At 58.8% G+C, this 56,760-nt stretch carries 53 protein-coding genes, 1 tRNA gene and 1 pseudogene (2 of these 55 running past the window's edge); 23 read left to right on the forward strand and 32 right to left on the reverse strand.

Translation table 11 applies throughout. From position 1 onward, the window contains the following. Positions 1–642: the 3' portion of a radical SAM protein gene (locus PMI25_RS26685; RefSeq protein ID WP_238547103.1), read on the forward strand. 567 nt of this gene lie to the left of the window's left edge; the window shows 642 of its 1,209 coding nt (coding positions 568–1,209); the start codon falls outside the window, past its left edge; the stop codon is at positions 640–642. Between the two features lie 2 nt (positions 643–644). Here PMI25_RS26685 and PMI25_RS26690 read toward each other — a convergent pair whose 3' ends face one another. Continuing rightward, positions 645–1,511, reverse strand: coding sequence for a LysR substrate-binding domain-containing protein (locus tag PMI25_RS26690; protein ID WP_007969271.1), 867 nt, complete (start codon positions 1,509–1,511; stop codon positions 645–647). 135 nt (positions 1,512–1,646) lie between these two features. Here PMI25_RS26690 and PMI25_RS26695 point away from each other — a divergent pair, with 135 nt between their 5' ends. The 5 genes from PMI25_RS26695 to PMI25_RS26715 are packed head-to-tail and all read left to right on the forward strand — an operon-like array spanning position 1,647 to position 6,958. After that, entirely contained in the window at positions 1,647–2,699 is a 1,053-nt protein-coding gene (locus tag PMI25_RS26695) for an agmatine deiminase family protein (protein ID WP_007969274.1), read from the forward strand. Positions 2,700–2,702: 3 nt separating this feature from the next. Then, complete coding sequence (gene aguB / locus PMI25_RS26700) at positions 2,703–3,611, forward strand: N-carbamoylputrescine amidase (protein WP_007969276.1); 909 nt, start codon at positions 2,703–2,705, stop codon at positions 3,609–3,611. Between the two features lies 1 nt (position 3,612). Further along, positions 3,613–4,716 (forward strand): extracellular solute-binding protein, encoded by a 1,104-nt coding sequence (locus tag PMI25_RS26705; protein WP_007969277.1) that lies wholly within the window; start codon positions 3,613–3,615, stop codon positions 4,714–4,716. A 47-nt stretch (positions 4,717–4,763) separates the two neighbouring features. Continuing rightward, positions 4,764–5,885, forward strand: a complete 1,122-nt coding sequence (locus tag PMI25_RS26710; protein ID WP_007969278.1) for an agmatine deiminase family protein — start codon at positions 4,764–4,766, stop codon at positions 5,883–5,885. 50 nt (positions 5,886–5,935) lie between these two features. Continuing rightward, positions 5,936–6,958: a GlxA family transcriptional regulator gene (locus PMI25_RS26715; RefSeq protein ID WP_007969279.1), complete on the forward strand. Its 1,023-nt coding sequence runs from the start codon at positions 5,936–5,938 to the stop codon at positions 6,956–6,958. 25 nt (positions 6,959–6,983) lie between these two features. Here the strand turns inward: PMI25_RS26715 and PMI25_RS26720 are convergent, their stop codons facing one another. Next, positions 6,984–8,018 carry an alpha/beta fold hydrolase gene (locus PMI25_RS26720; protein ID WP_007969280.1) on the reverse strand — a complete coding sequence of 345 codons (1,035 nt, stop codon included), beginning with the start codon at positions 8,016–8,018 and terminating at the stop codon, positions 6,984–6,986. A gap of 302 nt (positions 8,019–8,320) precedes the next feature. On the opposite strand from PMI25_RS26720, the gene PMI25_RS26725 reads away from it, so the two are divergent. After that, on the forward strand, positions 8,321–8,734 hold the full coding sequence (locus PMI25_RS26725) for a cupin domain-containing protein (protein WP_007969281.1): 414 nt from the start codon (positions 8,321–8,323) through the stop codon (positions 8,732–8,734). Between the two features lie 6 nt (positions 8,735–8,740). On the opposite strand, the gene PMI25_RS26730 is transcribed toward PMI25_RS26725, so the two are convergent. After that, positions 8,741–9,760 carry an AraC family transcriptional regulator gene (locus tag PMI25_RS26730; protein WP_007969283.1) on the reverse strand — a complete coding sequence of 340 codons (1,020 nt, stop codon included), beginning with the start codon at positions 9,758–9,760 and terminating at the stop codon, positions 8,741–8,743. 90 nt (positions 9,761–9,850) lie between these two features. Continuing rightward, the gene (locus PMI25_RS26735; RefSeq protein ID WP_007969285.1) at positions 9,851–10,546 is read right to left on the reverse strand and encodes an SDR family NAD(P)-dependent oxidoreductase; all 696 of its coding nucleotides are present in this window, start codon (positions 10,544–10,546) and stop codon (positions 9,851–9,853) included. A gap of 437 nt (positions 10,547–10,983) precedes the next feature. On the opposite strand from PMI25_RS26735, the gene PMI25_RS26745 reads away from it, so the two are divergent. Both PMI25_RS26745 and PMI25_RS26750 read left to right on the forward strand, forming a co-directional pair. Continuing rightward, a complete protein-coding gene (locus PMI25_RS26745) occupies positions 10,984–12,489 on the forward strand; it encodes a sensor domain-containing diguanylate cyclase (RefSeq protein ID WP_007969288.1) in 1,506 nt (501 codons plus the stop codon). A gap of 257 nt (positions 12,490–12,746) precedes the next feature. Then, positions 12,747–13,187, forward strand: coding sequence for a hypothetical protein (locus PMI25_RS26750; RefSeq protein ID WP_007969289.1), 441 nt, complete (start codon positions 12,747–12,749; stop codon positions 13,185–13,187). A 664-nt stretch (positions 13,188–13,851) separates the two neighbouring features. Here PMI25_RS26750 and PMI25_RS30045 read toward each other — a convergent pair. Further along, entirely contained in the window at positions 13,852–13,974 is a 123-nt protein-coding gene (locus PMI25_RS30045) for a hypothetical protein (protein ID WP_274519327.1), read from the reverse strand. Between the two features lie 162 nt (positions 13,975–14,136). On the opposite strand from PMI25_RS30045, the gene PMI25_RS26755 reads away from it, so the two are divergent. Then, positions 14,137–16,572: an Ice nucleation protein gene (locus tag PMI25_RS26755; RefSeq protein WP_443200896.1), complete on the forward strand. Its 2,436-nt coding sequence runs from the start codon at positions 14,137–14,139 to the stop codon at positions 16,570–16,572. 88 nt (positions 16,573–16,660) lie between these two features. Further along, entirely contained in the window at positions 16,661–16,909 is a 249-nt protein-coding gene (locus PMI25_RS26760; RefSeq protein WP_007969102.1) for a hypothetical protein, read from the forward strand. 116 nt (positions 16,910–17,025) lie between these two features. On the opposite strand, the gene PMI25_RS26765 is transcribed toward PMI25_RS26760, so the two are convergent. From PMI25_RS26765 to PMI25_RS26775, 3 genes are all read right to left on the reverse strand, one after another. Next, positions 17,026–18,249, reverse strand: a complete 1,224-nt coding sequence (locus tag PMI25_RS26765) for a zinc-dependent alcohol dehydrogenase (protein WP_007969103.1) — start codon at positions 18,247–18,249, stop codon at positions 17,026–17,028. A gap of 271 nt (positions 18,250–18,520) precedes the next feature. After that, the gene (locus PMI25_RS26770; protein ID WP_007969104.1) at positions 18,521–18,982 is read right to left on the reverse strand and encodes a hypothetical protein; all 462 of its coding nucleotides are present in this window, start codon (positions 18,980–18,982) and stop codon (positions 18,521–18,523) included. Positions 18,983–19,127: 145 nt separating this feature from the next. Further along, entirely contained in the window at positions 19,128–19,652 is a 525-nt protein-coding gene (locus PMI25_RS26775; protein WP_007969105.1) for a GAF domain-containing protein, read from the reverse strand. Positions 19,653–19,869: 217 nt separating this feature from the next. Between PMI25_RS26775 and PMI25_RS26780 the strand changes: the two genes are divergently transcribed. Beyond that, positions 19,870–20,100, forward strand: a complete 231-nt coding sequence (locus PMI25_RS26780; RefSeq protein WP_045122212.1) for a hypothetical protein — start codon at positions 19,870–19,872, stop codon at positions 20,098–20,100. Positions 20,101–20,325: 225 nt separating this feature from the next. On the opposite strand, the gene PMI25_RS26785 is transcribed toward PMI25_RS26780, so the two are convergent. From PMI25_RS26785 to PMI25_RS26840, 12 genes are all read right to left on the reverse strand, one after another. Then, complete coding sequence (locus PMI25_RS26785) at positions 20,326–21,081, reverse strand: ABC transporter ATP-binding protein (RefSeq protein WP_007969107.1); 756 nt, start codon at positions 21,079–21,081, stop codon at positions 20,326–20,328. Further along, positions 21,075–22,136 (reverse strand): FecCD family ABC transporter permease, encoded by a 1,062-nt coding sequence (locus PMI25_RS26790; protein ID WP_007969108.1) that lies wholly within the window; start codon positions 22,134–22,136, stop codon positions 21,075–21,077. The genes PMI25_RS26785 and PMI25_RS26790 overlap by 7 nt, the downstream gene beginning before the upstream one ends. Continuing rightward, positions 22,133–23,314 carry an ABC transporter substrate-binding protein gene (locus tag PMI25_RS26795; RefSeq protein ID WP_007969109.1) on the reverse strand — a complete coding sequence of 394 codons (1,182 nt, stop codon included), beginning with the start codon at positions 23,312–23,314 and terminating at the stop codon, positions 22,133–22,135. Before PMI25_RS26795 ends, PMI25_RS26790 begins: the two co-directional genes overlap by 4 nt. Positions 23,315–23,375: 61 nt before the next feature. Next, complete coding sequence (locus PMI25_RS26800) at positions 23,376–25,790, reverse strand: TonB-dependent receptor (RefSeq protein ID WP_007969110.1); 2,415 nt, start codon at positions 25,788–25,790, stop codon at positions 23,376–23,378. A gap of 97 nt (positions 25,791–25,887) precedes the next feature. Then, positions 25,888–26,865, reverse strand: coding sequence for a FecR domain-containing protein (locus tag PMI25_RS26805; protein ID WP_007969111.1), 978 nt, complete (start codon positions 26,863–26,865; stop codon positions 25,888–25,890). Then, entirely contained in the window at positions 26,866–27,378 is a 513-nt protein-coding gene (locus PMI25_RS26810) for a sigma-70 family RNA polymerase sigma factor (RefSeq protein ID WP_007969112.1), read from the reverse strand. Between the two features lie 85 nt (positions 27,379–27,463). Continuing rightward, a complete protein-coding gene (locus PMI25_RS26815; RefSeq protein ID WP_007969113.1) occupies positions 27,464–28,648 on the reverse strand; it encodes an aminotransferase class V-fold PLP-dependent enzyme in 1,185 nt (394 codons plus the stop codon). Positions 28,649–28,663: 15 nt separating this feature from the next. Continuing rightward, positions 28,664–29,905: an MFS transporter gene (locus PMI25_RS26820; RefSeq protein WP_007969115.1), complete on the reverse strand. Its 1,242-nt coding sequence runs from the start codon at positions 29,903–29,905 to the stop codon at positions 28,664–28,666. 13 nt (positions 29,906–29,918) lie between these two features. Next, a complete protein-coding gene (locus tag PMI25_RS26825) occupies positions 29,919–31,769 on the reverse strand; it encodes an IucA/IucC family protein (RefSeq protein WP_007969116.1) in 1,851 nt (616 codons plus the stop codon). Between the two features lie 36 nt (positions 31,770–31,805). Continuing rightward, positions 31,806–32,966, reverse strand: a complete 1,161-nt coding sequence (locus PMI25_RS26830) for an NAD/NADP-dependent octopine/nopaline dehydrogenase family protein (protein ID WP_007969117.1) — start codon at positions 32,964–32,966, stop codon at positions 31,806–31,808. 28 nt (positions 32,967–32,994) lie between these two features. Further along, a complete protein-coding gene (locus PMI25_RS26835) occupies positions 32,995–34,038 on the reverse strand; it encodes a PLP-dependent cysteine synthase family protein (RefSeq protein WP_007969118.1) in 1,044 nt (347 codons plus the stop codon). 14 nt (positions 34,039–34,052) lie between these two features. Beyond that, the gene (locus PMI25_RS26840) at positions 34,053–35,447 is read right to left on the reverse strand and encodes a Y4yA family PLP-dependent enzyme (protein ID WP_007969119.1); all 1,395 of its coding nucleotides are present in this window, start codon (positions 35,445–35,447) and stop codon (positions 34,053–34,055) included. 612 nt (positions 35,448–36,059) lie between these two features. Here PMI25_RS26840 and PMI25_RS26845 point away from each other — a divergent pair. The 4 genes from PMI25_RS26845 (at position 36,060) to PMI25_RS26860 (ending at position 40,169) form a co-directional block, all read left to right on the forward strand. Beyond that, the gene (locus PMI25_RS26845; protein ID WP_007969120.1) at positions 36,060–36,950 is read left to right on the forward strand and encodes an HpcH/HpaI aldolase/citrate lyase family protein; all 891 of its coding nucleotides are present in this window, start codon (positions 36,060–36,062) and stop codon (positions 36,948–36,950) included. A gap of 25 nt (positions 36,951–36,975) precedes the next feature. Further along, on the forward strand, positions 36,976–37,377 hold the full coding sequence (locus PMI25_RS26850) for a ParB N-terminal domain-containing protein (RefSeq protein ID WP_007969121.1): 402 nt from the start codon (positions 36,976–36,978) through the stop codon (positions 37,375–37,377). A gap of 110 nt (positions 37,378–37,487) precedes the next feature. After that, positions 37,488–39,728 (forward strand): TonB-dependent receptor, encoded by a 2,241-nt coding sequence (locus PMI25_RS26855; protein WP_007969122.1) that lies wholly within the window; start codon positions 37,488–37,490, stop codon positions 39,726–39,728. A 66-nt stretch (positions 39,729–39,794) separates the two neighbouring features. Further along, positions 39,795–40,169: a hypothetical protein gene (locus PMI25_RS26860; RefSeq protein WP_007969123.1), complete on the forward strand. Its 375-nt coding sequence runs from the start codon at positions 39,795–39,797 to the stop codon at positions 40,167–40,169. Between the two features lie 109 nt (positions 40,170–40,278). On the opposite strand, the gene PMI25_RS26865 is transcribed toward PMI25_RS26860, so the two are convergent. From PMI25_RS26865 to PMI25_RS26880, 4 genes are all read right to left on the reverse strand, one after another. Beyond that, complete coding sequence (locus PMI25_RS26865) at positions 40,279–40,617, reverse strand: antibiotic biosynthesis monooxygenase family protein (protein ID WP_007969124.1); 339 nt, start codon at positions 40,615–40,617, stop codon at positions 40,279–40,281. A gap of 108 nt (positions 40,618–40,725) precedes the next feature. Beyond that, positions 40,726–41,310 (reverse strand): isochorismatase family protein, encoded by a 585-nt coding sequence (locus PMI25_RS26870; RefSeq protein WP_007969125.1) that lies wholly within the window; start codon positions 41,308–41,310, stop codon positions 40,726–40,728. Positions 41,311–41,351: 41 nt separating this feature from the next. Continuing rightward, positions 41,352–42,188: a pirin family protein gene (locus tag PMI25_RS26875; protein ID WP_007969126.1), complete on the reverse strand. Its 837-nt coding sequence runs from the start codon at positions 42,186–42,188 to the stop codon at positions 41,352–41,354. 11 nt (positions 42,189–42,199) lie between these two features. Then, positions 42,200–43,264 (reverse strand): alkene reductase, encoded by a 1,065-nt coding sequence (locus PMI25_RS26880; RefSeq protein WP_007969127.1) that lies wholly within the window; start codon positions 43,262–43,264, stop codon positions 42,200–42,202. A gap of 99 nt (positions 43,265–43,363) precedes the next feature. On the opposite strand from PMI25_RS26880, the gene PMI25_RS26885 reads away from it, so the two are divergent. Together PMI25_RS26885 and PMI25_RS26890 are read left to right on the forward strand one after the other, a co-directional pair. After that, on the forward strand, positions 43,364–44,245 hold the full coding sequence (locus tag PMI25_RS26885; protein ID WP_007969128.1) for a LysR family transcriptional regulator: 882 nt from the start codon (positions 43,364–43,366) through the stop codon (positions 44,243–44,245). A 140-nt stretch (positions 44,246–44,385) separates the two neighbouring features. Next, a complete protein-coding gene (locus tag PMI25_RS26890) occupies positions 44,386–44,814 on the forward strand; it encodes a hypothetical protein (protein WP_007969129.1) in 429 nt (142 codons plus the stop codon). A gap of 641 nt (positions 44,815–45,455) precedes the next feature. Here PMI25_RS26890 and PMI25_RS26895 read toward each other — a convergent pair. Both PMI25_RS26895 and PMI25_RS26900 read right to left on the reverse strand, forming a co-directional pair. Then, a complete protein-coding gene (locus PMI25_RS26895) occupies positions 45,456–45,725 on the reverse strand; it encodes a hypothetical protein (RefSeq protein WP_007969132.1) in 270 nt (89 codons plus the stop codon). A gap of 532 nt (positions 45,726–46,257) precedes the next feature. Further along, positions 46,258–46,345, reverse strand: a tRNA-Ser gene (locus PMI25_RS26900). Positions 46,346–46,468: 123 nt separating this feature from the next. Between PMI25_RS26900 and PMI25_RS26905 the strand changes: the two genes are divergently transcribed. Continuing rightward, positions 46,469–47,140: a Bax inhibitor-1/YccA family protein gene (locus PMI25_RS26905; protein WP_003224442.1), complete on the forward strand. Its 672-nt coding sequence runs from the start codon at positions 46,469–46,471 to the stop codon at positions 47,138–47,140. Between the two features lie 64 nt (positions 47,141–47,204). Here the strand turns inward: PMI25_RS26905 and PMI25_RS26910 are convergent, their stop codons facing one another. Further along, a complete protein-coding gene (locus PMI25_RS26910) occupies positions 47,205–47,531 on the reverse strand; it encodes a YceK/YidQ family lipoprotein (RefSeq protein WP_007969133.1) in 327 nt (108 codons plus the stop codon). 58 nt (positions 47,532–47,589) lie between these two features. Beyond that, positions 47,590–48,027: an Lrp/AsnC family transcriptional regulator gene (locus PMI25_RS26915; protein WP_007915449.1), complete on the reverse strand. Its 438-nt coding sequence runs from the start codon at positions 48,025–48,027 to the stop codon at positions 47,590–47,592. A gap of 149 nt (positions 48,028–48,176) precedes the next feature. On the opposite strand from PMI25_RS26915, the gene PMI25_RS26920 reads away from it, so the two are divergent. Next, a complete protein-coding gene (locus PMI25_RS26920; protein WP_007969134.1) occupies positions 48,177–49,073 on the forward strand; it encodes a DMT family transporter in 897 nt (298 codons plus the stop codon). On the opposite strand, the gene PMI25_RS29730 is transcribed toward PMI25_RS26920, so the two are convergent. From PMI25_RS29730 to PMI25_RS26935, 4 genes and pseudogenes are all read right to left on the reverse strand, one after another. Next, positions 49,060–49,911, reverse strand: coding sequence for an SGNH hydrolase domain-containing protein (locus PMI25_RS29730; RefSeq protein WP_024164503.1), 852 nt, complete (start codon positions 49,909–49,911; stop codon positions 49,060–49,062). The two genes, PMI25_RS26920 and PMI25_RS29730, sit on opposite strands and share 14 nt — an antisense overlap. Positions 49,912–50,056: 145 nt before the next feature. Continuing rightward, positions 50,057–50,950: pseudogene (locus tag PMI25_RS29735) on the reverse strand (acyltransferase family protein); the annotation flags it as partial. Between the two features lie 79 nt (positions 50,951–51,029). After that, complete coding sequence (locus tag PMI25_RS26930) at positions 51,030–52,070, reverse strand: FUSC family protein (RefSeq protein WP_177325749.1); 1,041 nt, start codon at positions 52,068–52,070, stop codon at positions 51,030–51,032. Positions 52,071–52,116: 46 nt separating this feature from the next. Then, positions 52,117–53,742, reverse strand: coding sequence for an NADP-dependent glyceraldehyde-3-phosphate dehydrogenase (locus PMI25_RS26935; RefSeq protein WP_007969137.1), 1,626 nt, complete (start codon positions 53,740–53,742; stop codon positions 52,117–52,119). 361 nt (positions 53,743–54,103) lie between these two features. On the opposite strand from PMI25_RS26935, the gene PMI25_RS26940 reads away from it, so the two are divergent. From PMI25_RS26940 to PMI25_RS26950, 3 genes are all read left to right on the forward strand, one after another. Next, on the forward strand, positions 54,104–54,457 hold the full coding sequence (locus PMI25_RS26940; RefSeq protein ID WP_007969138.1) for a c-type cytochrome: 354 nt from the start codon (positions 54,104–54,106) through the stop codon (positions 54,455–54,457). A 76-nt stretch (positions 54,458–54,533) separates the two neighbouring features. After that, entirely contained in the window at positions 54,534–55,862 is a 1,329-nt protein-coding gene (locus PMI25_RS26945) for a D-arabinono-1,4-lactone oxidase (protein WP_177325750.1), read from the forward strand. A 74-nt stretch (positions 55,863–55,936) separates the two neighbouring features. Continuing rightward, positions 55,937–56,760: the 5' portion of a DSD1 family PLP-dependent enzyme gene (locus PMI25_RS26950; protein WP_177325751.1), read on the forward strand. Its footprint extends 385 nt past the window's final position; only the first 824 of its 1,209 coding nucleotides appear in the window; its start codon is at positions 55,937–55,939; the stop codon falls past the right edge of the window.

Here is a 56,760-nt window from a genome sequence, read left to right on the forward strand (position 1 = left end):
AAGTTCGCGACCGGTTATTCCGTGATGATGCCGCTGGAGAAGACCCTGGCGATTGTCGAGCGTGATGTCTCTGTCACGGATGTTGATCATCAAACGCTGGAAAGGCTGGCGCTGCCGCCTTACGACGATCTGGTCAATCTGATTCGGCATTATCCAAAAAAGGCGTGCTCGCTCAAGGACGATTGGCTGGTGCTGGACTGCAACGGAAATACAGTGCTGTGTTGCAGTATTTTCAATCAGACTGAATATCAGGTCGGCAAGTATCTGGACCTGCCTTTGCCGCAACTGACTCGACTCAAGTCGACTCAAGAAAACTGCGTCGATATGTGCAATCGTTGCGCAGCAAATGGCTTGCACCACTACGCAATGACCCCGAGTCAGGGGGCAATGGAAGCTCACGCAATCAACCGCATCATCGATTTTCGCAAGCGTAGCGCCATTGGCCTTCCAGTCGCGAGTGACAAGCTTGGGCGCGACGGTGAAGTCAGTGCCGAGAATTTCGACGAAGCGCAATATCTTCAGATGAATCAGGACGTCAAGAACGCGATCTCCACGGGTGCCTTTACCAGTGGTTATCAACATTACCTGCTGTACGGACGTCTGGAAGGCAGGCTCGGTGCGGGTTATCTCACGGTCGTCTGAGATTATTGATCGGGCGTTGCCAGCCGAGTGCTCAGCCACTCGGTGAAGCTGCGCGCCATCGGGTCATTCTCGCTGTCACGATGGGTCAACAGCGCCCAGTTCGGGCCACGAATGGTTTGCTCCACCAACGGTTGCAGCAACCCCGTGTCCCGCGCCTGACGGCTGAGCAACTGGCTGACCAGCGCAATGCCAAGCCCTGCCGCAGCGGCATCGAGCAACAAACCCGGATCGGAAAAATTCAGCCCCTGATCCTGCTGCCCGACATCGACGCCGGCCTCCACCGCCCAATGGCTCCAGTCCATTTCCCGCTCACCGTGCAGGGTGGTGCGCTGCGCGGCAGGTTGCGCCAACACGCCGGGATGACACGCTGGAAACAGGCGGTCGGCATGCAGCACCTTGAAGCTGCATTCGGCCTGGGAGCTGATGTCGTCGCGCACCGCCAGATCGATGGTTTGCGTGGCCATGTCCGGTACCTCGTCGGTGCTGAAAATCCACAGGTCGACTTGCGGATGCTGGCGCCGAAAATCCGCCAGACGCGGCAGCAGCCAGTGCCGGGCGAACGCTGGCGTGGTGTTGAGCACCAGTTGATTGGGTTTCTGATATTGGCCCAGACGGCGGATGCCGACGGCCAGTTGCTGGAGCATCGCCTGGGTGGTGCTGAGCAGATCGTGGCCGGCATCGGTCAGCGACACGCTGCGACCGCTGCGAAAGAACAGCGGTTGTTCGAGGTACGCCTCAAGGCTGCGGATCTGCTGGCTGATCGCCGATTGGGTGAGGCTCAGCTCATCGGCGGCCTTGTGAAAACTGCCCAGACGAGCAGCCGCTTCGAAGCCGCGCAGGGAGCTGAGCGGCGGCCAATGCTTGAGCATATAGATAAGTTCCTCTAATCAGTTGTGCGCTAAATCCATCGTTTGTTGGTGTCGTTCCGGCGCCGTAGCATTCACCTCACGCCAAATCACGGCAATTTCCATTGAACACAATGGCTTAATCGAGAGGTGCTTGTCATGCCGCGCAACGAGAATAACAATAACGCTTGGATGATGCCTGCCGAATGGGTAACGCACGCGGCGACGTGGATGGTCTGGCCGCATAACCAGGCGCTGTGGGAGTCGGGCTGGCGCGTGACCTTACCGCTCGTGCAGGAGGATTTCGCCCGGGTCGCCAACGCCATCGCGCGATTCGAGCCGGTGAAAATGGTCGTCGATCCCTCGGCGGTAGCGAGCGCCAAAGCCCTGTGCGGGCCGAACATCGAGCTGATCCCGCTGGCGGTCAACGACAGCTGGTGCCGCGACTCCGGCCCGAGCTTCGTCTGCCACCCGCAACAAGGGCTGGCCGGTGTCAGCTGGCGCTTCAACGCCTGGGGCGGCAAGTCGGCGCATGAGCTGGATGAAAGCCTGGCGCGGCGCGCGCTCAATCATCTGGGGCTGGAATGTTTCGGCACGCCGCTGAGCAACGAGGGCGGGGCGATTCATGTCGATGGCGAAGGCACGCTGATCACCACCGAGTCGGTGCTGCTCAACCCCAACCGCAATCCGGGGATTGGCAAGGCTGAAATGGAAGAGATTTTCAGTCGTCTGCTTGGCGTGAAGAAAACCATCTGGCTGCCGGGTGATCCGGATTACGTCACCGGTGACATGACCGACGGCCACGTCGATGGCGTCTGCGCCTTCGCCCGGCCCGGCGTGTTGCTGGTGGATGCCACCCACGACAAGAGCTCGGTGTACGCCGAAGTGACCCGGGAAAACCGCCGCGCACTGGAACTGGCGACCGACGCACAGGGCCGCAAGTTCGAGCTGATCGAACTCTACGAAGCCAGCGAAGCGGTGGACAGCGAAGCTGAAGTGTTCTGCGCCTCGTACACCAATTTCTACATCGCCAACGGCGCGATCATCATGCCGGCTTACGGCATCGAGGCCGACGAGGCGGCGGCGAAAGTGCTGGCGCAGGCATTCCCCGGACGCGAAGTGGTGCCGGTGCGTATCAATCATCTGGCCCATGGCGGCGGCGGGGTGCATTGCATCACCCAGCAACAACCCGCCTGGCCAGTGGAGGGTTGAGCGATGAGCCATCTGACTATCGCCACCACCCAGATGCCGTGCACCTGGGACCTGCCGCGCAACCTCGATCAAGCCGAGCAACTGGTGCGTGAGGCGGCCGCGAAGGGCGCGCAGGTGATCCTGTTGCAGGAGCTGTTCGCCACGCCGTATTTCTGTATCGAACAGAGCCACAAACATCTCGCGCTGGCCGAGGAATATCGTGACAGCCGCGTGCTGCAGCGTTTCGCCGCGCTGGCCAAAGAGCTGAGCGTGGTGCTGCCGCTGAGCTGGTTCGAGCAGGCCGGCAACGCGTATTTCAATTCGCTCACCGTGGCCGATGCCGACGGGCGTCTGTCGGGGGTGTATCGCAAGACCCACATCCCCAACGCCATCGGTTATCAGGAGAAGGAATATTTCAGCCCCGGCGACAGCGGTTTCCGCGTGTGGGACACCGCGTTCGGCCGTCTCGGCGTGGGCATCTGCTGGGATCAGTGGTTTCCCGAGACCGCGCGTTGTCTGGCGTTGATGGGCGCTGAAGTGTTGCTGTTTCCCACGGCCATTGGCTCTGAGCCGGGCTGCGCGGCGCTGGACTCGCGCGATCACTGGCAGATGACCATGCGCGGCCATGCCGCTGCCAATCTATTGCCGGTGGTGGCCGCCAACCGGGTCGGGCGCGAAGTGGCGAGCACCGATCCGTCGCTGCAGATGAGCTTCTACGGTTCGTCATTCATCAGCGATCACAAGGGCAAGTTGCTCGCCGAAGCCGACCGCGACAGCACGGGCGTGCTGGTGCACGGCCTCGACCTCGATGCGATGCGCGAAGAACGGCTGAGCTGGGGCATCTACCGTGACCGGCGCCCGGACATGTATGGCGCACTGCTCAGTCAGGATGGTCGCAACCTTCACGCACGCTGGAACGCACAAGGGGTTTGATATGGCTACGCATCACAAACGACTGCTCGGCGTTCTGGGCCTGGCCCTGACTTGCGTGATCCCGGCGCTGCATGCCGAGGACAAAACCCTGCGCCTGTACAACTGGGCCGATTATTTTGCCGAAGACACCCTGAGCCGTTTCACCGCGGAAACCGGGATCAAGGTGATCTACGACGTCATGGACGGCAGCGAAACCCTTGAAGCGAAAATGCTTTCTGGCGGTAGCGGCTACGACCTGATCTTCCCCGGCGATACCGTGGCCGAGCGCCTGATGCGTGCCGGCAGCCTGATGCCGCTGGACCCATCGAAGCTCACGGAGACGGCCGACATCGAACCCGGTCTGCAGAAATTGCGCAGCCACTACGAGCATTCCAGCAAAGCCACCGTGCCCTACACCTGGGGCACCATCGGCCTTACCTACAACGCGGCGCAGATCAAGCAGCGTATGGCCGACGCGCCGGTCAACAGCCTGGATATGCTGTTCAAACCGGAGCTGGCGGCGAAGTTTGCCGATTGCGGGATTTCGCTGATCGACTCGCCGGATGAAGTGCTGGCGGTGGTGCTCAATTATCTGGGGCGCGATCCGCGCAGCGCGAAACCGGCGGATCTGGCGGCGGCCAGTGAGGTGCTGATGAAGCTGCGGCCGTACGTGCGCAAGTTCCAGTCGCAACCGGTGACTGATCTGGTCAACGGCAACCTGTGCCTGTCGCTGGGTTACAGCGGCGACATGACCCAAGCCCAGCGCACCTCGGACAGCGCTGGCAAGACCACGAAATTCGAGTACCGCATCCCCCGCGAAGGCACCACGGTGTGGATGGACACCATGGCGATTCCCGTCGATGCGAAACACCCGGAATACGCCTACGCGTTCATCAACTTCGTGATGCGCCCGCAGAATATGGCGGCGATCAGTAACTTCACCGGTTACCCGACTTCCAACGCCAAGGCACGGGCCAGCGTCGATGCGGCAATGCGCAACAACCCGGACATCTACCTCGACGAGGCGACCTATGCTCGATTGATCCCGGGCAAGGACATACCCCAGGCCGACATGCGTGCACGGATGCGCACCTGGACCAAATTCAAAACCGCCACCCACCCATGATTCAACCGCCGGCGCCCGGTCGCCGGCCCTTTTCAGGAAAACCAGAGATGTCGACACGTCGTGAGTTCATCAAACAGCTATCGGTTGCCGCCGGTGTCAGCGCCGCGGTCATGGGCCTCGGCCTGGCGCCGGGCAGATTGCTGGCGGCCAGCGCAGGGGCGTGGTTCATGCCCGATGAGGGTGACAGGCACGAGCGCGCCTTCATCGCTTTCGGCGCGCAGGACGCAATCTGGGAAGATTTCACCGCGGATGTGCAGGCCGCGCTGGGCCGCATCGCCCGCACCATTGCCGTATATGAACCGGTCACAGTGTTGTGTCGCAGCGGCGAACGCAGCCTCGCCGAAGCGTATTGCGGCACCCGCAACGTCACCTACGTGACCGCCGCGCTCGACGACATCTGGATGCGCGACATCGGCGCCAATTTTGTCATCGATGAAAAAGGCGGGCTTGGCGCGGTGGACTTCAATTTCAATGGGTGGGGCAACAAGCAGCGGCACAGCAAGGACGCGAAGATCGCCGCTCGGGTGGCCAGCGACGCACAGGCGACGTACCTGCGCAGTGAACTGGTGGGCGAGGGTGGCGGTATCGAAGTCGATGGCCACGGCACCGGGATCATGACCGAGAGCAGCTGGATCAACAGCAACCGCAATCCGGGCTGGAGCAAGGCCGATGTCGAGGCTGAATTGAAGGCGCGTCTGGGCCTGCGCAAAATCATCTGGCTGCCGGGGATCAAGGGCAAGGACATCACCGACGCCCACGTTGATTTCTATGCGCGGTTCATCAAGCCCGGCGTGGTGATTGCCAACCTCGACAATGATCCGGAATCCTACGATCACAAGGTGACGCTGGCGCACCTGGAAATTCTCAAGAAAGCCACCGACGCTGACGGTCGCCCGCTGCAGATCCACACGATTTCGCCGCCGCTTAACCCGCGCAAGAGCAAGTTCAACCAGAACAACCCGGATTTCGCTGCGGGTTACATCAACTATTTCGTGATCAACGGCGCGATCATCGCCCCGGAGTTCGGTGACAAGGAGGCGGACAAAAAGGCTTATGACCTGCTGTCGAAGCTGTACCCGGAGCGCAAAGTCGAGCTGCTGAACATCGATGCGATCGCTGCCGGTGGTGGCGGGATTCACTGCGTGACCAGTCATCAGCCGCAAGCGTGATTGACTCTTTGGCCCATCGAGCCAACTATCGGCGCATAACAACATGACCGATGGGCCAGACCTTGATCGAACGACGTCAATTCAGCGGAGGCATGAAGGGTAAAAATCTCCGCTATCTGAATGAGCAATCTGCAGATTCACGCCTCACTCGCACGGGTTTTCTGTTGCTGGAACACTTTTCGCTGCCGGCCTTCACCCAGGCGCTGGATACGATCATCACTGCCAATCTGTTGCGCGCCGGACTGTTCAGCTCGCGCACGTTCGGGCTGGGCGAGGGTGAGGTGATCAGCGATCTGGGGCTGGTGATTCGTCCGGATGCGCGGATTGGCGCCGCCAGCCTTGGGGATCTGGACTTGCTGGTGGTGTGCGGCGGCTACCGCACTGAGCTGAAGGCCAGTGAAGAGTTGAGCAACCTGCTGCGCGCGGCAGCGGAACGCGGCGTCAGTCTGGCCGGTTTGTGGAACGGTGCGTGGTTTCTCGGCCGCGCCGGACTGCTCGATGGCTATCGTTGCGCGATCCACCCGGAGCATCGCCCCGCACTGACGGAAATTGCCAAAGCCACCCAGGTCAGCAGCGAACCTTATGTGATCGATCGCGACCGGCTCACGGCGTCGAGTCCGTCCGGGGCTTTCCATATGGCGCTGGACTGGATCAAGAGCCTGCACGGCAAGGCGCTGGTCGAAGGCATCGAGGACATTCTGGCGTTCGAGGAGTCGCGCTATCGGCGGATCAAACCGGATGAAAACCTCTGCGTCAGCGCACCGTTGCGCGAGGTGGTCAAACTGATGGATGCCAATCTTGAGGAGCCGCTGGAGCTGGAACAACTGGCGGTGTATGCCGGCCGATCGCGGCGTCAGCTGGAGCGCTTGTTCAAGGAGCAACTCGGCACCACGCCGCAGCGCTATTACCTGGAACTGCGCATCACCGAAGCCCGGCGCCTGTTGCAGCACACCGAGCTGTCGCAGATGGAAGTGCTGGTAGCCTGTGGTTTCGTTTCGCCGAGCCATTTCAGCAAGTGCTACAGCGCGTTTTTCGGTTATCGACCGTCCAGGGAAAAACGCCTGGTCAAATAGACCGAGGCGTTTTCTGCGTTCGGCCTCAGAGGTGATCGGCGTCGATCACCGCCTGAGCAAACGCCTGCGGATCTTCTTGCGGCAGGTTGTGGCCGATGCCGCCGTTGATCAGGCGGAACTGGTACTTGCCGGTGAAGCGCTTGGCGTAATCCTCGGGCGCCGGGTGCGGCGCGCCGTTCGCGTCACCCTCGAGGGTGATGGTCGGCACGCTGATCGACGGGGCGCTGGCGAGTTTCTGTTCCAGCGCCGCGTATTGCGGTTCGCCCTGCACCAGGCCCAGACGCCAGCGGTAGTTGAACACGGTGATCTCGACGTGATCGGGGTTCTCCAGCGCTTTGGCGCTGCGGTCGAACGTGGCGTCATCGAACGCCCACTTCGGCGAGGCAAGCTGCCAGATCAGCCTGGCGAAGTCGTGGGTGTTTTTGCGGTAACCGTCGCGGCCACGGTCGGTGGCGAAGTAGAACTGATACCACCACTGCAATTCGGCCTTGGGCGGCAACGGATTTTGCCCGGCAGCCTGATTGCCGATCAGGTAGCCGCTGACCGACACCAATGCCTTGACCCGTTCCGGCCACAGCGCCGAGACGATATCTGCCGAACGTGCGCCCCAGTCGTAACCACCGAGCACCGCTTGCTGGATATTCAGCGCATCCATGAAGTCGATCACGTCGCTGGCCAGTGCCGCAGGCTGGCCGTTGCGCAGTGTCTGGTCCGAGAGGAAATGCGTGTCGCCATAACCCCGCGCATACGGCATCAACACCCGATACCCCTTGGCGGCGAGCAACGGCGCGACCTCGTCATAACTGTGAATGTCGTACGGCCAGCCGTGCAGCAGAATCACCACCGGCCCCTGCGCCGGGCCGGTTTCGGCGTATGCCACATCCAGCAGACCGGCCTTCACATGCTTGAGCGGGCCGAACGGCGAGGGCGCGGAATAGCTGACGCTGTGCTCGCCGGGTGCCGGCTGCGCGGCGGCAGCCGTTGGCATTTGCGTCGCCGCCAGCGCGCCGAACAGCGCCACGGCGAGGATGTGCATACGGTTGAATGCTGCGTTTTTCATGCTGATGTCTCCTTGGCAATCCTGTCGGGGGGCAGGTGCGGGCTGAGCCCGGCAAACCTTGCAGGCATTTGAACGCCGGGACGTATCTGGCCCATGTCGAAAAAGCGCCATGATTCAAGTTCATGTATCGCCGGGGTGTCTGTACACACTGTGATACACCGCCGGTGTGCTTTGTATGGCCGTGTATCCAGCATTGCGCGCGATACACGGCGAGACCAAACGCGGGTCTTTCGACACATCGCCGCTACACCCGGCAGTCACCCTGCTGGCCTTCACACCATGACTGTCGAGAGGGCATTTGCATGCAACGCACACTGATTCTGGCCACCGTGGCCGCGCTGGTTTCATTCACCGATCTGGCACAGGCGGCGGACGCTCAGGCCATGAGCTGGCAGCAGGGCCTGAGCCGTACCGACCTGATTCATCAGGACCTGGGCGACGCCGATCACGAGGTGCTGCAGGCGCGGATCGATTTCGACCCGGGCGTGGCTGCGCCGCGACATGCACATCCGGGTGTCGAGGTGGCACACGTGCTCAGCGGCACGCTGGAGTATCAACTGGAGGGGCAGCCGGCGGTCACGCTGAAGGCCGGTGACTCGCTGTTCATCCCGGCGGGCGTGGCCCATGTGGCGAAGAACGTCGGCCAGGAGCAAGGCGTGGAACTGGCGACCTATGTGGTGAAAAAGGGTCAGCCGCTGCTGGAGCTGAAGCCGTGATCGGGCTTATCTGGCGCGTAGCAACTTGCGGTAGTCCACCGGGGAAATCCCGCGGGCCTGACGAAAGGAATGGCTGAAAGAACTGGCCTGCGAGTAACCCAGCATCAGGGCGATGTTCATGATGCTGGTCTCGGTCCGGCGCAGGTAATGGTCGGCCAGTTCCATGCGCATGGTTTCCAGCACCTGATTGAAGTTTTCCCCTTCAGCCGCCAGTTTGCGCTGCAAGGTGCGCGGCGAAATCGCCAGCTGCCGGGCCAGGCTTTTCAGGCTGAAATCGCCAGTCGGCAATTGTTCGGTGAGCAGCGCGCGCAAGCGATCGGTCACGGAAAATGCCGGGTATGTCAGACACAGCTGCCAGTCGGCCTCCAGCAGCATGCTGCGATGCATGCGCGGGTCGGCGCCCTGGATTCGCGTCGAGAGTGTCGACTCGGCAAACACCAGCGCATTGCAGCCGGCCTCGAACTGCACCGGACAGCCAAAGAAGTGTTCATACAGCGCCGGTTCGCCCACCGCCGGATGCATCATCCGCACTTCCAGCATTGGCTGATTGCTGGCGATCAACCAGCGACCGAACGCTGCCCAGCCGACCATCAGCGCTTCCTGGTGCAGGGCGCAATAGGGCTCCAGTTCACTGATGCGTTGATCTTCGAGGGTCACGCGGCCGTCGCCGATGACGATCCGGGTCTGACTGGACGGACTGTCGTAAACGATCTTGCCGAAACGCAGAATCATGTTCAGCGACTCGCCCAGTGTCGCGCTGGTCATCAGCACATAACCCAGCACGCCATAGGTGCCCGGGCGCACGGCGGCGCCGACCAACAGGCCGAAATGCGGCAGGTTGCTGCTGAGCGCCGCCAGTTCCAGCAAGGCACGCAGTTGGCGCATGGGAATGCGCACGATCGAGTCGGACAACTGCTCGCGTGAGAGTCCGGTCTGCTGCAACAGCCAGTCGCCATCGCAGCCGTATTGTTCGGCGACATCAAGGACGTGGTTAACGAAGGCAGCGCTGGAAGTGGCGGGTCGCATGGGGGGAGGGGAAGTCCGGTAATCCGGTGATCTTGCTTTTCCGAAAGGTGAAGAAAGCGACGTCGCCAAGGCGCGCGGCGTCAATAGACCCTACATGCGCCCGATCACCGGAATGCCGGTGCCGGTGACGGCCGACGCTTGTTCCGAAATCAGAAACAGAATGACCGCCGCCAGTTGCGCTGGTGTCACCCAGCGCTGATGCTCGGCGTCGGGCATGGCTTCACGGTTTTGCGGGGTGTCGAGAATGCTCGGCAGCACGGCATTGACCGTGATGCTCATGTCCTTGAGCTCTTCGGCGAGGCTTTCAGTCAGGCGCAGGACGCTGGATTTCGACGCGGCGTAAGCGCCCATCCCCAGTCCGGCCTTGGCCGCCATGCTCGCGCCGATATTGACGATGCGCCCGGCCGAGGATTGCAGCAGCAACGGCAGCAGTGCTTTGCTGGCGTTCAATGCGGTTCGAAGGTTCAGCGAGTAGAGCCGATCCCAGGCCTCCAACGCGCCGCCTAAAAGCGGTTCCCACGCATAGCCGCCGGCGCCGTTGACCAGCGCATCGAGGCGACCGAAATAGCGATTGATCTGGTGAGCGACTGCCTGGCAATCGGCAAGGGAGGTCAGATCGATGCCGGACAGGACCAGTCGATTGTGCGAGCTGGGCAGCGTAATCGTCGCCCGATCGATCAGCACCAGATCCGCGCCCTGGGCTGCGGCCATGTCCGCCAGGGTCTCGCCGAGATTCCCCAGGGCGCCGGTAATCGCCACAACGCGCCGTGAGAGTGACTGAGTCATCAAGAGTCCTTTCCTTTTTAAGGGCGCATACTCTAATGATATCGGTGGCCCGTGGCATGCTTTTGGATGTCAACTTGTTGCGCAAAAGTGCCAAAATTTTATGCCTGGCAAAACAACGGGAAAGGGTCGTGAAACAGGCGTCAGAAAGTTGGCTTCCGGCGGGTGGCGCCAAGCGGATTCTGAAAGCCTGGCGATGGTTTGGTCTGGCATTCTTGTCGTTGTTTCGCCAGGCGCAAATCCTGTCCTGAAGTCTTTAGCACAGTTTTTCCGGGCGACGCCGCGCAAATCGGAAGTACGTTTTTTGCGCCACCTAATCTGTTGCTGCAGCCAGCCAGTGCTACTTGTATCCTTGCGCGCGAAAAGGACACGCGGCCGCAGTCATCGAGTCGGTCGACCCGCCGCAGGAACGGAAACCGGACTTTCCCAAAGGTAGTAATGTGAAGCGTGATACCCGCCTGGTTGTGCTTTTGTTGTTGGTGATCGGTTGTTCCCTCGCGTCACTGACGGTGTGGAAAGTGCTGGCCTCTCGAGAGCGCGCGCTGGAGGAAGTCAACGTTCATGGCTTGAACCTGACCCAGGCGCTGGCGACTTACTCCGAAGGCATCGTCCGCCAAAGTTCGTTGCTGCTGCTCGGGCTCGTCGAACGCCTGGAAACCGAAGGCAGCGGCCCCGCGCAGATCCAGCGTCTGAGCGCACTGGTCAATCGTCAGGAACCGCTGATGCCGCAGCTCAGCGGCATCACCATCTACGACAATCAGGGCCGCTGGCTGATGTCTTCCAATCGACCGATTCCGGCCGGAGCCAACAGCAGTGATCGTGCCTACTTCATCCATCATCGCGACGATCCGAGCCGCGAAACCTTTATCGGTCCGCCAATCCAGAGCCGCTCCAATCAGGAGTGGGTGATCACCGTCAGCCGCCGTTTCAACGATGCGCATGGCGAGTTTGCCGGGGTGGTGGCAGTTACCCTGGGGGTCGAAAACTTCCTGCGTCTGTTCGGCAAGATCGATGTCGGACAGGAGGGTGCCATCGGCTTGTCCTACACCGACGGTACGTTGCTGGTGCGCTATCCCTTCCGCGAGCGGGACATGGGCCGCAACTTTTCCAAGTCGCCGATCTATGAGAAGTATCTGGTCGATCGATCCGTCGGTACCGCGTCGTTTACTTCCAGTCTGGATGGCGTCGAGCGGCTCTATGCCTTTCGCAAGAGTGACCGGTTGCCGCTGATCACCACGGTCGCCCTCGGCAAGCGCGAAGCCCTCGCTGCGTGGCGCATGGAAGCCTGGCTGTCGGCAGTGGTGGTCGCGGGGTTGCTGGGGCTCACCGGGCTCATCGGCTGGTTCCTGATTCTCGATATCCGCAGGCGTACCCGGGCTGAAGACCAATTGCGCGGGACGCAGCAGCAGTTGCTCTCATCCAATCGTCAGCTTGAATTGCTGGCGATGAAAGACTCGCTGACCGGTCTGGCCAACCGGCGCTGCTTCGATGAGAGCCTCGCCATGGAAGCCCGGCGCGCCCAACGTGACGGCACGACGCTGGCGTTGCTGATGATCGATATCGATTACTTCAAGCTGTTCAACGATTCTTTCGGGCATGTCGCCGGCGATGCCTGCCTGCAGAAGGTCGGCACAATCCTCGAAGGTTGTGTACGGCGTCCGTCGGATCTGGTGGCGCGTTACGGCGGCGAGGAGATGAGCGTGATCATGCCGGCCACCGACAGTGACGGTGCAGCGGTGGTGGCGCAGATGATCCTCGATCGCTTGCAGCAGGAGCACATCCCGCACCCATCCAGCCCGTTCGGCCGGCTGAGTGTGAGTATCGGCATCGCTACGGCCTCGGGGTCGCAACTGGAAACCCTGCGAGGGTTGATCGAGGGGGCGGATCAGGCGCTGTATAACGCCAAGGCGCTGGGGCGCAACCGGTTTGTGCAGGGAGCCTGGTGATCTGCGTCGTTGCCAACAATTCGAACTTGTCATGCTGCGCAACTAAAACCGTTGGTCAGCTCCCGGTGCAGTCCGACAGCCAAGCGACTACTTTTGTGGCTGGTCGATAAAGTCACAGGAGCTACCAGGAACTATTGAAGTGTTGATTTCAGGAAGGATCTTGAATAAGGCGCGGTGCATCGCTCAGGCGATGGGTATCCAGACTCCCGGTCTGTAACGCAGGGCCCGCCACCTTTTGCTTGTCAAGGAGAACACAGATGGCAATCAGCCGAGTAACCGAAACATCCGATAAAGCCGCTCTCGTCGAAGCCGAGGTATACCGTTGGTACAACCTCTTTTTTCCGTGGTCACGCGGTGTGGCTTCCCAGTCCGAGGGCGCCATCAAACCTTTGTACGATGCGCTGGCGAACGACTTTCGAGTGGTCCTGACGGATGGTCAGATCATGGACCGGGCGGACTACTGGGAGCGACTTTGGGGACTGTACGGCAAGCGCGTTGGCAGCCCCGAATCGCACATCATCAATCTTTCCATCACGCCTCTGCCGGGGGATCTTTTCCTCACGGTATTCGATCTGGTCAAAGACGGCATCACCAAGAAGAAAGTTGATTCGGCGCTCATGCGACTGGACCCCACGTCGCCATCAGGTATCTCCTGGGTTTATGTGCATGAGAGTGAGCATGAGAGCGTTGCCGCGTAATTGCCGAGGACGCGCAAGTATTCTGAGTCGCGCAATCGAGATGCGCATGATGTAAACGCCAAAGCCCTGATTATTCAGGGCTTTGTCGCATAAAGAGGGCGTGCGCCGTGGTATTTGGCGTTAAGTATTTCTAATCATCGATGAAATCTACTTCGTTTTGCTTCTTTTAATGATGGATCTGTCCAATCATGGCGCATGCCGACTCGATAAGGCCAGACGGCCTCTCCCTTCGCCCCGAGCGAGCCATAAAAAGACTCGCAGTCATTTTTCTGCCTCTCAGCCAGTTATAGACATTCCTCTGTTTTTTCAGATTTTCCCGACATTGGTTTGATGCGGCAGTTTTCCTGGATTCGCCAGAATTTCATGTTTTGTTCAAGGCTTGTGCAGTCGAATTAGTTCATTAATTCGAGCGCTGTTACCTGCGCGGGTTTTGCGTGTGGAAATACATAATGGACGTTTGTCTCCAAAGGATTTTAGAGATCGAAGTTGTAAAAGGTATTGCAAAATGAAAACCGAAAAAGTGCTGGTTCTGAGGACATGCGCCAATAACATGGCCGACCATTGTGGTCTGATATGGCCTGCTTCAGGATCGGTGGAATGCCGGTTTTGGGAGCCGACGAGGAAACTTGAAAACGGCCTGACAGGCGTACTTTGGGGTCAGGGTTCAGACGCCCATCTGAGCCTGCAGGCGGATGCGCGATGGGTTGTGTGTGAAGTGGCGGTAGGCGATTTGATATTTCTCGACGATGACGAAGGCGTGAAGTTTTCCCGTGCGGAAGTCGTCCATGTGGGTACACGCAACAGCGCATTGAATTACATCGCGGAGAATGCGGCGGATTATGAGGCGTCAACCACGAATTTGATCGAGACGTTCGAGTTTCCTCAAGTGCAACCAGAGACAAGTGAGACACTTCCCGCGCTCCCGGTTATCGCTGGCGGTCCTGTCGATGTGGTCAAACAGCGTACAACCGTCCGGGCAATGCAAAAGCTCGAAACAGCGATTTATGGCAGTACGCTGACGGGCGCCAGTCAGAGTCAGCTCATTGCCGGTTATGGCAGTACTGAAACCGCCGGAGACAGCAGCACACTTATTGCCGGATACGGCAGTACCGGAACTTCGGGGTCCGACAGTTCGATCATTGCAGGCTACGGCAGCACGCAAACTGCCGGAGATGAGAGCTCGCTGATGGCGGGTTATGGCAGCACCCAGACTGCCAAGGCAGGTAGCGATCTCACTGCCGGTTACGGCAGCACCGGCACCGCAGGCTCCGACAGTTCGTTGATTGCCGGGTATGGCAGCACGCAAACGGCTGGCGGCGAGAGCTCTTTGACCGCCGGTTATGGCAGTACCCAAACCGCCCAAGAGGGCAGCGATCTCACCGCCGGTTACGGCAGCACAAGCACCGCCGGTACTGACAGTTCGCTGATCGCCGGGTATGGCAGTACGCAAACGGCTGGCGGAGAAAGTTCTCTGACTGCGGGTTATGGCAGCACCCAGACAGCCCAAGAGGGCAGTGATCTCACCGCCGGTTACGGCAGCACTAGCACCGCAGGCTCCGACAGCTCGCTGATCGCGGGATATGGCAGTACGCAGACTGCGGGCGGAGAAAGCTCGCTGACCGCCGGTTATGGCAGTACGCAAACCGCGCAGATCGGTAGCGATCTCACCGCCGGTTACGGCAGCACCGGCACCGCCGGCTCCGACAGTTCGCTGATCGCGGGTTATGGCAGCACGCAGACTGCGGGGCAGGAAAGCTCACTGACCGCCGGTTACGGCAGTACACAAACGGCTCAGGAGGGCAGTGATCTCACCGCCGGTTACGGCAGCACGGCCACCACCGGACCAGACAGCATGGTGACTGCCGGTTATGGCAGCTCACAAACCGCCGGGCATGGCAGTGCTCTGATTGCCGGTTATGGCAGCACCCAGACTGCCGGCTACAAAAGCATTCTGACCTCGGGTTATGGCAGCACTCAGACTGCCCAGGAAAGCAGTGACCTCATTGCCGGTTACGGCAGTACCGAAACTGCGGGTTACGACAGCTCGCTGATCGCCGGTTACGGCAGCACGCAAACTGCCGGCCACGGAAGCATCATGACTGCGGGTTACGGCAGCACCCAGACCGCACAGGAAGGCAGTTCGCTCACAGCAGGTTATGGCAGCACGAGCACCGCCGGGCCTGACAGTTCGCTGATCGCAGGTTATGGAAGCACCCAGACTGCCGGACACGAAAGTACCCTGACCGCAGGCTACGGCAGTACCCAGACAGCTCAGGAAGACAGTTCCCTCACTGCGGGATACGGCAGTACCTCAACCGCGGGATTCAACAGTTCGCTGATCGCCGGTTATGGCAGCACCCAAACCGCAGGTTACGACAGTATCCTGACCGCGGGTTATGGCAGCACGCTCACCGCACTCGACAGCAGCACCCTGACCGCCGGCTACGGCAGTACGGAAATCGCAGGATCTGGCAGTTCGCTGATGGCTGGTTACGGCAGTTCGCAGACCGCCGGCTACGAGAGCACGCTGACCGCGGGTTATGGCAGTACCCAGATGGCGGCGCGTGACAGCACACTCACCGCCGGTTACGGCAGCACCGGGGTTGCAGGGCAGGACAGCTCGCTGATCGCCGGTTACGGCAGCAGCTTGACCAGCGGCGTTCGCAGCTATTTGACCGCCGGTTACGGCAGCACACTGATCAGTGGACTGCACAGCGTCCTGACTGCCGGGTATGGCAGCAGCCTCACCTCCGGGATACGCAGCAGCTTGACAGCCGGATATGGCAGCAACCAGATCGCCAGTCATAAGAGCTCGCTGATTGCGGGTCAGGAAAGCACGCAGATTGCCGGGCATAAAAGTATGTTGATCGCCGGCAAGGGCAGCTCGCAAACAGCGGGTTCGCGCAGCACGTTGATCGCCGGCGCCAACAGCATCCAGATGGCGGGTGATCGCAGCAAGCTGACTGCCGGCGCAGACAGCACCCAGACAGCCGGCGACCGCAGCAAACTCCTGGCTGGCAGCAACAGTTACCTGACGGCTGGCGATCGCAGCAAACTCACCGCTGGCGACGACTGTGTGCTGATGGCTGGGGATCGCAGCAAGCTGACCGCCGGCAAAAACTGCGTGTTGACCGCCGGTGCCGACAGCCGACTCATCGGCAGCCTCGGCTCAACGCTTTCAGGCGGGGAGAATTCAACACTGGTTTTTCGCTGCTGGGATGGCAAGCGCTACACCAATGTGGTGGTCAAGACCGGAATCGACGGGGTAGAGGCTGACGTGCCGTATCAGATTGACGAGGACAGCAATGTTCTGGTCAGAGCCGAGGACAACGACAAGATGCCTGAAGAGATCCATACCACACCGGAACCGGGCGAGGAGCGATAAGGCCTGAGGCGTCGCGGTTCTTCGTCAGATCTTTTGAACCTGAGCAGAAACCGGTTACTCAACCGGGAAATGTTCGGGGATGACGGTAATGAACGCTTTCAAGAATCAGCTGACACTTGAGCAAGAATCACGACTGCATGCCCTGGATGCCTGGTATCGGGCGTTGGAAAATCGAGAGCTGCGCATGGATTGTCCCGATGCCTATCACGAGGAACTGTTGCGCAAGTCTGACGAGATGGATCGATTGGGTATGTTGACTCTGACCGAATTACGCGACCTGCGAAGGGACGCGGACGCGGCCTATCTGCTTGCGGTCGCCGGTAAGGATTATCACTGAAGGCCGTGCCGTCGTCGCCCGAACACAGCCCCCGGCGGGCGAAGGCAGCCTTGACGCATAAATCCGCACGCCATTTGACGTGCGGATTGATTTGCCCGATCCACGTATCGCCAGCTTCAGGTCGTCAACAATGTTGCGCTGCTGTCGGTCTGTGGCACGGCGATGTGGCTGTCACTGGGTGTCAGAATGACTTTCCGGCAATCCTCTTGTTTTTTATCGAAGATCTTATATCCCTCGGCGGCCTGCTCCAGTGACAGGCGATGGCTGATGATGACTTCCGGTGCAAGACGACCCGTTTCGATGTGATCCAGGAGCTCAGGCAGGAAACGGTGCACATGGGTCTGCCCCATCTTGAAGGTCAAGCCCTTGTCGAATGCATCGCCGAACAGGAAGCCATGAATGAACCCGGAATAAACGCCCGGGACGCTGACAACACCTCCACGTCTGACTGCAGCGATACACTGCCGCAGCGCTTTGCCGCTACTGCCTTCAAGTTTGAGGGTCGCGAGCACCGTCTCCGTCGTACTTCCCTTGGCTTCGAACCCGACCGCATCCACGACGCCGTCGACGCCGCGCATCCCTTTGGTTTGCCGAATGATCGTATCGGCAGGATCGTCGTCTTCGTCGAAGTTGATCGGAATTACGCCATAGGTTTTCTGCGCGTAGGCCAGGCGATAAGGATGGTGATCGACCATGAAAATCTGCTCGGCCCCGAGCATCCTCGCACAGGCCGCGCTCAGCAAACCGACGGGGCCTGCGCCATAAATGGCGATGCTCGAGCCAGGACCAATGCCGGCGTTGGTCACGGCCTGATAGGCAGTGGGCAAAATGTCGGAAAGGAACAGGACTTTTTCATCCGACAGCGTCCCCGGCACTTTGAACGGCCCGGTGTTGGCCTTCGGTACGCGCACGTATTCAGCCTGACCGCCGGGCACTCCGCCGTACATATGGCTGAAGCCGAAGAGAGCAGCGCCTGGTGGTATTGCCTTTTTATTGATGATCGCTCCACGCCCGGTATTGGTTGTTTCGCAGGCGGCGAACAGATCCATCGCGCAAAAGAAGCAGCTGCCGCAGGCGATGACAAAAGGAATGACCACGCGGTCGCCGGGTTGCACAGCGGTCACTGCCGAGCCTGCCTCCTCGACGATTCCCATGAACTCATGACCGAAGATATCCCCGTGCTCGACGGTTGGAATTTTTCCTCGGTAGAGATGAAGGTCAGAGCCGCAGATCGCCGTTGCCGTGACTCGCAGGATGATGTCGTCATTGTCCTCGATAACCGGATCCGGAACGGTGTCGACCTTGACGCTGTGCGCGCCGTGATACGTGAGTGCTCTCATGACCGCTTGCCCCTTGCTTCATCTGAATGTAAGTGGGAGAGGACTGCCGGCCAACGTAAGTTCACAGTGATAGCGCCACAAGTGACTAGCGGTCGACAGGCGAGCACCTGGCGCAATTTTTTCAAACCTTAGGGAGCAGAGAAGGGTCGACTGCAGGATCCGCAACACCGGGATTGCCTGCTCCGAGGGTCGCAGGAGAGTGCCGGCGTTTTCTGTAAGAAAAAATCCATTCGACGACTTTTCGTGCAGATCCGCCCTGGCAGAAGGAGACTCAGTTCACCACTGACGGCTGGGTAGCGATCGAGACCGTGAGGATCACGACAAACAGCACGACGAGTGTCCAGAACATCACCACGACTGTCAGCATGACGGCCTTCAGGTTTTGGTAAAGCCAGCGCACCCAATGGCCTTCCGGTTTTGCTCCTGCGCGGGTTCTGAGCACGCCTTTCAAGTAAAAGCCGAGGAGGGCAAGCAGCGCACCATCAATCAACAGCGCAGGCAGGCCGGCTTCGGGGAAAATGCTTGACCATCGATAGAATGACGACCGGCTCAAGAACACTACATAACAAGTGATGCCGCCGTAGGGGATGGCTCTCCACCATCTACCGGCGAGTGCTCCAACCATCAGGCACATGACTACCATAAATGGGTTGAGGAGAATATCGACCATCCATTCCATGACGTTGGGGAAGTAGCCCGGTGAATGGATGCTGCGCCAGATGTGTTCCAACATTGTTCAGATTCCTGCCTTCCTTGGAGTAAGTGCTGCTGCCGTGACTCGGTGTCCCTGCACGGTATCGGCATCTTGTCTGTTTACACACGCGACAAATGCAACAACCCTGAACATTCAGGGCTGTTTTCAGTTATTCGCTAACACCTTAGCCGTTCTTGCTGTAGCCGCTGCCGGCCTCCGACAGATTCGAGTAGAAGATGCAGCCGATCAATCTCGCGAACAGGCCTAACGTGTCTGCCAGATCCGGGTCGTCGAAAATGACCGCCCTGGAGTCCAATGCACACAGCGCGCCCCAAAGTTGTCCGTCGGGAAGGAAAATGGGCGCGCCTGCGTAGCTTTCAATCAGATATTGCTTCACCACAGGACGTGTCGAAAACCTGCCGTCGCAACTTATCTGTGGCACGAAAAGCACCTGAGGGTCTCTGCGAAACTCACTGCACAGCGTGGTCTCCAGTTCCAGGGTGTCGCCGGTGTTGATCCCAAGCTCGATCGGATCGTAGGCGGAACAGACGATCCATTCCGTGTCAGTGAATTTTGCGATCGCCGCGAAGCGCGTCCCGGTCATGCGTGTGACGAGTTGCAGAATATTGGTGGTGGCTTCAATTTCAGCGATAGAGGAACGTTCCTCCGCGCTTAGCAACGCTCTGTGAATGGTCTCACTGAGAGGCATGCATTGTTCTCCGGTAATGATTGATCGAGCTGGCGACGGCTAAACGCTTTTGAAACTGCCCGTTTTGATATCAAACAAAAGGAATTCGTTCACCTGAAAGGTTCCTGATGGCTGCCATAGCGAAGGATCATTGGTTTGCGGCTTGAGGCGCCGTTATCGGCGGCGTAGCCTTGATCATACAATTTGTTGGATCTCGCATTGAATGCAGGGTGAGGAAGTGGAAGGCGTAGTGTTGAACGAAAAGATGCAGCGTGAAGCTGATCGGCTTCTGGCGCAGATCGTCCGGGCAGACTCGATGATCATCGCTGTGAAGGCGGGTGCCCGTGCGGATGGCTTCGTGCTTGGGCTGGAAATCAGCGGGGTTTTGCGTGCCGGCGATGCTGAAAGGCTTTATGTCATTTTTGAAGCGGCTTTGGTCGAGCGGCTGAAAACGCTTTCGCGGCCTTAAGCTGCGTGTCAGTCATCAGCTGAAGTGGAGAAACCAGCGCCTGGACCCATGCAGTTGGCGAATGATTTTTAGACCTCCAGAAACGACAAAGCCCTGATAATCAGGGCTTTGTCGTACATAAGATGGCAGAGGCGATGGGATTCGAACTCATGGACCTGTTACGGTCGACGGTCAAGCTTAATCCCGTACAAGGTTGTGGATAGGCAGAACTGTGCCGATTGATCGTCAATTGACACCGTCGATAAGAATATGTCGCAGTCCCAAACTACAATGTTCGATGCGTGCCTGAACCCTATAGACCTCGCGAAGCATCTGTTCGGTGATCACATCGTTGCATGGGCCACTACCATGTACGGTGCCATTCGCAATAACCAAGACCTGATCTGCGAAGCGGAGTGCTTGGTTCAGATCGTGGATTGCGATAAACACAATTACCTCACGTTCGCGCGCAATATTGCGCATAAAGTTCAGCACCTGCACCTGCCGATGCATGTCGAGGGCGCTGGTCGGCTCGTCCATCAGCAAGATTTCCGGTTCGCGCACAAGCGTCTGCGCGATGGACACCAACTGTTGTTGACCTCCGCTGAGTTCACCGAGGTTGCGAAACGACAGTGCCGTGATGCTCAGTGCGGCGAGAATCTCGTCGACCAGGTTCAGCTCTTCATCGTGGACCACCCATCCCGGCGTCAGTTGCTTGCGCGCCAGAAGCACGGATTCGTACACCGTCAATCGCGCACTGGCGTTCAGACCTTGAGGCATGTAACTGATACCTGTCGGGCCTTTTTTCGACTCTTGCAAAATGACTTGCCCTGGCCCGTCGATCAGCCCGGCCATGCGCTTGAACAACGTTGATTTACCGGCCGCGTTGGGCCCGATTACGGCAACTACCTGACCGCCAGTAAACGTCGCCGTCGATACGCCACGAATGACCTCGCGCTGACCGTAGCGGGCGCCCAGATTCTCCAGTTGCAGCTTCACCATGAGTTTTTCTTCCCGCCGAGAATAAGTGAAATGAAGAACGGCACGCCGATCAGTGAGGTAACCACGCCTATAGGGAAGATCGCTCCGGGGATCAGAGTTTTGCTGACCACGGAACTGGCCGAGAGAATCAACGAGCCAGTCAGCAAGGAGGCTGGAAGAAAGAAACGCTGATCCTCACCGATCAGCATGCGCGCGATGTGCGGGCCCACCAGACCAATGAAGCCGATGGTGCCGACGAAGGCCACGGGAAACGAGGCGAGCAGGCTGACCATGATCAACGTTTGAAAGCGCAGGCTGCGCACGTTGATGCCGAAACTGGCGGCCTTGTCGTCGCCCAGTCGAAGGGCGGTCAAGGCCCACGCGCGGTTGGCAAAGATCGGCAGGGTGATCAGAATCACCAGGCAGATCACTCCGAGTTTCGGCCAGGTGGCTTTGGTCAGACTGCCCATGGTCCAGAACACCACGGCGGCGACGGCTTGTTCAGTGGCAAAGAACTGCACCAGCGCCAACAGCGCATTGAAGGTGAACACCAGCGCGATGCCGAGCAACACAATGGTTTCGGCGGTGACGCCACGACGCATGCTCAGAAAGTGGATCAGCAGCGCCGAAAGCATGGCCATGATGAACGCGTTGAGCGGCACCATGAATTGTGCCGCCAGCGGGAACAGCGCAACACCGAACGCCAGACCCAATGCCGCGCCGAAACTGGCGGCTGCGGAAATACCCAAGGTAAACGGGCTGGCCAGCGGGTTGTTGAGGATGGTCTGCATCTGCGCGCCGGCCAGCGACAGCGCCGCGCCGACCGCCACCGCCATCAGCGCCACCGGCAGACGAATGTCCCACATCACCACGCGTACTTGTGGCGAAGCGCTGTCCGGCGAAAACAGCGCGCCAAGCACTTCGCTGAAGCTGTAACTCGCCGGGCCCAGTGCCAGATCGAGGAGCACACTGCACAGCAAAAGAACCACCAGCCCGGCGAGGATCATGCGTTTACGCAGGACGAGTCGCCGATAGGTTTCGCGCTGCACCTCGACGGCGTCGGTCAACGAACTCATGGTTTCGCCTCAAGGTTGCGCAGGCTGACAAAGTAGCCCGACTCATACGGCACGGGTAGAAAGCGCTCGTGCAGTTCGCGAAATGATGCATCTGGGTCGAGGTCGGCGAACAGCTCCGGGTGGAACCATTTGGCCAATTGCTGGATGGCCACGAACTGATAAGGGCTGTTGTAGAACTGATGCCAGATGGCGTGAAAGGCTTGATTGTCCTGCGCCTTGATCCCGGCGTAGGCCGGACGCTGGGTGTACCACGCGAGTTTTTTTCGCGCCTGGGCCATGTCGGCACCCGGGCCGACGCCGACCCAATGGCCGCCGGGAGCAAAGGCTTCCCAGTTCGCTGTGGTGACGACGACGTGCGCCGGATTGGCGACGATGACTTGCTCGGGGTTCAACTGGCCGAACGTGGTCGGAATGATCCGCCGGGCAATGTTGTTGCCGCCGGCCATATCGACAAACAGGCCGAAGTTTTCGTTGCCGAAACTCAGGCAGCAATCGTCGGTGTAGCCGCCGATGCGCTCGATGAACACGCTTGGCCGTGGTGGATGCTGTTTCTCGATGACGTCGGTGACGCGGTGAATCTGCTGGTTGCGAAAATCAATGAACGCCTCGGCGCGCTGCTCTTTACCGAACAATTTGCCGAACAGGCGCATGGTCGGTTCGGTGTTCTGCATCGGGTTGTTGCGAAAGTCGACGTACACCACCGGAATGCCAAGGGCGTCGAGCTTTTCGATGTAGCGCGCATCTTCGGTGGCGTGCTGCGCTTCGATGTTCAGGATGATCACGTCCGGGCGTTGCGAGATCGCTTGTTCGATATCAAAGGTGCCGTCTTCAAAGCCGCCGAAAGTGGGGATTTTGGCGATGCCGGGGAATTTGCGCAGGTAGACGTTGTAAGTGTCCGGGTCCGACTGAATCAGGTCCTTGCGCCAGCCGACGATGCGTTCGATCGGGTTCTGTGTGTCCAGCGCGGCGACCAGATACAACTGCCGGCCTTCACCGAGGATGACGCGTCTGACTGGCAGATGCACCTTCACCTTGCGCCCGAGCAGGTCGGTCACTTCAGTGCGTGCCGCAGCGGTTTCGCTGGCGTGGGCAGCGCGCGGCGTCAGCGCCAACAGACTCAGCACTCCTGCCAGTAACAGTGCAGCAACAGCGCGGCTGCGTCGATCAACAATCACCATGGTCAAAGCCTTTGCAAAGTCAGATTGGCCAACGGCTCACACCGCCACCTGCCTGAACGTTTCAGAAATCGACAGTTGCCGACAGTAATAAAGTGCGCGGTGAGCCTTGTGAGAACGCCCCATAAGAGGCGACACCCGACCAGTACTCGTGGTCGAACACGTTCTGCACCGTGGCGCGAAACGTGGTCGGTCGATCATCAATGCGAGTGGTGTAGCGCGCGCCCACATCGAAGCGGGTCCAGTCATCGAGTTTTTGCGTGTTGGCCTGGTTCACGTATTGGCTGCCGGTGTGGATGGCGCCGCCGGTCAGCGTCAGGCCTTCGAACCATGGCGTGTCCCATTCGGCCCAGAGGTTGGCCTGAACTTCCGGCACGCCGACCGGCTTGTTGCCACGGTTGGCGGCCACCCCGGATTTGGTCAGTTCGGCATTGAGCAAGGTCACGCCGCCAAGCAGGCGAGTGCCCGGTGTAATTTCGCCGAACATGTTCAACTCCAGGCCACGGTTGCGTTGTTCGCCCTGCACCGAGAAAACTCCGGCGGCCAGTTCGCCGCTGGGTTTGCTGATTTGAAACAGCGCGAGGGTGGAGGTGAACGTGCCGTAGTCGGCCTTTACCCCAAGTTCGTGCTGGCGGGAAATGTACGGGGCAAAGATCTCGCCGGCGTTGGACGCGGTGGAGGGCGCGATGTCGCCCTTGCTCAAGCCTTCGAGATAGTTGTAGTAAAACGAAACGTGATCCCAGGGTTTGATCACGGCGCCGAACAAGGGAGTCGTCCGGCCATCGTCGTAGGAAGTGGTTACCACGCCGGAGGCGTTGTAGTTGTCGGACTTGATGTTCTGTTTGCGCAAGCCGAGGGTCAGTTGCGCGCGATCATCCAGGATCGACAAGGTGTCAGCGAGCGCCACACCCGTCAGTTCGCTTTCCGACACTTTCGGCGTATCCGGCTTGGGAATGTACGGTTCCGGGCGGTCCACCGGGTGATAGATATTCGACAGGATCGGCGCGCCGGAGATGATCCCGCGTGACAACACATCGCGATAGCGACTGACCTGCACGGTGGCGCGGTGCGTGATCGGTCCGGTATCGAAGCGTAGTCGCGCACCGGTGTCGACGATGTAACGCTCGACTTCGAATTTGTAATAGCCGGGGATCGAAGAGGTATCACCGGCCGAGTTAATGATGGTCGGCGTCTGATCGGACATCCGTGCGACATCGGATTTGCCGCCACCGGCGTGGGCGAACACCGTCAGCGCATCGCTGAGGTCATATTCGCCGCTGAGCAGCGCCGACTTGTCACGGGTTTTCGACCAGCCCCAATCCTGACTGACGTTGCTGCGGCCGTTGGCGGCGGAAGGAATATCGACGCCCGGAGCAATGAGAAACGGCCGTGAGGCAGCGTCGAAGCTTTCCTTTTGGCTGAGCCAGTCGAACGTTGTACGCAGGCGCTCGCCCTGATAATCGAGGGAAATCGCGCCGATATCGACGTGTCGCGATTGATCGTCGACCACTGTGTCGCCCAGTTGCGTGCTGCCATTGATGCGCAGGCCGAAGCGGCGTTCTTCGCCGAAACGTCGACTGACGTCGAGGTGCCCGCCGAGCTGTGAATCCATGGCGTAACTGGCGGTGAAACGTGTCAGGTCTTCCTCAAGGGAGCGCTTGGGTACAACGTTGATCACACCCCCGACCGCGTTATTGGGCGACATGCCATAGAGCAGGGCGCCAGGGCCTTTGACCAACTCGATGCGCTCGGCGTATTCAGTAAATACGCGGTAATTGGGTGCTACACCATATACGCCATCGAAGGCCAGTTCACCGAGGTTGCCTTCGCCGACGGGAAAGCCTCGAATAAAGAACGAATCAACAATTCCTCCGGTCTGGCCGGTGGAGCGCACTGATGAATCGCGCTCCAGTACATCGCCGACGGTAACCGCCTGTTGATCCTTGATCAGCGCCGAGGTGTAGGTGCTGACGCTGAACGGCGCGTTCATCACGTCCGTATTGCCGAGCAGTCCAAGGCGCCCGCCGCTGGCTACCTGGCCACCGGCATACACCTGCGGCAAGGCATCGGGGCGCTTGTCATTGCCGATCACCGCTGTTTCATCCAGTGTCAGCCGACGTGACACCAGTGTGTAGCTGCCGTCGCTGCGCAGCATCATGTCCAGGCCACTGCCCTCGAGCAATCGATCGACCGCTTCCTGGGTCGAGAACTGACCGATCAGCGCAGGATTGCGCAGGCCATCAGTCAGCGATGGCTCAAACGACAGCGCGATACCAACGTCCACGGCAAAGCTCGACAAAGTCGCGCCCAGCGGTCCGGCGGGAATGTTGTAGGCCTGGATCGCGACAGAGTCCAGTTGCTTCGGCACGGCGGCCAATGCAAACGGGCAAATGGCACCGATCAGGACAAGGCTTAGCAACGCACTGCGAATAACTGGTTTGAACTGACGATCCGGGCGCAGGAGGCGTGCAGCAAGCATGAATGGATGGACCTATAAACAGGACGGAAAGGTGCTTCTCCCCACTAGCCAGTCGAGATCAGAAAAAGTATCACCGATGCGGCAAATATTTTTTCCCTCAGGCCGGGGAGAGCATGACCCAGTAGCCATTCAAGTGGCCGCTGACGAGGATCGGGTAAGTCTGCGCCAGCATGTTCAGGGTGCGCTGGCTGTCGCTGATCGGGTAGGCGCCGGAAATGCGTAAATCGGCGATTGTCGGATCGAGGCGCACGAAGCCACGGCGATACCGCGTCAGCTCTTCGACGAAATCGGCCAGGCGCATCCTGTCGGCCATCAGCATGCCTTGGGTCCATGCGCCGATATAGCGGTCGGCAACGCTGAGCTGCCCAAAGGTGTAGGAAGAGAAATCGGTACGTTGACCGGCGTTGACGATCAGCGGGGTTCCCTGGCGATTGTCCGCGAGTTCGACTTTGACCGCGCCTTCCAGCACGGCAAGGTGGGTGCGCGGTTGCAGCTCTCGAACGGTAAAGCGCGTGCCTAGCGCCTGCATGCGGCCCTGGCGGGTACTGACCAGAAACGGCCGCGCCGACGGGACGATGTCTGGGGCTGTCTGAACCAGTATTTCGCCTTCGCGCAGGTGGATAAGGCGTTGATTGGCGTCGAACAGTACGTCGATGGCGGTGTTGGTGTTCAGGGTGATTTTCGAACCGTCGGCCAGGGTCAGCTCGCGTTGCTGGCCAACTGCTGTGCGATAGTCTGCCAACAATTGCTGGGTTTCGGCCAGCTTCCAGCTGCCCCAGCCGGCGGGCAGGATCGCCAGAATCATAGCCAGTTTGCCCAATGCAGCGCGCCGTTCCGGGCTGCTCGGGCGATCGAGTGCCGACATCGCCAACGACGGTGGCAGGCCGCCGAGTTTACTCTGTAATAACTGCGCACGGGCCCATGCACGACCCCGCTCGGGTGTACTGACTTTCCAGCACTCCCACTCGCTGCGTTCGGAGTCGCTGAGTTCGCCTTCACTCATGCGGATCAACCAGTCGGCCGCTTCTTCGAGGGCCTGGTGATCGAGGTGCGGTTCATGACGGCGAGTGAGCATTCACTCCACCAGCAACAGGCACTGCACGAAGGCTTGCTTCATGTAGCGTTTGACGGTGATCAGGGACACGCCCAACTGTTCGGCGATGTCGTCGTATTTCAGGCCGCTGATTTGCGACAGCAGAAAAGCACGCTTGACCAGCGGCGGCAGGGCGTCGAGCATCGCGTCAATTTCGTGCAGGGTTTCCAGCACCATGAAGCGCAATTCCGGCGAAGGCACTTCCGGCGCCGGCACATGGGCAAGGGCGTCCAGATAAGCGCGTTCCAGCGCCTTGCGCTGATACCAGTTGACCAGAATGCCTTTGGCCACGCAGCTCAGGTAGGCGCGCGGCTGCTCGATGACGGTGACTTGCGAAGCGAGGATGCGGGTGAAGGTGTCCTGCGCCAGATCTGCCGCATCCATGGCGTTACCCAGTTTTTTTCTCAGCGTCGCGTACAGCCAGCCGTGATGGCCGCTGTACAGGGCTTCGATCGCGCGCAGGTGTTCGTTATTCGCGGGAAGGGTTTCGCTCATGGCTGCAGGTTTTCATGCAATTGAGAAGTATTCCCAATGCTAGTTTACAAACCGTCTGCGACGCAAGAGCCGATTGGTGTTCGGTTCAGGGGTTCGGCAAAGCGCGTAACGCGGCAATCATCGTTTCGATTTCTGCCTCGGTGTTATACGCGTGTAGCGAAGCACGGCTGACCTCCAGCAAGTCCCGGTGTTGCATGTCGAGCAGGGTCGAGCGAAACGTTGAAGAGGTGACGTTGATGCGCTTTTCTTGGCCAGCCAGCCACTGTTGAACCTGCGCGGCAGTGCTGTTGCAGTGGCTGAAAGTTACAATGCCGGACTTCACCGCGCCCAGGTCTCGCGGCGTGACACCGGGGATCTCTGCCAGTTGCTGGCGCAGGTAGTCGGCTAATCGCTGGATGCGTTGCCACATCGCTTCGACGCCTTGCATCAGCGCGTATTCCACTGCAGCACCGAGGCCGAGTTTGGCCGCCACGTTGCATTCCCAGTTTTCGAAACGCCGGGCATCGGCGCGGATCGTGAACGTCTCGGCGTTCTGTAGCGAAGCGGCATGCAGGTCAAGAAAAGCCGGCTCGAGGTTCTGACACAGAGACCTTTCGACATACAAAAATCCCATCCCGCGCGGCCCTCGCAAATATTTGCGGCTGGTGGCGGCGAGCATGTGGCAGCCGATTTTGTCCACATCGATCGGCATCTGCCCAACACCCTGGCAAGCGTCGAGCAAAAACAGCACGCCGGCCGCACGGGCGAGGGCGCCAATCTGTTCGACGGGCTGCACCGGGCCGCCATTGGTCGCGATCACCGGCAACGAGATCAGCGCGACCCGTTCATCGTCGAGCAACGTTTTAAGCGCGGTTAACGAGATCTGCCCGTGTTCGTCATTGGGGATGAGCCGAATCTCGATACCACGCCGCTGCTTCATTTGCAGGTAAGGAATGTAGTTGCCAGCGTACTCGGTGGTTGAGGTCAGCACCACATCGCCGGGTTGCAGCGGCAATGAATAGAAGGCCATGTCCCAGGCGCGGGTTGCATTCTCGATCACGGCGATTTCATCAGGCTCGGCGTTGATCAACCGGCCGATGGCGCTATAGACGTTCTCCACTTCGGCCGACTGCTGTCCGGCCGCTTCATAGCCGCCCAGATTCGCTTCAAGCTGAATGTGCCGGGTCATCGTCTCGATCACCGGCGCGGGCATCAGCGCGGCGCCAGCGTTGTTGAAGTGAATCAGTTGCGCGACGGCAGGGGTGTCTGCGCGCAGTTGTTCAATATTCAAAAGCAGGCTCCTTGATCAGTCCCCTTCCGGGGCAGGGCTCGGTTGCATTACCGCAGACCGGTAGCGCAGCGCGACAATCGGAATCAGTGCGAGGACATACGCCAGACAGACAAACAGATAGGTGTACTGCAAACCGTAGACCTGACTGAGCAAGCCGCCGGCGGAAATCCCTGCAATCGAAGCGAACTGTGCAGTGCCTTGGGCTATTCCCAGCACATGGCCTTGCTGCGAACTGTCGGCGGTTTTCGAAATCAGCGCCATCAGCACCGGTGTGGTGGCGCCGAGCAACACGCCCCAAATGAAATAGGCGATGACAAACACCACCGGGTCATGGGTGACGCCGGCCACCGCAGTGAGGACGATGCAACCGAGCACGACGTAAGTCATGCGCTGCAAGGTGTCCTGTTGGCCACGGTGTTCGAAATAGCGCGACCAGGCCGTGGCCGACAAAATGAAGCCCAGGGCGAGCAAGCCGTAGCACAGCCCGACCACTGAATTGCTGACGTCGAACACCGAGCTGACATACAGCGAAAACGATGTCTGCGGCAGCATTCTCGCCAGCAGCAGAATGCCCATCACGCCGAGCAGCGACAGTAACGGCGAACCTTGCCAGAGGCTGGCGGAACGCGCCGGTGCAGCCTTGTCCGCGACCACGGTTTTCTTCACCGGCGGCACGTCCGGCAAGGTCACGGCGGCGATCACGGTGCACACCGCACACAGCGCCGAGGCAATGATGTTGATCCAGAAGAACGTCGCGTAATCGAGGATCAAGCCGCCGACCACTGCGCCGAGCAATGAGCCGACATTGGTAGAAATCTGCAGGATGGCGAACAGCCGTGCGCGCCGCGACGGCGCTTCAATGCTGACACCGTAGGCCTGTGCCGGGGCGATGTAGCCGGCAAACGCGCCTTGCAGAAACCGCAGGATCAGAATGACCCAGATGTCACTGAAGAGGGCCAGTCCAAGCTGGGTCAACGACAAACCGGCGAGGGCACGGATCATCATCAACTTGTGGCCGTAGCGATCACCGATACGGCCCCAGAATGCACTGGTGAGAATTATGCCGAGCATCGGCCCGACGTACACGGCGATGCTGGCAAAGCTGAACAGCGACTCCGAAGTCGTCAGCCCACGCAGGTGGACAGGCCAGAACGGCCCGCTCATTTCCATCGCGCCCATCGAGACTAACTGGATCGCAAATAGAAGATAAATCAGGATTCTTACTCTCGAATCCTTGATGGCACCTGCATGGGACATGAGTCAGCCTCGGTTAAACGCTAGCGAGCGGGTTGGTCAGGGTGTGCTGCAAACGATAGTTGCTGTACTGCATCATGTGCATGCGCAACAACGAGCGGGTCGGCCATGGATCTTCAACGAACGCCTTGTGCTCGACTTCCCATACGTCTGTCGCGACTCGGTCGCGCACTGCTTCGAACGCGAGGTCGGTTTCCTCGCGCAACACCTGCCACAGTCGCGTGTTGTTGAAGCCGTATTCCTTCGTCAGCCACAGGGCGATTTCGTGCAAGTGCGTGAGGAACGCCGCGTCGAGCACAAACATGCGCACCGGCTCGATATCATCCGAAAATACCGTCGGCAGAATACCCGGTTGCACGTGCGGTTGCAGGCTGTAGCCACGGCCTTCGAGCAGCGGCGCATACGTGCGGCCATCGCCGAAATCGCGAATCAGCAGGCTCCGCGCCTTGCCGTCGGGCGAGAACAGCACCATGGTGTTTTGCTGGTGTGCTTCGAGGCCGATGCCGTACATCAAGTAGATCGCCACTACCGGGTGCGTGACCACTTTGGCGTACTCGCGGAACCAGCTCTCGACCTGCGCGGCAGTGGCACGCACGCCATCGTGCTCGATCAGTTCGGTGAACAGCGGGCGACCACTGCCGGGCAAACGGGTGAACAACGACGCCACGGTAATCGGCAGGCAATCATCACTGCGTTCGAACGCTGGCGCACTGCTGCGATAGACCACGGACAAATGCCGGCCCGGATGATCGTCCTGCGTGACTGCGTTTTTGTAACGCACGCCGATTTCTTCCGGGAAGATTTCCAGGCGCTGATCGAAGCCGTTTTCCACTTGCAGAATCTGGCTGATCACCGTGCTGATGCGCGGCCCCATGTGAATCGATTTTGCCTGCAGGCTGCGCAGTTCACTGGTCATCCACACCGCGATGGGCAGTTTGATCAGCGGTGCGCAGTCATCCAGCACCGGCATCATCGTGCGGTACGACATGGTCGGCAGGCTGGGCAGGTCCGGGCCGTCGGTGATCAGAATGCCGTCGGCGATTTCCTGCGCAAAGGTTTCCAGTACGTAGGCCTGCAAATGCCAACCGTGGATTGGCAACGGCAGCCACTGGTTTTCGTCCAGTCCCTTGTTGTTCAATGCGGCTTTCCACTGCTCCCATTGCGTCGGGAAACTCTCGGCGAACCAGGCACGGTAATCGATCACGTGCGGCATGCTTTCGCTTTTCGCATTGTCGGCGCGCAGTGCGGCGATGCGCAGCGGCACCTGTGCGTTGAACTCGGGTGAGAGTTGCTCGACTTCTTCATCGGTCAGGCCGGGGCGGGCTTTCCAGGTCGGGTAATACGGGTGACCTTCCAGTGAACCCCACTGGTCGAGAAGAATGGCAGCGTCCTTGGTTCTGGCGTGCTGGCGCAGGTAGTTGGTGAAACTGTCGAGCCCGGCCTCCCGGGTGGCCTGTGCCAGTCGAACGTTCCACTGCTGGCGATGCTGACGCGCGTGGGCGTCGTTGCTCAGGCTGTTTTCCATGTCGGCCTTGAGTCCGGCGATACCTTCGTCGGTCGGCACGAAGTCGAAGCTGTCACGCAGCACATCGAGCATGTCCTGATGGCTGGTGATGAGCTGGCGCACGCCTTCATCGGTGACCAACACCACGTCACCGTCGTTGACCACAGTGTCGGCCGGGCCTTTGGCGATGTCGGAAAAGGCCAGGTGCGCGCGACCACCCTTGAGCGGATACGTGGCCTGGTTGCCCTCCACGGAAAAGCTCAAGGCCGCCCGGTCGAGGATGTTTTCCGCAAACAGGCAGCGCACCAGACGGCGCATGGCGTTTTTGCGGGAGTAGGCGATCAGTGTCTTGAAGTCATCCATATCAGCGGTCTGCTCGTCGAAAATTGAATAGAGAGATCAAGCGGCGGCGCTTGTCGTGTGCGGCCATCGGCGCGGGAAGTAGTCGAGTGCCGAGTCGCGCAGGCCGTCCATGTAGGCCACGCTCCACTGCAGGACTTCCTCGATGTAGGGCACTTTGAGGTCGAAGCGTTTGGCCATTTCCACCAGCAGCACCAGACCGTAGGCGACGTCTTCATTGAAGGCGCGACTCTCGCGCTCGATCACGTAACCGGCGCGGTTGTCGGCGGCGGGCACCATCGGCGCGAGGATGTCGTTGTAGGCCTGATTGGTGCGCAGGATCGAGAGCATGCTGCTCTGGTCGCGGATCTGTTCACCGTAGGCCTCGACGATTTCCTGCTTAAGGGATTTTACCGAAGACAGGTCGATGCCCAGACGCTGGCTGATCACCGCGCACAGCTCCTGGCTTTCCTGATCCATACGTTCGAGGAAATAGGCACCGAGCTCCGGGCATTCGGTCCACCAGCACATGCGTTGCGGGAAGATCTTGCGGTGCCACTGGCCGTAGGGGCCGATCAGGCCGTATATCACCGAGCTGTGCATGATCGGGTTGCCCGGCGTTAGCGTGATTTCCAGGAAATGCTCGAGCATCGTCACGCATGGGCCGTACAGGCGAGTGAGTATTTTCTCTAGCTGGCGGCGCGCGGTTTGCGGTTCCCGGGCATGGGTCGCCACGTACAACTGGCTTTTGCCGCCACCCATTTTGATCGAACGTCCCGGGGTCAATTCAAACGCGGTGTGCGGTACGTCCTTCATGCCCCAGATCACCACATTCGGCCGATCGGGCAGGGTGGCTTCGGCCAGCCAATCGAAACCACAGAAGCCGGGAATGGCGCCGATAAACACCGGTTTGTTGGTGGTCAGGTGCGGCGTGATGTCTTTCAGGGTTTGCGGGCGCGCATGGGCCGGCACGGTGATGATGACGATGTCGGCATCTTCAACCACTGCCTTGGCGTCGCTGGTGACTCGATCCAGTCGGGCGCTGAGGGTTGAACCATCGGGCAGCAACGCCTGCATTGGCGTCTGGCGGGCGTACTGTTCGATGACTTCCTGATTGTGGGTGTGCATCGAAACCTGAACATCGGGCAGTTGCTTGAACAGGATGGCGTTGAGATGGCCAGTCCTGCCGCCACCACAAATGGCGACTTTCAACAGATTCATCGAGAGGCGTTCCTGTGTGAAGGATGGGTCATGCGACGCTCAGTTGCAGCGGCGCGGAAAGGGAGTCCAGCCATTGGGTCTTGCCCAGCCAGGCATCCAGTTGCGGGGCAATGCCAGGGTCGATCAGGTCGCGCTCTTGCAGCCATTTGTCGTCGAACACGGTGTGCAGGTATTTCTCGCCTCCGTCGGCGATCGGCACCACGACGTTGCCGGTCAGCACGCCTTTATGGATCAACTCCAGAGCCTTGAAAATTGCACCTCCGGTCGAGCCACCGACCAGCAAGGCGAAGTTGCGCGCGATGTAGCGCGCGGTTTCGAACGCCTGCGAGTCGGTGACTTGCACGCCCAGATCGATGCAGCTGTAGTCGAGCACCAGACCCACGGTGTCGCCGGCCGGTGTGCCGGTGCCGGATTGATAGTAGGGATAGCCAGGGTGACCGAAGACAATCGAGCCGGCGGGTTCCACCGCGACGGTGACGGTGTCCGGGTTGTGCACTTTCAAGCCGCGCGCAATACCGGTCATCGAACCGCCGGTGCCGACGCAGCCCACGTAAGCCCCAACCACACCTTCAGCCTGCGCAATGGTTTCGCGCACGAAATCACTGTAGCCGCCCGCATTGGCGGCGTTGTCGGACTGGTTCATGAACACCGCGCCGGGAATCTCGTTCGCCAGTTCGGCGGCCATTTGCTGGCGCTCGACCACCGCGACTTCATCTTCGCGATAAGTGCCTTTGACAAAACGAATGTCGGCACCGAGGGCTTTCATTACGGCGATTTTGTCTTGCGCGGCGTGGTGATCGACCACGGCAATAAAATGCAGGCCAAATTCGACGGCGGCCATGGCCAGGCCAATCCCGGTGTTGCCGGAGGAAGACTCGACCACCACCCCACCGGGTTTCAGGCGACCGGACTTGAGTGCGGCCAGCACCATATTGCGCGCCATGCGATCTTTGATACTGCCACCGGGATTGTTCTTTTCAATCTTCAACAACAATCGCGCGTTGGTATCCGGAACATCAATACCCAACATCGGCGTATTACCAATAAGGTCCGAGACTTTATTCAATATCATTGCAATTGTTCCCTTTAGTAGTCAGGTGAAAACGCATAGTTACCTTCCGTACAACAGGTCGCCGTCAACCGCCGGGGCAGGGGATGGCGATGAAACTCGTTTTCCAGCAAGTCCATCTGATAACCGGCTGTATTGACGTAAATCAATAAGTCGCCGCTGCGTGGTTCGTTTGCAAAATTGATCAAGCGATAGCTGAGGACGTCGTCATCAAGACAGCTATGACCGGCAATGTACGCTTGGGTTGGCGCAGATGGGGTTTGCTGCGTGCTGATCAGTATGGGATTAACCAGATATTCAGAAGCGAACCAGGTTTCACAGGCGCTGAAACTACTGCCTTCGACAAAGATGACGGTTTTATTATCGGTCAGCTTCTTTGTGCGTGTGATGCGGAATATTGAAATCGCTGCCTGATCCACCAGGCTTCGTCCCGGTTCTAGTGCCAAAGTTATATTGTGCCGGTTCAGGTAAGTGGCAATTGACACGCCCGATGAATGTTCCGCGTCGAGCAATAAGCCCAACCATTGTGGCGCGGTCAATTCGCTGCCGTAAGGGTAATAAGTTGCGGGAACCCTGTTATGGTAATAATGGCGGGGGTTGTTGTCATTTTGCAGAAATCGGGCATAGGCCTCGGGCTCGACATAACGAATCGGCAGGCCGCCACCAATATCAATCATCTGCGGATTCAAGCCCATTTCCCTGGCCGCTTCGACGAACCCGGTGACCTCGCGAAAAGCTTGCACCCGGGATTCGAAGCCATAGCCACCAAGATGGAAATGAAATCCTTCGAAGTCAAAATACTCACGTTGTTTCGTCAGTCGTTGCAGGCAGTCGAGCAAGTCCTGCGCGCCCATGCCGAAGCGGCTTTTTGCACTGTCTTTGGGTCTGTAACGCAGTAAAATCCTGGCTTTGATCGGCACTGCCTGTGCCGCAAGTACGCCTGTCAGGTGCCCGAACTCCTCCCGTGAGTCCACGCAAATCAGTGCGCCGGCGCTGATTAATGCCTGGTGAAATACCACGGTTTTGGCCGGTCCCGTGGCACAGATTTTTGCCCCAGGTACACCGGCTCGCAGGGCGGCCTGCAATTCATGGATGCTCGACACATCTACACCGATTTCCGCATCTGCCGCAGCGCTGAGCATACTCTGCGACTTGTTGGCCTTGGCGCCGTAGAAGATCGCGTGGGCCACTTTGTACTGCTTCAATACCGTCAGCAGCGCTTGCGCGTTTAATTCAAATGCATGGGGCCAAACCATGTTCAACGGTGACCCGTACTGCTCGACCAAATCGCCAAGTGTATTCGGAAAGTTGTTGATAAGCGTGGAAATAATCGGATCAATCAGAGGCGTTAATACCTCCGGATTATGAACTTTTCTTTGCTGCTCAACAGTCGGTGTATTTGTTGTAGGCATAGTTAACCCTTGGCGCTGAAAATAGCCTCGCCATTGATATTACGATAACTGAGCGTTATCGATTTATGTCGTCTTTTTACTCGTCAGGTGCGAGGTTTTAAACAGTCAGGTGGTGGGTGCCAAGCAAAGCTCGATGTTGAATTCGCAACGATTGCCGTAATAAATGGTTCACAAAACAATGGCATGAGCATCCCACTCCCTAAGGTTTATACGGACGTATTAATTGGCCATTAGTTGCTGGTCAATTCCCTGAAAATGCCAAAACTTGATGTTCAACTGACATCACTGGCAGGTCCTTCCCGAGACACTGAAGACTTGCTTTGAAGCGAGGATAGTTCCTCTTGACGGCGTGAACAATATTGCGAACAGGAACGATTATCAAGTAAGGTTTTCAAATATTTTTGAATAAAGACCTGCGCAGGGCGAATCAATGAACGTGTATTTACACGCTCAAGGACGCGTTCGCCCGGAGATAAAAAAGTCCGTTAATTCCTTGAACAATAAGGCGTTAAGGGCTGTTGCGAGACGCCCCGGAACAGCCGGCAAATTTGCCGCTGAAGGGGCCTGAAAATTTTCAGAAACCACGACTGGTTCACGCCAAGGAGCAACGCCATGCAATCCGATCGACTCAGCCGCAAAGCCCCACTCGCGATCAGCTACCTGTTCGTGCCGGGCAATCGTCCCGAGCGCTTTTCCAAAGCCTGCGAAGCCGGGCCGGACGCGATCATTCTCGACCTTGAGGACGCCGTTCATCCGGACAGCAAAGCCGGCGCCCGTGACGCCATCCGCGCCTGGCAGGAGAAAACGCCGAGCGTTGCCTGCGCGCGATACATCCGCTTGAACAGCGTCAGCAGCGCGCTGTTTGCCCAAGACCTGAGCTGGCTCAGCGACATGCGCCACGCCGAGCGTTGCGACGGGATTTTCCTGCCCAAGGCCGAATGCCCCGAGGCTCTGGCCCGGGTCGTCGAACGCTTGCTGGAATGGCAACCGACACTGGCGATCGTCGCCATCATCGAAACCGCCAAGGGCTTGCAACAGGTCGAGGCGATCGCGGCCATTCCGGGTCTGGCGCGGCTGGCGTTCGGTTCGCTGGATTTCTCGGTGGACATCAACTGCAGCCAGATCCCCGAGGCTTTTCTGTTCGCCCGCAACCGCATCGTGCTGGCGTCGCGCACGGCGGATTTGCCCGCGCCCATTGATGGCGTGACGCCGGCGATCAGCGATCTGACGGTGGTCGCCAAGGACTCGCTTTACGCGCGATCGCTGGGCTTCGGCGCCAAGCTGTGTATTCATCCCGGACAACTGAGCACGGTGCAGCGTGCATTCCTCCCTGATTCGCGCCAGTTGGCTTGGGCCAACAGGGTGATGCGAGCGGTCGCGACAGGCAGTTATGCGGTGCAAGTGGACGGCGAGATGGTCGATCTGCCGCTGATAGAACATGCCCAGCGTCTGCTCGATGTGGCCAGCCGATACGCGTCGATTGCTCGCGCTGATGCTTGCTGAATCCCCGACGAATCAGGAGACCACCATGGATCACGGTTATCAGATTGCGCTACGGCCACTTTCCAGCGTGTTGCAATCGGAGCAGGTTGACCCGGCCAACGTGACGCTGCTTCGCGAGTCGATTATCCGTGCCGGGCATTGGCTGGAACCGATCATCGTCGAGCGCTCGCGCGGCATCGTGATGGACGGCAATCACCGCTTCACCGCAGCGTTGCAACTGGGCTTGAAACGTGTGCCGTGCATCCAGCTCGATTACACCGATTCGCGCGTCTGTGTGCGGCATTGGCAAACCGGGCAAGCGTTCGAGGTTGCGCTGATTTTCAACACCATCGCCCGCGGCGAGATTTTTCCGTACAAGACAACCCGTCACGCGTTTAACCCCGCGCTGCCGGTGGTCGCGATTCCGCTTGAGCGCCTTTACGCCTGAGGTGTATCGAGCTTCGGCAAATAAACTTTACTTCGGGTGATACTTTTTCGCAGATCGGCTGGCAATAGGAGTGATTACCATTTTCCCTTGATGAAAAGGATCCTCACGTCATGCCTGTTGTCAGTCGTCCTTGCGGTGAGCGGGTGCTAACACTCGCCGTGCGTACCGCCATGTTGAATTTCGTTCTGGTCGCAGGAAGCGCCAACGCCTGGGCTGCAAGCCCGGAACAGCAAAAAGTTGTCGCCGATACAACCTCGAACGCTGTGCCAGTATCACTGGCTGACGACAGCACGGATGCGCTGACCCTCGACACCACTAACATCAACGCCCGTTACAACGGCGCAACTGCCTTGCCGGAAACCCTCGCCGGTGGCCAGGTGGCGCGAGGCGCACGGCTGGGCATGATGGGCAACAAAGACGTGATGGACACGCCGTTCAGCGTTACCAGTTACACCGCCAAGACCCTCGCCGATTTGCAAACCGTCACTGTCGCCGATGCGTTGGAACGGGATCCTTCGGTGCGTTCTACCGGCCAGACCGGCGGTATCGTTGACTCGTTTTTCATCCGCGGCTTCCCGATCGGTGAAGGCAATCTTGGTGAGCTGGCGTTCGACGGTGTCTACGGCGTCGCGCCGAACTATCGCGTGTTTACCGAGTACGCAGAACGAGTCGAAGTGCTCAAAGGGCCAGGCGCGCTAATGTACGGCATCTCGCCAAACAGCGGCGTCGGAGGGGTGATCAACATCGTGCCCAAGCGACCACTGGATGAAGACCTTACCCGGTTCACCGGCACCTATGCCTCGGACTCGCAGGTTGGTGGGCATCTGGACCTGAGTCGTCGCTTCGGTTCGGAAAACCAGTTCGGCTTGCGTTTCAACGGCAACTTGCAGGGCGGCGATACTGCTGTCGATGACCAGCAGCGCGATCTCGGTATTGGCGCTATCGCTCTGGATTATCGCGGCGAGCGTCTGCGCCTGAACCTCGATTACATCAGCCAGAAGGAAAGTTGGGAGGGCGCTTCGCGGCCGTTCACCATTGCGCCGGGCATCGATGTGCCGTCCGCACCGAACGGCCGCACAAACCACTCGCAGGATTGGGGCTGGTCCGACACCAAAGAGCAGTCCGGGTTGCTCGGTGGCGAATATGACCTGACTGACAACGTCACCGTATTCGCCCATGCCGGCGGTGGTAAGTCCGACGTCAAGCGTCTGTCCGACCAGGTTCCAAGAATCCTTAATGATGCCGGCGATACCAGCAACATTCCCGGTTACTACAAATTCAATGTTGATCGCTCGACGGCAGACGTCGGTATGCGTGGCGTATTTGCCACCGGCCCGATTACCCACACAACCACGGTAATGGCGACCCGGTATCAGGATGAGCTGTCACGCGGAATCAATAATGGCACGCCGATCCTGTCGAACATTTACCACCCGATCGACAGGCCGCAGCAATACCTCAATGCGCCGAAGGTTTCGCGGGTTTCCGAATCAGACTTGTCCGGTGTGGCGCTGACCGACACCCTGGCGATGTTTGATGACCGCTTTCAGTTGACCCTCGGTGTGCGCCGCCAGGAAATCGAGTCACGCAATTACAACGCGAGCGGTGTAGTCAGCTCGAAATACAAGGATAACGCCACGACCCCGCTGGTCGGTGTGGTGATCAAACCTTGGGAAGATGTTTCGCTCTACTACAATTATGTTGAAGGCTTGAGCAAGGGCGACATCGCCCCGGGCACCGCGGCCAACGCTGGCGAAACCTTCGCTCCGTACGAGTCGAAGCAGCATGAGATTGGCGTCAAATATGAGCACGGCACGTTCATGACCTCGCTGGCACTTTTCCAGATCGAGAAGCCGAGCGGTGAAGTGGGCGCTGATAATGTTTTCTCAGTACAAGCCGAGCAACGTAACCGGGGTGTTGAGTTGAGCATGTTCGGTGAAGTCGCACCGGGTACACGCTTGATGGGTGGCGTCACAGTGCTCGACGGCGAACTGACCGATTCGGCAACCAGGGCCAATCGCGGCAACAAACCGGTCGGCGTGCCGGACGTGCAAGCCAACCTCTGGGCTGAGTGGGATACGCCATGGCTTGAAGGCTTCACCCTCACCGGGGGGGCGATCTACACCGACAGCCAGTACGTCAACCAAGCCAACACGCAAGAGTTGAACTCTTGGACCCGCTTCGATACGGGTGCACGTTACTCCACCAAAATTGACGGCCGGCCTACTACATTCCGCGCCACGGTGCAGAATATTTTTGATCGCGAGTATTGGTCGGGAGTTGCTTCTTACGGTGCGTTCTCTCCCGGTTATCCGCGGACTTTGCAGTTATCTGCAACTGTCGACTTTTGACACAGCAGGGCAGGTACAGCCAAGAGCGGATACCTGCCCTCATCAATTGTGAGAGGGAGCACTTGCATGTTGAGCATTCAGGGATTTTTCATAGCTGATAACTGTCGTCCTTTTTTGATCAAGCCCCCTCAGATGGCACTCGAATTCGATTGCAGCATGAATGGCCATATCCGTCAGATGCTGCGCGTTTACGGTTTGCGCACCAGTCTCTTTCGTTTGAAGGTGATTAACGCACTTCTCCAAGCTACTCGTGAGGAGCGCGTGATAGGGGTGCAGGATGTGCATGCTTTTATAGAAGCGTCTACTACAGAGCTGTCTATTATCAGTGTTCGTGAGGTTCTCAAACGTCTTGCCGAGGTAGGCGTCATTGAATGCCGACTCGATAAAAGCTATTGCTTCACTTCTGAGGCTTGGCTCCTGCTCAAACCGCACCTGGGATGACGTGCCCGAGCACTGATAGTAAAACGGCAGCTTTAGTTTAAAGCGCCGTTCTGAAGAGCGAATACATCGAGAGTGCGGCATTTTTGAGAGCCATGTTGACGCTCCTCGCTCACGAAACGGGTGTGATGCTTCGAACCACTCGGCAATGGATAGCGTTCGGTTCAAGTGATAACGAAACGGCTCTAATCGCCTTTTGAAGGTGTTCAGTTTCAGGGTCGTGCGTAAAACCCTCAAAGTCGGCCTTACTTTTCCATTGCGCATAGTTCACTACGTGCTTTCCGTCGAAACTCGCGTGAAAGAACGAAGAGATGAAGCCGGATCTGTGTCGTACCCATCGCTCAACCTCGCTAGCGATGGCGTCGATCAGTTCTAGCTGCTTGTCCGCGGGGACATCGAAGCGAACGATCTGTATGAATGTGTCATCTTCTGCAATGCGAATGAGCGCCATGATCGACCTCCGTTGTTTGCTTCTTCTGATGACACCGGCCGTGCAAAACCGTGCGGTAAAAAATGCATGCACCGGTGCCTGATGAGAAGTTTCAGTGAGTGGAGCCCTCTATTCGCCGAATGCCTCCATGAGTACTTGAACCAACTCACCGCCTTCTGGTGTTGCCCAACTGCCCGCCAGTTCGGCGATCAGTTGGTTGGTGGTGGTCAGCGTCACTCCCGCTTTGTCCATACGGCGCAAAGCGATGTCATCCGCCATGGCTGTCGGTGACGCACCGCCATCAGCAACAACTTGCACTTCGTAGCCATCACGGACGAGCGAGAGTGCTGGATAAACGGTGCACACATCGTTAGTTACGCCGGCAATAATCAGTTTCTTGCGGCCAGTCGCCTTCACGGCTGCGGCGAAGTTCTCATCGTCCATAGCATTGACGATACCCATGCGCTTGATACGTCCGGCGAACTCGGTCGGGAGGATTTCTTCCAGTTCGCTCAGCAGCGGGCCTTGGGCATGCTCTTCCATGCTGGACGTCAATACCACGGGAAGTTTGAGAATGCGGGCCGCTTTGGCCAGCATCAGGGCGTTGCGCTTGAGCTCTTCAAAAGGCATGGATTTAGCCCAGCCCATGGTTCCGACCTGATGGTCGATCAGCAGCAAGGCGGCATTATCGGCATTGAAGTTTTCGAATGACATTGTGATTCTCCTGACAACGGCGATGGGGACTGTTCCCCCGGTTAAAGAGCTTGCAGTGTTCCGAACTCACCGCGCCGGTAGCCATCGACTGCTGCGGCCAGTGCGTCCATCGAAGCAAGGGCGATCGGCCCTTGCCAAAAAACGGGTTGATTCAACGGAGTGCCGGAAAACAAGACTGCCTTGGCATTTCCGTTCTTTGCTTGCAGGGTGACAACCCGATCCGCGCGCTGAGGAAGATTGACCGGTGCCCTGGCATCATTCAGATCGTACGGCTGACCATCCACATACACCTCACCGTCGATAGGCATCAGGAACGCCACGTGTCCTTCTGGAACCGGGATCTGCACTTCGCTTGAGGCTTCAAGAGTGATGTCCAGAAGCCTTACGTCCGTAGGCAGTAGCAACGGAGAAGCCAGCCCTTCGAAGTTGCCTAATGGAACTCTGATTTTAGCCCCAGCCCGATAAACCGTAGGGACGTCCTGAGCTTCCACACTGAAGACAAATGGCGCATCTGCCTGTTTGTTCTGTGGGAGATTGATGAAGATTTGCAACATGTGAACGGTCTTGCCCGGCTGGGCCGGCACCTCTTCATGAACAATGCCTTCACCCGCCGCCGTCCAGTGCAAACCACCCGGTTGGATCAGGTTGCGGTTGCCTAGCGAGTCCCGGTTATCGATGCCTGTTTCCGAATCCAGGAACAGGTAGGAGACCGCAGAAAAGCCCGCATGCGGATGCGCTGGAAAAGTTGGTCCGCTAATCCATGCGTGGTCTACGCCCAAGAACGGATCGATAGGTTTCGCGTACTGATCACCCCGCAGGGTGAACGCCCGGAACTGGCTGCCGTGGTTCATGCGCTGTAAACGTGCGATGGGTAGCATGATTGCGGTCCTCAGGCCTCTTGAGACAGGGTTGGATAATCGATATAGCCTTCTGCGCCTGGGGCGTAAAAAGTGTTCTTGTCTGGCGTATTCAATTCAGCGCCTACCCGGAACCGTTCAGGCAGATCGGGGTTGGCCAGGAAGGTGCTGCCGAATACTGCGGCGTCTGCCTTACCTTCATTAATCAGCGACTCGGCGCTTTCTTTGGTCTGGCCGCTACCGATCAAGTAACTGCCGTCGAACAGCGGGCGCAATGCCCCGTGGTAGTCAAACTTGGCCCCGAACAGCGCTACATGTAGATAAGCAAGCTTCAGGTCACGAAGCTGCTTGACCAGACTGGTGTAGGTTTCCTGCGGATTGGCATCGACGATGTCGTTGAAGTTCATCTCCGGGGAAATCTTGATACCGACACGGTCGCTGCCTACTTCACTCACCATCGCGGCGAGCACTTCCAGTACGAAGCGAGTGCGGTTTTCAACCGAACCACCGTACTGGTCGTCGCGCTGGTTGCTTCCGGTGGAGAGAAACTGTTCGGGCAGGTAGCCCGAGGCTGCGTGCAGTTCAACGCCGTCGAATCCTGCTTCAATCGCCCGGCGCGCAGACTGGCGGTAACCGTCAACAACCTCGGCAATTTCAGCGATGGTCAGGGCGTGGGGTGTTACAAAATCCTGCAATCCTGCAGCGGTGTAGGTCTGACCGGCGGCTTTGATCGCCGAGGGCGCCTGAGGTTGTGCGCCATCAGGCAGCAACGAAGGATGGGACACGCGTCCGCAATGCATCAGTTGCATGAAGATGCGACCACCGCGAGCGTGGACGGCGTCGGTGACTTTTTTCCATGCCGCGACCTGCTGGCTGGTTTCGATACCTGGTGTGCGGACATAGCCTTTGCCAGTCGCGACCGGGAATACGCCTTCGCTGATGATCAATCCCGCAGAGGCGCGTTGAGCGTAGTAGCTTGCAACCAGTTCGCTGGGTACACCGGCATCATCTGAGCGTGAGCGGGTCATTGGTGCCATGACCATACGGTTGGATAGTGTGTAGCGGCCCACCTGGACTTCGGAAAAAAGAGATTTCATTTCGGTGCCTCTTTGAGTGATGGGCCTATGATTGGTTAATCCTTATTCGGGATAAATACCGTAAAATCGAAATGACTAATCCATAGGCGGGATAATCATTTGGACTTTCTTAACGACATGGCGTTATTTGTCGAAGTGGTAAAGGCGCGCAGTTTCACGCGTGCGGCAGAAACGCTGGGAATACCCAACTCGACCTTGTCACGGCGTATCAGTGAGCTAGAGAAAGGCATTGGCTTGCGGTTGTTGCACCGTACGACGCGCAAGATCGAGCCGACCGAAGCGGGCCAGCTGTACTTTGAACGCTGTAAGCGGATCGTCGATGAAGCTCGTCTGGCGCATGAACAACTGGGCGAGATCCTGGCCCGGCCCAGCGGACTGCTGCGTGCCTCCTTGCCCGTAGACTTCGCCACCGTCTATCTGGCCCCGTTGATTGCGGAGTTTTCGCAGATCCATCCCGGTATCAATTTTGAGTTCGATCTGAGCCCACGCCAGGTCGATCTGATTACTGATCCTGTGGACGTTGTGATTCGGATGGGGGAGCCTGCAAACTCAAATCTGATTGCTCGCAAACTCGCGAGTTTGGGGCGCGGACTGTATGCCTCGCCGCGATATCTGGAGATATCCGGTGAGCCTGGTCATCCATCGGAACTGGTAAATCATGAGTGCCTACGCTTACGTGGCCAAGGTGCAGGTCGTTGGACGCTGTCTTGTTCTTCTGAGAGGGTGGATGTCGATGTCGGAGGGCGATTCGAACTGAACAGCGTAGGCATGCTGAGGCGTTTGGCATCTTTGGATCTTGGCGTGGCGTTATTGCCCGAGGGGATCGCAGCTCAAGATGTTTCGGACGGGAAACTTCGCAAAGTGCTGCCGCAATGGCAAGCATCGCCAGTTTCGGTTTACGCGCTGACTGAAACCCGCTTGCTTCCAGCGAAAACGCAAAGATTCATTGAGTTTCTGCGAGATAAGCTTGAATGCGCATAGAGTCTAAAGCGCATGACTGCTCTTGGCGCTTTTCTGCTTGTCGAGACCGACCTGAATGCTCCCCCTCGAAAAACTCCTGATCTATAGTCGTTGAAGAGTCCATAGGGCGCGGTGAAATTCAACATGCAGGGAGCGTATGAATGACTCGATTGCAAACACTAAAGTTGATTCAGATAGCCATTGCCCTTCCAGCCTATACCGTACCCTCAAGCACTACATTCGTCTTCACTCTTTGGTTCACCATCACCTCGACGATCAACCTGTTCACCCCACAGTCCTTTGCAGGTTGGGAGGTGATTATGTTGTGGCTGCTGCTGTCGCTGTTCTCGCAATGGGCATGCTGGAGCATTTTTTCCGACTCGCTGGAGGACAACCCCTCTGTGCATCACCTGCCACTACTTTTACTTGGGGTATTGTTAACACTGATTTTAGGTTTGAGTGCCTGGGTTCTTTTTCACATAGGCCTGATCTGGCTCATGTGCGGTACACAAGGTATTGCAGCCGGTGTGCTTTTGACGATCAATTGTGTGAGAAAAAGACGTCAAACCGGCGATATGTGCAGTGAGTGAAATCATCAGGGTCTCGCCCTTTGCTGAGAGTGGAGGTGTAAAGCAGATGTTCTCTATCAGCCCATCGCGCGGGTGGGCGGAAGGGAAAAGGCGTAGCGGGTAGTGGAGCCGGCGGTGGAGGCTTGGTCCGAGCCACCGGCAACGAGCATGGTTACTCTACGATGCAAATCCAGCGGTGGTTCTGCCGGTATGGCGCGCGAGTAAAGTGAACATCTGAAACCAGATTCATTCCTTGCTCTTGAAGCGCTTCGGTCAGTTGTACGAGTGTCTCTGCCTGGATAGTCATTGCTGTCACCTCGTCAGATTTTCTGCGTTCATAATTCTTGACCAAGAGGACAACTGGCTAATTCAATTTTTCTACCTGATTGATATGCAAATCACCCAGATCCGCTACTGGCGTCTGTCTGGGTTTGTAGCATCAAATTGTCGACATGCGAGGGGGGGCGTACTTCATTCGGCCGATGGGCGATGACATCGATGGTCCAATGTGTCGTCAATTGAGAAATGCGGGTTGCATTCAGAACAGTGACCAGCCACTTCGACCTCAACGGAGTGCTGCAGCAATTCTTGATCGCGCTAGCGGGATGGCTTGATCGATCTTCGGGCCTTAGACTGCGAAGACCCGAAGATTGGAGCTTTTTTTAGATCCGATGGATCTGAGTGATGTGCGGCTTGCCATTAGTTGGCGCGTAGATTTCTACGATCGCTTGCCAGCCGTTTGGCGAACCCGGAAGCGTGGCTTTCGACTTGTAGCGATAGTTGGTGCCATTAACGACTTGGCTGGAAACCTCTTCGGGCGTGTAGCTCACGCCAACGAAGCCGGCCAGTGCTTCTTTGAAGACTTCCTGATCCTTGGGAGTCAGTTTGTGGTAAGGGGTCCATCCACCAACAAGATGTTCTTGAGCTGTCATGAATTAAATCTCCCTATTTAAATTCCTACTCGTTTGGCTTTTCGGAGTACGCCCCGTTTATTCAATGGTTTCCGGAATCCATTTCCTGAATAGTTTTCCGTTCATCCCTGACTGCATTGAGATGATTGTCCAGGAAAACACCGATACGAGCTTACTGCCGGTGCCGGGGAGTGTAGGTGAAGAGGGAGGGAGGTCAAGGCGATCGCAGCGAAGAGGTGCGACCTGAAATTCGAGATATATCTATGCCTTGGGTAGCTAACGGCCAGAAGCGGATGGTTGAACCGTCGCTGATTTTGTAGAGGTTGAATCCAGAGCCGAAAGCGGTCACTCGGGCGCCATCAAAACGGCCAAGGTCATCTTGATGAACTCCTCGTTCCAGTCGATCGTCCAGAGTGCGCCGCGCACGTTCTCGGCGGCATCTGCCGATCCCCGCTGCTCGCCGAGTTATGGAACGCATCCGGCAAGGCGGAAATTTTTCAGGACGCCAGAAACGACAAAGCCCTGAATAATCAGGGCTTTGTCGTACATAAGATGGCGGAGGCGATGGGATTCGAACTCATGGACCTGTTACAGTCGACGGTTTTCAAGACCGTTGCCTTAAACCACTCGGCCACACCTCCGTTTGCGTTGCGGGCGCCATAATACCTGAATGAAACACACTGTCAAACTCTGTGCATGGCTTGTTACAGAGCGTCTGTTATGATCTTTGCCACTGAACGTTTCAAACCAACAGGAGTGTCGCCATGCGCGAACAGGATTACGCAGTTCACAACAGCGTGCAGGCTGAGCAGCTAGAGGTTAGCCGCGTCCTGCGCAACACTTACGGTCTACTGGCGCTCACCCTCGCATTCAGCGGTGTGATGGCGTTCGTGGCGCAGCAGATGCGCGTCGGCTACCCGAATATTTTCGTGGTGCTGATCGGTTTCTACGGGCTGTTCTTCCTCACCAACAAACTCCGTGATTCCGCGTGGGGCCTGGTGTCCGCCTTTGCGCTGACCGGTTTCATGGGTTTCCTGCTCGGCCCGATCCTCAACCGTTACCTGGGCATGCAGGGCGGCGCTGAAGTAGTCAGCTCGGCATTTGCGATGACTGCGCTGGTGTTTGGCGGTCTGTCGGCCTACGTGCTGATCACCCGCAAGGACATGAGCTTCCTCGGTGGTTTCATCACCGCCGGTTTCTTCGTGTTGCTGGGTGCAACGCTGGCGGGCATGTTCTTCCAGATCAGCGGCCTGCAACTGGCAATCAGCGCCGGTTTCGTGCTGTTCTCGTCGGTCTGCATTCTGTTCCAGACCAGCGCGATTATCCACGGTGGCGAGCGCAACTACATCATGGCAACCATCAGCCTGTATGTATCGATCTACAACCTGTTCATCAGCCTGTTGCAGATCTTCGGCATCATGAGCCGCGACGACTGATCGCTGTTCGTGAAATAACAAAAAACCCGCTTCGGCGGGTTTTTTGTTGTCTGCGAAAAGCGGATCAGTTGATCACGATGCTGCCATCGGCCTGTTGCTTGTAAATCGTGTAGGGCAGCAGAAACGTATCCAACACGCCGGAAACTGCCGCATCGACCACCAAACCAAAGGAAGCGTTGTTGTAATTGAACGCGTCGACGTCATCCGGCTTTTCGGCGTGCAGCATGCAGAAGTCGTAGGTTGCACCGCTGTAAATGCGCGGCACCGCGCCGCAGTAGCTTTTCTGGGTTTTCAGCTGTTTCACGGAGAAATTGTCGCTGAGCGCAACGGTCTGTACCGTCCCGCACCCGGTGAGCATCAACACCGTCAGCATCACTGCCTGAATTCTCATTACCGCCAATCCTTCGCCGGAAAAACCTTAATCTACGCCGAACAGGCGCAAAAAGCATTCACGCCATCGGCGGCAAACGACGTTTGACCGGGGTTTTCTTGACGATCGCGGTGTTGGTTTCGGCCAGCGTGTTGAGGCGGTCGAGCAGGGTATCCAGCTGTTCCATCGAGCGCACGTGCAAGCGAGCGATGAAGCAGTCTTCTCCGGTGACCTTGTCGCACTCGGTGAATTCCGGGATCGACAGGATCTGCCGTTCCACTTCCTGCAGTTGACCCGGTAGCGGACGTACCCGGACGATGGCCTGGAGCTGATAGCCGAAGCATTTGGGGTCGATCTCGACGGTATAGCCCTTGAGCACGCCGCGCTCCTCGAGGCGACGCAGGCGTTCGGCCACGCTGGGTGACGACAGGCCGCTGATCTGCGCCAATGCCTTGAGCGAGCGGCGCGAGTCTTCCATCAAGGCGCTGATGAGGATCTGGTCGATATCGTCGGTCATGGCGCAACTCCGGGTTAGGCACTTGCGGTAAACCACCCGCGATAAAAAAGGCAGAAGTCGAGTTTAGCCTGCTTTTTGCGCTGGAGGCGTGGGGTGTCGGCTTGGCATACTTTTGCCACGCTTTCGTCAAATGCTTAGGGAGATCGATGATGGGCAACACAATACGCCGTGGTTCATTGGAAATGACCGCCGCCATGCTGATTTCCGGGACCATCGGCTGGTTCGTGCTGGTGTCCGGGCAACCGGTGCTGGATGTGGTGTTCTGGCGTTGCGTGTTCGGCGCCGGCACCTTGCTGCTGATCTGCGCGGCTTTTGGCTTCTTGCGTCCGGGCATTTTGACCCGCACCACGTTCCTGCTGGCGGTGCTCAGCGGAGTGGCGATTGTCGGCAATTGGGTGTTGTTGTTCGGCTCATATTCCCGGGCCTCGATCGCCATCGGCACGGCGGTCTACAACGTGCAGCCATTCATGCTGGTTGGTCTGGCGGCACTGTTTCTCGGCGAGAAAATCACCTTGCAGAAGCTGTTCTGGCTGGCGATTTCCTTTCTCGGCATGCTGGCGATCGTCAGTGCCCATGGCGGGCAGGGTGAGGGCGGTAGCGAATACCTGCTGGGGATTGTGCTGGCGTTGGGCGCGGCGTTGCTCTACGCGATTGCAGCGCTGATCATCAAGCGCCTGACCGGCACGCCGCCGCACCTGATCGCGCTGATCCAGGTCTGCACCGGAGTGCTGTTGCTCGCGCCGTTCGCGCACTTCAACGGCCTGCCGCAAACCAACGGCGCCTGGGCCAGTCTGGTGACGCTGGGCATCGTCCACACCGGTCTGATGTATGTGCTGCTGTACGGCGCGATCCAGAAACTGCCGACTGCCCTGACCGGTGCGCTGTCGTTCATCTACCCGATTGCGGCGATTTTCGTCGACTGGTTCGCCTTCGGCCATCGCCTGGAGATCCTCCAGTGGATCGGAGTGGCAGCGATTCTGCTGGCCGCCGCCGGGATGCAACAGGGCTGGGGCCTGAAAGCCCGGCGCCAGCTCAAATCGGCTTGATCAGATCCTTGAACAGGCCTTTGAGCTGCTGATTGCCGGCATCCACCAGATGATTGTCGTCAAAGTACAGCGGCACGCCGTCCATGGAACCCATGCAGTTGCCGTTGGGGCACAGGTACGGCGTCGGATCGATTACCGTCGCGTTGCAGCGGCTGGCGGCGGCTTCGATGGTTGCGATGGCGACGCGGTTGCGTTTCTCGTATGCCTGCAACGGCAGGGAAATGTCCGTGGTTTGCCGGAACAATCGCTGATTCAGATTCAAACCCTTGTAGACGCTGAAGGGCATTTCCGGGATCGGTTTGACGATGTACACCGGATGGTTTTCAGCGATCGAGCAGACGGTGCTGACGTACTCTTCGGTATAGGCTTCGGCAAACCCGGCCTGGCGCTCGGGAAAGGAAATCCGGTAGCTGTTTTCCCGACCCGAATCCGCGTACAGCGCCGCGCGACTGAACAGCACCACCGGGATCCCGGCGTAGGCGGTTTTCAGTTGTTGCAGCTTTTCCTGATTGAAGCCCCGGCACTGGCTTTCGACGCTCTTGTCGTGCATGGCGAAGTGCGCCAGGGTCGGGCAACCGCCCCGGGACCAGGACAGCGCCGCCTGCGGGTTGTGCATTTGCACCGCTGCTGCGGTGGATTGCGCGTGGCTGTCGCCGTACAGAATTACCGACACATCCCCCGTGCCCAGTTTGCAATCCGCCGCCGCATAGGCGTTGGGGTAGCACTCCTGCGGATACAGTTTGCTGGTGTATTGCGGCTGCCCCAGTTCGACCAGCGCCGGGCGCCAGTCGGGGTGTTGCTTGACCAGCGACGACGTTACTGCCGACACCGCAACCATAGCCACCGTCAGCGCTGCGAACTTGATCACCGTGCGTGTGGCGGTCGTACCGTTTTTTTACCTTGGATTCAATCAGGTAGAAGGACAGGGTGCCGAGGGCGAACGAGGCGATTATCGCGCCAATCACGTGTGGCCAACTGTTCAGCAGGCCGCACAGGTACAGCAGCACCACCAGCGGCCAGTGCCACAGGTACACCGAGTAGGAAATGCTGCCGACAAACTGCAGCGCAGAATTGCTGCTGAACACCGACCGGGTGTTGGCGTGAATCACCAGCATTGTCCCCAGCACCGGCACCAGTGCCAGGTAGCCGGGCCACAGATCCGCTTCAGAAAAGCCCAGCACGCTGACGGCAATTGCCAGCAGGCCGAGCCCTTCGCAAATCGCACCGCCGCGCGGGCTCAATCGTAGCGGAAACAGAAAAACCAGCCCGCCAGCGATCATTTCCCACGCGCGGGTGGGCAGCATGTAGAAGGCGAACGTCGGGTTGAGGCGGGTCACGACGATGGATGCCGCGAGCGAAATCAACGCAAGGGCAAGCAGCGCATAACGGGTTTTGTCGGCACCGAAGAGCTTGTGCAAACCCATGATCAGCACCGGATAAAGCAGGTAGAACTGCCACTCCACCGACAGCGACCAGGTGTGCAGCAACCAGTTTTCATGCAGCGGCACCGCGAAGTAATTGCCGCTTTCGGCGAAGCTGAAGTTCGAGCTGAACAGCAGGCTGCTCTTGATCGTGCGGATGGTTTCGCGCAAGTCGTCCAGCGGCAGATAAAGGTAGCCGAAGACCAGCAGCGCAACGCACAAAACCAGCAGGGCGGGAATGATGCGGCGGGCGCGGGAGGCGTAGAAACCGAGGAGGGAAAAGTTCTGCTGCTGCACGCCATTGACGATGATGCCGGTCATCAGGAAGCCGGAAATGACGAAGAACACGTCTACGCCGACGAATCCGCCCTCAAACCCTGGCACCTTGAAATGAAACAGCACGACCGCGAGCACGGCCAGTGCCCGCAGGGCGTTGATACTCTTCCTGAATTGCATTTATGCGTCCATGTCACATCCGTTGTGCGGCGCATTGTAGTGATGATGTCAGCTTTGTTACATGGATTTTTCCGCTGATTCAGATGTTCCAGCGCGGCGCCGTCATCGCCAGGCGTTGGCGCAGCTCGCCAATGTTCGCGGCCAGTTGGCGGGTCAGCAAGCGGTAGCCGTCCAGCGTGTTGTAGACCGGTGTGTCGAGACTGGCGTCCGGCAACTCCAGCGGGCGCTGCAGGCGTTGAGTGGCGCCGGACTTCAAGGCCCGGGCCATGCCGATCAGCTGCACGCGGATCACCCGGTGTTCGGCCCGCAGTGCCGATTGCAGGTGGGCCATGGCGTCGGGGTCGTTGGCATCCGGGCGGGTGTTGCCGAGGATTTCCAGGGTACTGACGCACATGCGCAGGTTGCGTTGAATCGCGTCCAGTTCGGTCATGGAAATTTTCACTTCCTTGGACACCGAAGGCATCAGCGAGCGCAGCTGCACCATCACCGTGGTCACCCGGCCCATCAGCTTCAGGTGTTCATCGGCGCTGACCGGTTGGCCGCTGATGATCCGCCCGTACAACGTGGCGCAGTCGCGCAAGGCATCGGCCAGGTTGTAGCGCCACGAGTACACCGCGTACAGCGGCAGGGCGAACGAAAACGCCAGGGCCAGGGCGATGCCGATCAGGATGTCGACCCCGCGCCACAAGCCGTCGGTGATCGGGTTGTCACCATGTCCGGCAACGATGAACACGGTAATCGCCGAGAGCAGGGCGGTGTACCCACCCTTGCCGATCGCGTGATAGGAAAAGAAGCCGCAGACCACCGCCATGGCAAAGTAGGTCAGCCACGGCAGGCCCAGCCACGCCTGCTGCGCCACCAGCAGCAGACCGACGCCGGCACCGATCAGGGTGCCGGTGGCGCGTTCGGCGGCTTTCTTGCCGATGTTGCCGTGGTGTTGCAGGCCGCCGATCACCACCAGCATGGTCACCGAGGCCCACTCGCCATGGGGCAGGTTGATGCCGGTGGTCAGCAGGATGGTCGCCAGCAGCCCCAGCGCTACCCGCACCGCGTGAATCAGTCGGGCGTGCTGGTAGCGGCGGTACGGGTCCAGCAACGGACGCAGGATTCGCCGCAGCAGCGGTGGCAGTCGTTGGGTGCTGAAGGTGCTCAGTGCAAAGTCCTCGTCAGAAGATGTAATCGGTGGTGAGGAAGCTCGAATCGCGGCCGCGAATGATTTCGCTGATCAGGTCTTTGTTGCTGTCCTGGAACTTGGTCGCCACCAGCGTGCGGATCGAAAACACCCGCAGTGCATCGTGTACCGACAGCGTGCCCTCGGCGGAGTTCTTGCGCCCGTTGAACGGGTAAGTGTCCGGGCCGCGCTGGCACTGGGCGTTGAGGTTGATCCGCCCGACCTGGTTGGCGAAGGTATCGACCAGTCGGCCGATCGCCACCGGGTTGGTGCCGAACAGGCTCAGTTGCTGGCCGAAGTCCGATTCCAGCACGTAATCGATCACGGTATCGAGATGCCGGTACGGCACGATTGGCACCACCGGGCCGAACTGCTCCTCGTTGTAGACGCGCATTTGCGGCGTCACCGGGTACAGCACGGCGGGGTAGAAGAACGACTCCCGCGCTTCGCCGCCATTGGGGTTGACCACTTTTGCGCCCTTGCTTTGTGCGTCGGCCACCAGACCGTGCAGGTAATCGACCTTGCCCGACTCCGGCAATGGCGTCAGCGCCACGCCACTGTCCCACGGCATGCCCGGTTTCAGTGTGGCGAGTTTGGCGTTGAATTTTTCGATGAAAGCGTCGACCACATCCTCATGCACAAACAGGATCTTCAGCGCGGTGCAGCGCTGGCCGTTGAACGACAGCGAACCGGTGACGGCTTCACTGACGGCATTGTCCAGATCGACTTCCGGCAGCACGATCCCGGGGTTCTTCGCATCCAGACCCAGTGCCGCGCGCAAACGGTGTGGTTTCGGGTGCAGTTTTTTCAGGTCGCTGGCGGCCTTGTTGGTGCCGATGAAGGCGAAGATGTCGATCTTGCCGCTGGCCATCAGCGCGCTGACGGTTTCGCGGCCGCTGCCGTAGATCACGTTGATCACGCCGCTCGGGAAACTGTCGCGGAACGCTTCGAGCAGCGGGCGAATCAGCAGCACGCCGAGCTTGGCCGGTTTGAATACCACGGTGTTGCCCATGATCAGTGCCGGAATCAGCGTGGTGAAGGTTTCGTTCAGCGGATAGTTGTAAGGCCCCATGCACAGTGCCACGCCGAGCGGTACGCGGCGGATCTGGCCGAGGGTGTCCTGTTCCAGTTCGAAACGGCTGGAACGGCGGTCGAGTTCTTTCAGTGCATTGATGGTGTCGACGATGTAGTCGCAGGTGCGGTCGAACTCTTTTTCCGAGTCCTTGAGGTTCTTGCCGATCTCCCACATCAGCAGCTTGACCACGGTTTCGCGCTGCTGGCGCATGCGACCGAGGAACGCTTCGACGTGCTGGATCCGTTCGGCCACGCGCATGGTCGGCCACAGGCCCTGACCACGGTCGTAGGCACGCACGGCGGCGTCGAGGGCGGTGAGGGCGGTGTCGGCGTCGAGCAGCGGGGTGCTGCCGAGAATCACTTGTTCATCGCCGTTTTCGCCGTGCAGATACACCGGGCTGCGCACCATGGCGAGTGGGCCGTCCCACCGCCGCAGTTGGCCATCGACGAGGTATTCGCGTTGCTCGACCTGACCGTCGAGGCGGTATTTTTCCGGGATGTCGCTGACAGAAGGGAACAGATTGCCAAGGATGTTTGCTGTGGTCATGTCGCTACCCCGTGTTGATGTCCGTATACAGATCAAAAAGTCTTTACAGGTTATACGCCTGAATACGCCGAAATTTAAACCCGCCAATGTCACGCAGATCCCCAGAGCAGAGCTCTGACTGGTTTATGAAATCCACTGTGGGAGCGAGCTTGCTCGCGAATGCGTCCTTTCAACTGACATCCTCATTGCTGACACACCGCATTCGCGAGCAAGCCCGCTCCCACAGTTGAATCGGGTTGCCTGAACACTCTCTACTGGCCCCGTTTGCCCCCCTCGTTGTCCGGCATTGCCCTCAACCCGTTGCCGTGCCTGCCTTAAGGTGTGATCACAACAAAAAGCGATGCCATCCTCGAGGATCGTTATGCGGGCAATCCGACTTACTTTACTGCTGGCGCTGATGATGACGCTGTGCGGCTGCGACGAAAAATCCGCACCGCCGGCGACCACTCACAATGCTACTCCCACCGACCCGGTACTGGCGCAGATCTACGCCAACAGCTGCCAGCTCTGTCACGCCAATCCCGCCGCCAACGCACCATTGACCGGTGACCGCCAAGCCTGGGAGCCGCGCATCCGCCAAGGCACCGACACGCTGCTCGACCATGCCATCAACGGCTACAACGGCATGCCGCCGATGGGCCAGTGCGTCGAGTGCAGCGAAGAACAATTCCTGCAACTGATCGGCTTCATGGCCGATCAGCCCCTCCCACAATAAGGGCGCGCGCATGAGCATGGATCTGACACGGCGTCAGTTGTTGCAACGGGCAAGCATCGTCGGCGCGTTCACCGCACTGGCGGCCAACCCCGCGCTGGGGCAATTGATGCGCGCCCCGCGGCTGATTCCCTGGCGCAACTGGTCGGGCGGGCAAAGTTGTCTGCCGGCGGCGCGGCTGGCGCCGAAGAATCTCGATGAACTGAGCGCTGCGATTCGCCAGGCCCAAGGCAAAATCCGCCCGGTCGGTTCGGCACATTCGTTCAGCGCCCTGGTGCCCACCGACGGCACGCTGCTGTCGCTCAGCTACTTCACCGGTTTGCTCGACCACGACCCGAAAACCTTGCAGGCAGAATTCGGCGCCGGCACGCCGATGTCACGCATGGGCGTGCCGCTCAAGGACATCGGTCAGGCCCTGCAGAACATGGCCGATATCGACTACCAGACCCTCGCCGGGGCGATTTCCACCTCGACCCATGGCACCGGCAAAACCTTTCAGTCGTACTCGGCACACGTCTGCGGCCTGCAACTGGTGACGGCCAGCGGCGAGGTGCTGGACTGCGACAGCCAGCGTCACCCCGAAGTGTTCAACGCCGCGCGGGTGTCCCTCGGCGCATTGGGCGTGGCGACGAAAATCCGTCTGCAAAACCGCCCGGCCTATCGTCTGCGCGAACGCCAGTGGATCGCCAAGACCGAAGAGCTGCTCGAAGACCTCGACAAGAACACTCGGGAAAACCAGCACTGGGAAATGCTCGTGGTCACCCATTCCGATTACGCCTTGTCCATCGCCCTCAACGAAACCGGGGACCCGGCCACCCCACCAATCCCGCCCGAAGAGGAGGGCGGTAACGAGTTCGTGACCCTGATCGAGAAGATCGACAAGTACGGCAGCGACTTTCCCGAGCTGCGCCGCACGCTGCTCAACAGCCTGCGGCACCTGGCGAGTTTCGATGATCGGGTCGGCGACTCGTTTGACATCTACGCCAACGTGCGCACCGTGCGCTTCAACGAGATGGAATACTCGGTGCCCGCCGAACACGGCCCGGCGTGTCTGCGGGAAATCCTCAAACTGATTCAGGACAAGGACCTGCGCACCTGGTTTCCCATCGAGTACCGCTACGTCAAGGCCGACGACATTCCGCTGAGCATGTTCGAGGGCCGCGACAGCTGTTCGATCTCGGTGCACCAGCATTACCAGATGGATCATCACAACTTCTTCGCCGCGGTCGAGCCGATCTTCTGGAAGTACAACGGCCGCCCGCACTGGGGCAAATTGCACACGCTCAACGCGAAGAATCTGCAACCGCTGTACCCGCGCTGGCGCGAATTTGTTGACGTACGTCAAGCGCTGGATCCGAGCGGACGTTTTCTCAACGCGCATCTGGAGTCGATTTTGGGGGTGAGCTGATGGCGGTCAATCGACGTAGTTTTCTTCTGGGCACACTGGGTGTCGGCGCTTTATTGGTGGGCGTGGGCGCCTGGCTGCGGCCGGGTGATCGCGGTGCGCCGTACAGCGAGTATTTCCGCGCGCTGAATAAAGAACTGAAGGACAAAGGCCCGATGCGCCCGGTGCTGCTGATCGATCTGGATCGCCTCGATCACAACATCGACGTGGTGATGCAGTCGGTCAAACGTGGCGGCAAGCAATTGCGTCTGGTGGAAAAATCCCTGCCGTCTCCGGGGTTGTTGAGCTACATCGCACAACGGGCCGGGACGCAAAAACTCATGTCGTTTCATCAGCCGTTTCTCAATCACGATGCGCTCACGTTTCCCCGGTCCGACATCTTGCTCGGCAAGCCGTTGCCAGTGCGCTCAGCCGAGCTGTTCTATCAAACTCACAAAGGCCCGTTCGACCCTTCCAGGCAGTTGCAATGGCTGATCGATAACCCCGAACGTCTGCAGCAATACCTGGCGTTGGCGCAGGGGCTCGGCACGCGGATGCGCATCAACATCGAACTGGACGTCGGCCTGCATCGCGGCGGGGTCAGTGATGTGAATGTGTTGGGGCAGATGCTGACGCTGATCAGCGCCAACTCGCAGCGCTTGGAGTTCGCCGGGTTCATGGGCTACGACCCGTTCGTGGGCATGGGCGTGCCGGGGATTCTCGGATCGCCCGAGGAGCTGTTCGCCAAGGTCATGCTGATTTATCAGCGCTGCGTCGATTTCACCCGCCAGCAGTTTCCGGTGTTGTGGAACGAAAACCTGTGCCTGAACACCGCCGGCAGCCCGAGTTACCGCATCCACGAAAACGAGACGCTGAGCACCGAGGTGTCGGTGGGCACGGCGATGCTCAAACCGACGCATTA

This window comes from Pseudomonas sp. GM30 (assembly GCF_000282275.2).
Taxonomy (GTDB): domain Bacteria; phylum Pseudomonadota; class Gammaproteobacteria; order Pseudomonadales; family Pseudomonadaceae; genus Aquipseudomonas.

Excerpts from the sequence above, each read along its gene's own strand:
- PMI25_RS26765 (WP_007969103.1), bottom strand. The coding sequence starts at position 18,249 with ATGAGAGCACTCACGTATCACGGCGCGCACAGCGTCAAGGTCGACACC.
- PMI25_RS26915 (WP_007915449.1), bottom strand. The coding sequence starts at position 48,027 with ATGACCGACGATATCGACCAGATCCTCATCAGCGCCTTGATGGAAGAC.
- PMI25_RS26715 (WP_007969279.1), top strand. The coding sequence starts at position 5,936 with ATGGGCCAGACCTTGATCGAACGACGTCAATTCAGCGGAGGCATGAAG.
- PMI25_RS26890 (WP_007969129.1), top strand. The coding sequence starts at position 44,386 with ATGACTCGATTGCAAACACTAAAGTTGATTCAGATAGCCATTGCCCTT.
- PMI25_RS26760 (WP_007969102.1), top strand. The coding sequence starts at position 16,661 with ATGAACGCTTTCAAGAATCAGCTGACACTTGAGCAAGAATCACGACTG.
- PMI25_RS26720 (WP_007969280.1), bottom strand. The coding sequence starts at position 8,018 with ATGAAAAACGCAGCATTCAACCGTATGCACATCCTCGCCGTGGCGCTG.
- PMI25_RS26860 (WP_007969123.1), top strand. The coding sequence starts at position 39,795 with ATGTTGAGCATTCAGGGATTTTTCATAGCTGATAACTGTCGTCCTTTT.
- PMI25_RS26870 (WP_007969125.1), bottom strand. The coding sequence starts at position 41,310 with ATGTCATTCGAAAACTTCAATGCCGATAATGCCGCCTTGCTGCTGATC.
- PMI25_RS26730 (WP_007969283.1), bottom strand. The coding sequence starts at position 9,760 with ATGCGACCCGCCACTTCCAGCGCTGCCTTCGTTAACCACGTCCTTGAT.
- PMI25_RS26855 (WP_007969122.1), top strand. The coding sequence starts at position 37,488 with ATGCCTGTTGTCAGTCGTCCTTGCGGTGAGCGGGTGCTAACACTCGCC.
- PMI25_RS26825 (WP_007969116.1), bottom strand. The coding sequence starts at position 31,769 with ATGGATGACTTCAAGACACTGATCGCCTACTCCCGCAAAAACGCCATG.
- PMI25_RS26880 (WP_007969127.1), bottom strand. The coding sequence starts at position 43,264 with ATGAAATCTCTTTTTTCCGAAGTCCAGGTGGGCCGCTACACACTATCC.
- PMI25_RS26805 (WP_007969111.1), bottom strand. The coding sequence starts at position 26,865 with ATGCTCACTCGCCGTCATGAACCGCACCTCGATCACCAGGCCCTCGAA.
- PMI25_RS30045 (WP_274519327.1), bottom strand. The coding sequence starts at position 13,974 with ATGGACGACTTCCGCACGGGAAAACTTCACGCCTTCGTCATCGTCGAG.
- PMI25_RS26770 (WP_007969104.1), bottom strand. The coding sequence starts at position 18,982 with ATGTTGGAACACATCTGGCGCAGCATCCATTCACCGGGCTACTTCCCC.
- PMI25_RS26920 (WP_007969134.1), top strand. The coding sequence starts at position 48,177 with ATGGGCAACACAATACGCCGTGGTTCATTGGAAATGACCGCCGCCATG.
- PMI25_RS26800 (WP_007969110.1), bottom strand. The coding sequence starts at position 25,790 with ATGCTTGCTGCACGCCTCCTGCGCCCGGATCGTCAGTTCAAACCAGTT.
- PMI25_RS26795 (WP_007969109.1), bottom strand. The coding sequence starts at position 23,314 with ATGGTGATTGTTGATCGACGCAGCCGCGCTGTTGCTGCACTGTTACTG.
- aguB (WP_007969276.1), top strand. The coding sequence starts at position 2,703 with ATGAGCCATCTGACTATCGCCACCACCCAGATGCCGTGCACCTGGGAC.
- PMI25_RS26775 (WP_007969105.1), bottom strand. The coding sequence starts at position 19,652 with ATGCCTCTCAGTGAGACCATTCACAGAGCGTTGCTAAGCGCGGAGGAA.
- PMI25_RS26690 (WP_007969271.1), bottom strand. The coding sequence starts at position 1,511 with ATGCTCAAGCATTGGCCGCCGCTCAGCTCCCTGCGCGGCTTCGAAGCG.
- PMI25_RS26735 (WP_007969285.1), bottom strand. The coding sequence starts at position 10,546 with ATGACTCAGTCACTCTCACGGCGCGTTGTGGCGATTACCGGCGCCCTG.
- PMI25_RS26875 (WP_007969126.1), bottom strand. The coding sequence starts at position 42,188 with ATGCTACCCATCGCACGTTTACAGCGCATGAACCACGGCAGCCAGTTC.
- PMI25_RS26695 (WP_007969274.1), top strand. The coding sequence starts at position 1,647 with ATGCCGCGCAACGAGAATAACAATAACGCTTGGATGATGCCTGCCGAA.
- PMI25_RS26905 (WP_003224442.1), top strand. The coding sequence starts at position 46,469 with ATGCGCGAACAGGATTACGCAGTTCACAACAGCGTGCAGGCTGAGCAG.
- PMI25_RS26840 (WP_007969119.1), bottom strand. The coding sequence starts at position 35,447 with ATGCCTACAACAAATACACCGACTGTTGAGCAGCAAAGAAAAGTTCAT.
- PMI25_RS26790 (WP_007969108.1), bottom strand. The coding sequence starts at position 22,136 with ATGAGTTCGTTGACCGACGCCGTCGAGGTGCAGCGCGAAACCTATCGG.
- PMI25_RS26895 (WP_007969132.1), bottom strand. The coding sequence starts at position 45,725 with ATGACAGCTCAAGAACATCTTGTTGGTGGATGGACCCCTTACCACAAA.
- PMI25_RS26710 (WP_007969278.1), top strand. The coding sequence starts at position 4,764 with ATGTCGACACGTCGTGAGTTCATCAAACAGCTATCGGTTGCCGCCGGT.
- PMI25_RS26830 (WP_007969117.1), bottom strand. The coding sequence starts at position 32,966 with ATGAATCTGTTGAAAGTCGCCATTTGTGGTGGCGGCAGGACTGGCCAT.
- PMI25_RS26785 (WP_007969107.1), bottom strand. The coding sequence starts at position 21,081 with ATGGTGAAGCTGCAACTGGAGAATCTGGGCGCCCGCTACGGTCAGCGC.
- PMI25_RS26750 (WP_007969289.1), top strand. The coding sequence starts at position 12,747 with ATGGCAATCAGCCGAGTAACCGAAACATCCGATAAAGCCGCTCTCGTC.
- PMI25_RS26940 (WP_007969138.1), top strand. The coding sequence starts at position 54,104 with ATGCGGGCAATCCGACTTACTTTACTGCTGGCGCTGATGATGACGCTG.
- PMI25_RS26865 (WP_007969124.1), bottom strand. The coding sequence starts at position 40,617 with ATGGCGCTCATTCGCATTGCAGAAGATGACACATTCATACAGATCGTT.
- PMI25_RS26935 (WP_007969137.1), bottom strand. The coding sequence starts at position 53,742 with ATGACCACAGCAAACATCCTTGGCAATCTGTTCCCTTCTGTCAGCGAC.
- PMI25_RS26810 (WP_007969112.1), bottom strand. The coding sequence starts at position 27,378 with ATGAGCGAAACCCTTCCCGCGAATAACGAACACCTGCGCGCGATCGAA.
- PMI25_RS26910 (WP_007969133.1), bottom strand. The coding sequence starts at position 47,531 with ATGAGAATTCAGGCAGTGATGCTGACGGTGTTGATGCTCACCGGGTGC.
- PMI25_RS29730 (WP_024164503.1), bottom strand. The coding sequence starts at position 49,911 with ATGGTTGCGGTGTCGGCAGTAACGTCGTCGCTGGTCAAGCAACACCCC.
- PMI25_RS26725 (WP_007969281.1), top strand. The coding sequence starts at position 8,321 with ATGCAACGCACACTGATTCTGGCCACCGTGGCCGCGCTGGTTTCATTC.
- PMI25_RS26835 (WP_007969118.1), bottom strand. The coding sequence starts at position 34,038 with ATGATATTGAATAAAGTCTCGGACCTTATTGGTAATACGCCGATGTTG.
- PMI25_RS26845 (WP_007969120.1), top strand. The coding sequence starts at position 36,060 with ATGCAATCCGATCGACTCAGCCGCAAAGCCCCACTCGCGATCAGCTAC.
- PMI25_RS26850 (WP_007969121.1), top strand. The coding sequence starts at position 36,976 with ATGGATCACGGTTATCAGATTGCGCTACGGCCACTTTCCAGCGTGTTG.
- PMI25_RS26820 (WP_007969115.1), bottom strand. The coding sequence starts at position 29,905 with ATGTCCCATGCAGGTGCCATCAAGGATTCGAGAGTAAGAATCCTGATT.
- PMI25_RS26705 (WP_007969277.1), top strand. The coding sequence starts at position 3,613 with ATGGCTACGCATCACAAACGACTGCTCGGCGTTCTGGGCCTGGCCCTG.